General features: G+C 68.5%; 42 protein-coding genes, 3 rRNA genes and 2 pseudogenes (2 of these 47 only partly in view). 37 read left to right on the top strand and 10 right to left on the bottom strand.

What is annotated here, in order from left to right:
• From atpB to VTA80_RS04505, 12 genes are all read left to right on the top strand, one after another.
• On the top strand, positions 1–453 hold the 3' portion of the coding sequence (atpB, locus tag VTA80_RS04560; RefSeq protein WP_407344219.1) for a F0F1 ATP synthase subunit A. The gene continues 357 nt to the left of window position 1, outside the view; the window shows 453 of its 810 coding nt (coding positions 358–810); its start codon lies off the left edge, out of view; it ends in the stop codon at positions 451–453.
• Positions 454–543: 90 nt separating this feature from the next.
• Positions 544–774, top strand: coding sequence for an ATP synthase F0 subunit C (atpE, locus tag VTA80_RS04555; protein WP_407344218.1), 231 nt, complete (start codon positions 544–546; stop codon positions 772–774).
• Positions 771–1352 (top strand): F0F1 ATP synthase subunit B, encoded by a 582-nt coding sequence (locus VTA80_RS04550; protein ID WP_407344217.1) that lies wholly within the window; start codon positions 771–773, stop codon positions 1350–1352. Before atpE ends, VTA80_RS04550 begins: the two co-directional genes overlap by 4 nt.
• Positions 1352–2164, top strand: coding sequence for a F0F1 ATP synthase subunit delta (locus tag VTA80_RS04545; RefSeq protein ID WP_407344216.1), 813 nt, complete (start codon positions 1352–1354; stop codon positions 2162–2164). Before VTA80_RS04550 ends, VTA80_RS04545 begins: the two co-directional genes overlap by 1 nt.
• 75 nt (positions 2165–2239) lie before the next feature.
• A complete protein-coding gene (gene atpA, locus VTA80_RS04540) occupies positions 2240–3865 on the top strand; it encodes a F0F1 ATP synthase subunit alpha (RefSeq protein ID WP_407344215.1) in 1626 nt (541 codons plus the stop codon).
• 2 nt (positions 3866–3867) lie between these two features.
• Positions 3868–4764, top strand: a complete 897-nt coding sequence (locus VTA80_RS04535) for a F0F1 ATP synthase subunit gamma (protein WP_407344214.1) — start codon at positions 3868–3870, stop codon at positions 4762–4764.
• Between the two features lie 99 nt (positions 4765–4863).
• On the top strand, positions 4864–6345 hold the full coding sequence (atpD, locus tag VTA80_RS04530; protein ID WP_407344213.1) for a F0F1 ATP synthase subunit beta: 1482 nt from the start codon (positions 4864–4866) through the stop codon (positions 6343–6345).
• 48 nt (positions 6346–6393) lie between these two features.
• Positions 6394–6672 (top strand): F0F1 ATP synthase subunit epsilon, encoded by a 279-nt coding sequence (locus VTA80_RS04525; RefSeq protein ID WP_407344212.1) that lies wholly within the window; start codon positions 6394–6396, stop codon positions 6670–6672.
• A 10-nt stretch (positions 6673–6682) separates the two neighbouring features.
• A complete protein-coding gene (locus VTA80_RS04520; RefSeq protein WP_407344211.1) occupies positions 6683–7114 on the top strand; it encodes a DUF2550 family protein in 432 nt (143 codons plus the stop codon).
• 83 nt (positions 7115–7197) lie between these two features.
• Positions 7198–7893: an endonuclease NucS gene (gene nucS, locus VTA80_RS04515; RefSeq protein ID WP_407344209.1), complete on the top strand. Its 696-nt coding sequence runs from the start codon at positions 7198–7200 to the stop codon at positions 7891–7893.
• 43 nt (positions 7894–7936) lie between these two features.
• Entirely contained in the window at positions 7937–9178 is a 1242-nt protein-coding gene (locus tag VTA80_RS04510) for an N-acetylglucosamine-6-phosphate deacetylase (protein ID WP_407344208.1), read from the top strand.
• The gene (locus VTA80_RS04505) at positions 9175–10167 is read left to right on the top strand and encodes a glycoside hydrolase family 113 (protein ID WP_407344207.1); all 993 of its coding nucleotides are present in this window, start codon (positions 9175–9177) and stop codon (positions 10165–10167) included. Before VTA80_RS04510 ends, VTA80_RS04505 begins: the two co-directional genes overlap by 4 nt.
• Positions 10168–10176: 9 nt before the next feature.
• On the opposite strand, the gene VTA80_RS04500 is transcribed toward VTA80_RS04505, so the two are convergent.
• From VTA80_RS04500 to VTA80_RS04480, 5 genes are all read right to left on the bottom strand, one after another.
• Positions 10177–11064 carry a LacI family DNA-binding transcriptional regulator gene (locus VTA80_RS04500; protein ID WP_407344206.1) on the bottom strand — a complete coding sequence of 296 codons (888 nt, stop codon included), beginning with the start codon at positions 11062–11064 and terminating at the stop codon, positions 10177–10179.
• Between the two features lie 5 nt (positions 11065–11069).
• Positions 11070–13625, bottom strand: coding sequence for a glycoside hydrolase family 2 protein (locus VTA80_RS04495; RefSeq protein WP_407344205.1), 2556 nt, complete (start codon positions 13623–13625; stop codon positions 11070–11072).
• A gap of 63 nt (positions 13626–13688) precedes the next feature.
• Positions 13689–14510: a carbohydrate ABC transporter permease gene (locus VTA80_RS04490; RefSeq protein ID WP_407344204.1), complete on the bottom strand. Its 822-nt coding sequence runs from the start codon at positions 14508–14510 to the stop codon at positions 13689–13691.
• Entirely contained in the window at positions 14507–15484 is a 978-nt protein-coding gene (locus VTA80_RS04485; protein WP_407344203.1) for a carbohydrate ABC transporter permease, read from the bottom strand. Before VTA80_RS04485 ends, VTA80_RS04490 begins: the two co-directional genes overlap by 4 nt.
• Positions 15485–15583: 99 nt before the next feature.
• Positions 15584–16888, bottom strand: a complete 1305-nt coding sequence (locus VTA80_RS04480) for an ABC transporter substrate-binding protein (RefSeq protein ID WP_407344202.1) — start codon at positions 16886–16888, stop codon at positions 15584–15586.
• A gap of 198 nt (positions 16889–17086) precedes the next feature.
• On the opposite strand from VTA80_RS04480, the gene VTA80_RS04475 reads away from it, so the two are divergent.
• Together VTA80_RS04475 and VTA80_RS04470 are read left to right on the top strand one after the other, a co-directional pair.
• Complete coding sequence (locus tag VTA80_RS04475; RefSeq protein WP_407344201.1) at positions 17087–18328, top strand: ROK family protein; 1242 nt, start codon at positions 17087–17089, stop codon at positions 18326–18328.
• The gene (locus tag VTA80_RS04470) at positions 18325–20292 is read left to right on the top strand and encodes an ABC transporter ATP-binding protein (protein WP_407344200.1); all 1968 of its coding nucleotides are present in this window, start codon (positions 18325–18327) and stop codon (positions 20290–20292) included. The genes VTA80_RS04475 and VTA80_RS04470 overlap by 4 nt, the downstream gene beginning before the upstream one ends.
• On the opposite strand, the pseudogene VTA80_RS04465 reads toward VTA80_RS04470, so the two are convergent.
• Both VTA80_RS04465 and VTA80_RS04460 read right to left on the bottom strand, forming a co-directional pair.
• Positions 20246–21340: pseudogene (locus tag VTA80_RS04465) on the bottom strand (AGE family epimerase/isomerase); the annotation flags it as partial. The gene VTA80_RS04470 and the pseudogene VTA80_RS04465 overlap by 47 nt on opposite strands.
• A complete protein-coding gene (locus VTA80_RS04460; protein ID WP_407345685.1) occupies positions 21337–22383 on the bottom strand; it encodes an acetylxylan esterase in 1047 nt (348 codons plus the stop codon). The gene VTA80_RS04460 and the pseudogene VTA80_RS04465, both read right to left, overlap by 4 nt.
• A gap of 237 nt (positions 22384–22620) precedes the next feature.
• Here VTA80_RS04460 and VTA80_RS04455 point away from each other — a divergent pair, with 237 nt between their 5' ends.
• The 10 genes and pseudogenes from VTA80_RS04455 (at position 22621) to VTA80_RS04410 (ending at position 34419) form a co-directional block, all read left to right on the top strand.
• Entirely contained in the window at positions 22621–23985 is a 1365-nt protein-coding gene (locus VTA80_RS04455) for a glycoside hydrolase family 28 protein (protein WP_407344199.1), read from the top strand.
• 267 nt (positions 23986–24252) lie between these two features.
• Positions 24253–25281, top strand: a complete 1029-nt coding sequence (locus VTA80_RS04450; protein ID WP_407344198.1) for a LacI family DNA-binding transcriptional regulator — start codon at positions 24253–24255, stop codon at positions 25279–25281.
• Between the two features lie 98 nt (positions 25282–25379).
• A complete protein-coding gene (locus tag VTA80_RS04445; RefSeq protein WP_407344197.1) occupies positions 25380–26696 on the top strand; it encodes an extracellular solute-binding protein in 1317 nt (438 codons plus the stop codon).
• Positions 26697–26789: 93 nt separating this feature from the next.
• Positions 26790–27752: a carbohydrate ABC transporter permease gene (locus tag VTA80_RS04440; protein ID WP_407344196.1), complete on the top strand. Its 963-nt coding sequence runs from the start codon at positions 26790–26792 to the stop codon at positions 27750–27752.
• A gap of 1 nt (position 27753) precedes the next feature.
• On the top strand, positions 27754–28674 hold the full coding sequence (locus VTA80_RS04435) for a carbohydrate ABC transporter permease (protein ID WP_407344195.1): 921 nt from the start codon (positions 27754–27756) through the stop codon (positions 28672–28674).
• An 83-nt stretch (positions 28675–28757) separates the two neighbouring features.
• Positions 28758–31036, top strand: a pseudogene (gene yicI / locus VTA80_RS04430) (alpha-xylosidase).
• A 44-nt stretch (positions 31037–31080) separates the two neighbouring features.
• A complete protein-coding gene (locus VTA80_RS04425; protein ID WP_407344194.1) occupies positions 31081–32514 on the top strand; it encodes a GH1 family beta-glucosidase in 1434 nt (477 codons plus the stop codon).
• A gap of 42 nt (positions 32515–32556) precedes the next feature.
• Entirely contained in the window at positions 32557–32856 is a 300-nt protein-coding gene (locus VTA80_RS04420; RefSeq protein ID WP_407344193.1) for a hypothetical protein, read from the top strand.
• A 10-nt stretch (positions 32857–32866) separates the two neighbouring features.
• Positions 32867–33577: an alpha/beta hydrolase gene (locus tag VTA80_RS04415; protein WP_407344192.1), complete on the top strand. Its 711-nt coding sequence runs from the start codon at positions 32867–32869 to the stop codon at positions 33575–33577.
• Entirely contained in the window at positions 33574–34419 is an 846-nt protein-coding gene (locus VTA80_RS04410) for an alpha/beta fold hydrolase (protein ID WP_407344191.1), read from the top strand. The genes VTA80_RS04415 and VTA80_RS04410 overlap by 4 nt, the downstream gene beginning before the upstream one ends.
• Positions 34420–34432: 13 nt before the next feature.
• Here VTA80_RS04410 and VTA80_RS04405 read toward each other — a convergent pair whose 3' ends face one another.
• Together VTA80_RS04405 and VTA80_RS04400 are read right to left on the bottom strand one after the other, a co-directional pair.
• Complete coding sequence (locus VTA80_RS04405; protein WP_407344190.1) at positions 34433–34960, bottom strand: hypothetical protein; 528 nt, start codon at positions 34958–34960, stop codon at positions 34433–34435.
• An 83-nt stretch (positions 34961–35043) separates the two neighbouring features.
• Entirely contained in the window at positions 35044–37341 is a 2298-nt protein-coding gene (locus VTA80_RS04400; RefSeq protein ID WP_407344189.1) for a hypothetical protein, read from the bottom strand.
• Positions 37342–37558: 217 nt separating this feature from the next.
• On the opposite strand from VTA80_RS04400, the gene VTA80_RS04395 reads away from it, so the two are divergent.
• From VTA80_RS04395 to VTA80_RS04335, 13 genes are all read left to right on the top strand, one after another.
• Positions 37559–39178, top strand: a complete 1620-nt coding sequence (locus VTA80_RS04395; protein WP_407344188.1) for a hypothetical protein — start codon at positions 37559–37561, stop codon at positions 39176–39178.
• Entirely contained in the window at positions 39178–40287 is a 1110-nt protein-coding gene (locus VTA80_RS04390; protein WP_407344187.1) for a hypothetical protein, read from the top strand. Before VTA80_RS04395 ends, VTA80_RS04390 begins: the two co-directional genes overlap by 1 nt.
• Positions 40288–40313: 26 nt before the next feature.
• A complete protein-coding gene (locus tag VTA80_RS04385) occupies positions 40314–41261 on the top strand; it encodes a tetratricopeptide repeat protein (protein WP_407344186.1) in 948 nt (315 codons plus the stop codon).
• A 560-nt stretch (positions 41262–41821) separates the two neighbouring features.
• Positions 41822–43349, top strand: a 16S ribosomal RNA gene (locus tag VTA80_RS04380).
• A gap of 432 nt (positions 43350–43781) precedes the next feature.
• A 23S ribosomal RNA gene (locus VTA80_RS04375) occupies positions 43782–46887 on the top strand.
• Positions 46888–46968: 81 nt separating this feature from the next.
• Positions 46969–47085 (top strand): 5S ribosomal RNA (gene rrf, locus VTA80_RS04370).
• The 16S, 23S and 5S rRNA genes sit together here, the layout of an rRNA operon.
• Before the next feature lie 1289 nt (positions 47086–48374).
• Positions 48375–49952 (top strand): acyl CoA:acetate/3-ketoacid CoA transferase, encoded by a 1578-nt coding sequence (locus VTA80_RS04365; RefSeq protein WP_407344185.1) that lies wholly within the window; start codon positions 48375–48377, stop codon positions 49950–49952.
• The gene (locus VTA80_RS04360; RefSeq protein WP_407344184.1) at positions 49952–50698 is read left to right on the top strand and encodes an SDR family NAD(P)-dependent oxidoreductase; all 747 of its coding nucleotides are present in this window, start codon (positions 49952–49954) and stop codon (positions 50696–50698) included. Before VTA80_RS04365 ends, VTA80_RS04360 begins: the two co-directional genes overlap by 1 nt.
• A 260-nt stretch (positions 50699–50958) precedes the next feature.
• Positions 50959–52137, top strand: coding sequence for an acetyl-CoA C-acetyltransferase (locus tag VTA80_RS04355; protein WP_407344183.1), 1179 nt, complete (start codon positions 50959–50961; stop codon positions 52135–52137).
• Between the two features lie 63 nt (positions 52138–52200).
• Positions 52201–53595 (top strand): GntP family permease, encoded by a 1395-nt coding sequence (locus VTA80_RS04350; protein ID WP_407344182.1) that lies wholly within the window; start codon positions 52201–52203, stop codon positions 53593–53595.
• Between the two features lie 247 nt (positions 53596–53842).
• Positions 53843–55471, top strand: coding sequence for an acyl CoA:acetate/3-ketoacid CoA transferase (locus VTA80_RS04345; RefSeq protein WP_407344181.1), 1629 nt, complete (start codon positions 53843–53845; stop codon positions 55469–55471).
• A 168-nt stretch (positions 55472–55639) separates the two neighbouring features.
• Positions 55640–56779 (top strand): acyl-CoA dehydrogenase, encoded by a 1140-nt coding sequence (locus VTA80_RS04340; protein ID WP_407344180.1) that lies wholly within the window; start codon positions 55640–55642, stop codon positions 56777–56779.
• A gap of 118 nt (positions 56780–56897) precedes the next feature.
• Positions 56898–57317 (top strand): MaoC family dehydratase, encoded by a 420-nt coding sequence (locus VTA80_RS04335; protein WP_407344179.1) that lies wholly within the window; start codon positions 56898–56900, stop codon positions 57315–57317.
• 157 nt (positions 57318–57474) lie between these two features.
• Here VTA80_RS04335 and VTA80_RS04330 read toward each other — a convergent pair whose 3' ends face one another.
• Positions 57475–57671, bottom strand: the 3' portion of a protein-coding gene (locus VTA80_RS04330) for a ferredoxin family protein (protein WP_407344178.1). It continues 91 nt past the right edge of the window; the window shows 197 of its 288 coding nt (coding positions 92–288); its start codon lies off the right edge, out of view; its stop codon occupies positions 57475–57477.

Genomic DNA, 57671 nt, shown 5'->3' with positions numbered 1-57671 from the left:
CCGGGGCTGAACATCGCCGGGACCTCGCTCATCGGGCTGCCGCTCGTGCTGGCCGCCTGGGTGTTCGTCATGTACCTCGGCGCCGGTATCCGGGCCCTCGGGCTCGGCGGGTTCCTCAAGAACAGCCTCTTCCCGCCTGGCGTGCCGATCTTCATGTACGTGCTGCTCACGCCGATCGAGTTCCTCCAGGTCTTCATCCTGCGGCCCGCGACGCTGGCCATCCGACTCATGGCCAACATGGTGGCCGGGCACCTCATGCTGGTGCTGTGCGTCTCGGCGACACAGTTCTTCATCTTTGAGGCCGGCCCCGCCATGAAGGCGTTCGGCGTGCTCACCTTCGCGAGCGCCTTTGCCCTGACGCTGTTCGAGATCTTCGTCGCAGCGCTGCAGGCTTACATCTTCGTCGTGCTGACGGCTGTCTACCTGAGCCTGTCGATCGAGGAAGAGCACTAACCCACAACTCATCGGCGGCCTCGACGGTCGTCGACTCACTGCAGACGTCCCACCGACTGGTCGGGCGCCCTACGGAAGGAACGAGAAATCGTGGACACCACCACCATCGCCGCGGTCTCCGGCAACGTCGCGACGATCGGTTACGGCCTTGCCGTGATCGGCCCCGGAATCGGTCTGGGCATCCTCATCGGCAAGACGATCGAGGGCATCGCACGCCAGCCTGAGGTCGCCGGCCAGCTCCGCACCACGATGTTCATCGGCATCGGTTTCGTCGAGGTGCTCGGTCTGCTCGGCCTGATCACGGGCTTCCTCTTCACATGATCGCGGCCGCACTGACGGCTGCAGTCATGCCCGCAGCCGAGGGAGATGCCAAGGGCATCCAGCTGCTGATCCCCGAGGTCTACGACATCTTCTGGTCGTCGATCATCGTGCTGATCATCGCGATCGCCTTCTACAAGTACGTCCTGCCGACGTTCCAGAAGGTGCTCGACGAGCGCACCGCGATGATCGAGGGCGGCATCGCCAAGGCCGAGTCCGTCCAGGCCGAGGCCGACGCCGCGCTCGTGCGGTACACGCAGGAGCTCGCCGACGCCCGGGCCGAGGCCGCGAAGATCCGCGAGGACGCCCGCGGCGAGGGCACGGCCATCGTGGCCGAGCACCGCGTCAAGGCGACCGCCGAGGCCGACCGGATCATCGAGGCGGCCCAGCGCCAGCTCGAGGCCGAGCGCAAGCAGGTCTCGGTCTCGCTGCGCACCGAGGTGGGCGCGCTCGCGACCCAGCTCGCGTCGAAGATCGTCGGCGAGTCCCTCGAGGACACCGCGCGCCAGTCGCGCGTCGTCGACCGGTTCCTCGACGAGCTCGAGGCATCGACCACCGCGGACGCCGGCAAGGGGAAGTGATGCGCGCAACGAGTCGGGTGTCGCTGGAGCGGGCCGCTGCCCGGTTCGAGCCAGTGCTCAGTGCCGCCGGTGCGGGCTCCTCTGCGTTCGCGGGGGACCTGTTCACCCTGGTGGACGCGCTGGACAGCTCCGGTTCGTTGCGTCGCACCCTGACCGATCCGTCCATCGACGGACCTGCGAAGGAGAGCCTGGCGCGGACGATCATGTCCGGTGCCGCGCCTCAGGTCGCGGATGTCGTCGCCGAGCTCGTGCGGTCGAGGTGGTCCGCCGAGGCGGATCTCGCCGAGGCTGTCGAGGAGCTCGGCTTCCAGGCCGCGCTCGCGTCGGCGCAGGCGGCTGGGGAGCTCGTGCGGGTCGAGGACGAGCTGTTCCGGATCACGCGGGCCCTCATCGGCCAGCGCGAGGTGCGGCGGGCACTGTTCGACGTCGCCGCCGGACCCGAGCGTCGGATGACGCTCGTCGACGGGATCCTGGCCGGGCGGACCGCTCCGGTCACGGCACTGATCGCCCGCCGGGCCGCCTCCTCACCGCGGGGGCGCCGGTTCATCGCGACCCTCGTGCACGTCGGTGAGCTCGCCGCAGGACGCCGTCACCGCCTCGTGGCGTCGGTCACCTCGGGTTCCGAGCTGACCGAGGCCCAGCGCGACCGCCTCTCCGCCATCCTCGGCCGTGCCTACGGCGGTGAGGTCCAGCTCAACGTCACGGTGGACCCGACCGTCCTCGGCGGGCTCCGGATCCAGATCGGACCCGACGTCGTGGACTCCACCGTGCTGTCGCGGCTCGACGACGCTCGACGACAACTTGCCAGTTGACGGTCGGCCACTGCCGCACCGCACCAGAACTTTTGACGACCGCGCATCCCGCATGGTCACGACAGGAGAAGAGCAATGGCTGAGCTGACGATCCGGCCCGACGAGATCAGGGCCGCGCTGGACAGCTTCGTGAAGTCCTACGAGCCGAAGGGCACGGTCACCGAAGAGGTCGGCCGGGTCATCCTCGCGGGCGACGGCATCGCCCAGGTCGAGGGACTTCCGGGCGCTATGGCGAACGAGCTGCTGCGCTTCGAGGACGGGACCCTCGGGCTCGCCCTGAACCTGGACGTGCGCGAGATCGGCGTCGTCGTCCTCGGGGAGTTCACGGGGATCGAGGAGGGCCAGGAGGTCCGTCGCACGGGCGAGGTCCTGTCGGTCGCCGTCGGCGACGGCTACCTCGGCCGCGTCGTGGACCCGCTCGGCATGCCGATCGACGGCCTCGGCGAGGTCGCCACGACCGGCCGGCGCGCGCTCGAGCTGCAGGCCCCCGGCGTGATGGCGCGCAAGAGCGTGCACGAGCCGCTGCAGACCGGCCTCAAGGCCATCGACGCGATGATCCCGATCGGCCGCGGCCAGCGTCAGCTGATCATCGGTGACCGCCAGACCGGCAAGACGGCGATCGCGATCGACACGATCATCAACCAGAAGGCCAACTGGGCGACCGGTGACCCGAAGAAGCAGGTCCGCTGCATCTACGTCGCCATCGGCCAGAAGGGCTCGACGATCGCTGCCGTGCGCGGCGCGCTCGAAGAGGCCGGCGCGCTCGAGTACACGACCATCGTCGCCGCGCCCGCGTCGGACCCGGCCGGCTTCAAGTACCTCGCGCCGTACACGGGCTCGGCCATCGGCCAGCACTGGATGTACGAGGGCAAGCACGTCCTGATCGTGTTCGACGACCTGTCCAAGCAGGCCGAGGCCTACCGAGCCGTGTCGCTCCTGCTGCGGCGCCCGCCGGGCCGCGAGGCCTACCCGGGTGACGTCTTCTACCTGCACTCCCGCCTGCTCGAGCGTTGTGCGAAGCTCAACGACGCGCTCGGCGCCGGCTCGATGACGGGGCTGCCGGTCATCGAGACGAAGGCCAACGACGTCTCGGCGTACATCCCGACCAACGTCATCTCGATCACGGACGGGCAGATCTTCCTGCAGTCCGACCTGTTCAACGCCGACCAGCGACCCGCTGTCGACGTCGGCATCTCGGTCTCCCGCGTCGGTGGTTCCGCACAGGTCAAGGCCATGAAGAAGGTCTCGGGCACGCTGAAGCTCGACCTGGCGCAGTTCCGGTCCCTCGAGGCGTTCGCGATGTTCGCCTCCGACCTCGACCCCGCCTCGCGCGCGCAGCTCACCCGTGGCGCCCGCCTGATGGAGCTGCTCAAGCAGCCCCAGTACTCGCCGTACCCGGTCGAGGACCAGGTCGCGTCGATCTGGGCCGGCACCAAGGGCAAGCTCGACGACGTCCCGATCTCCGACGTCAAGCGGTTCGAGACCGAGCTGCTCGACCACCTGCGCCGCAACACCGACGTGCTGACGACCATCTCGTCGTCGGGCAAGCTCGAGGACGACACGGAGGCGGCCCTCGAGGCCGCCGTCGGGAAGTTCCGGGCGGGGTTCCTCAAGGGCGACGGCACGCCGCTCATCGGCGTCGTCGAGGACGAGGTCGTCGAGGTCGAGCAGGAGCAGATCGTCCGGCAGAAGAAGGCCTGAGCGTGGGCGGCCAGCAGCGCGTCTACCGGGAGCGGATCCGGTCGACCCAGTCGCTCAAGAAGATCTTCCGTGCGATGGAGCTCATCGCGGCCTCGCGCATCGGCAAGGCGCGGGCCCGGGTGACGGCGGCCGCGCCGTACGCCCGTGCGCTCACGCGGGCCGTGTCGGCGGTCGCGACGCACTCCAACGTCGCGCACCCGCTGACGACCGAGCGCACCGACACCAACCGGGTCGCGGTGCTCGTCGTCACCTCGGACCGTGGGATGGCGGGCGCCTACTCGGCGAGCGCGATCCGCGAGGCGGACAAGCTCATCGACAAGCTCACCGCCGAGGGCAAGGAGATCGTGCTCTACGCCACCGGCCGGCGCGCGGTGTCCTTCTACGCCTTCCGGGGGCGCGACGTCGTCCAGAGCTGGGTCGGGCAGTCGGACTCGCCGTCCGTCGACGAGGCGCACGAGATCGCGGACGCGCTGCTCACGGCGTTCGGCGCGCCGGTCGAGGAGGGCGGGGTCGGCGAGCTGCACATCGTCTACACGCAGTTCGTCAACATGGTCACCCAGGTACCGCGGGTGATCCGGATGCTCCCGCTCGAGGTGGTCGAGGGCGTCGCGCCCGCCGACGACGCCGAGCCCCTGCCGCTGTACGACTTCGAGCCCTCTGCCGAAGAGGTGCTCAACGCGCTCCTGCCGCGCTACGTGCGCAGCCGGATCTACAGCTGCCTGCTCCAGGCCGGTGCCTCCGAGCTGGCCGCCCGGCAGCGGGCGATGCACACGGCGACCGAGAACGCCGAAGACCTGATCCGCGACTACACGCGGCTGGCCAACCAGGCCCGCCAGTCGGAGATCACCCAGGAGATCAGCGAGATCGTGTCGGGCGCCGACGCCCTCGCTGCCCCCTAGCACCGCGGGCTAACGCCCACCCGCCACCCAGACCTACCTGACCGCAAGCCACGCACAGACCCACCGGGCACTTCCCCGGTCGAGCGGAGCGAGAGACACATGACTGCTACTGACACCACTGCGCAGGACGAGCGCGCGGGCGGGCCCGGCCTGGGCCGCGTCGCCCGGGTGATCGGCCCGGTCGTGGACATCGAGTTCCCGGCCGACGCCATCCCGGAGATCTACAACGCGCTCAAGGTCGACATCGACCTGTCCTCGCAGGGCGAGGGCGAGAAGTCGTTCACCATGACCCTCGAGGTCGCCCAGCACCTCGGGGACTCGATGGTGCGCGCGATCGCGCTCAAGCCGACCGACGGCCTGGTCCGCGGAGCGATCGTCACCGACACCGGCAAGGCCATCAGCGTGCCGGTCGGGGACGTCACCCTCGGTCACGTCTGGGACGTCACCGGCGAGCTGCTCAACGGCAAGGAGGGCGAGCGGCTCGAGATCACCGAGCGCTGGCCGATCCACCGCAAGCCCCCGGCCTTCGACCAGCTCGAGAGCAAGACCCAGATGTTCGAGACCGGCATCAAGGTCATCGACCTGCTCACGCCGTACGTGCTCGGCGGGAAGATCGGCCTGTTCGGTGGGGCCGGCGTCGGCAAGACCGTCTTGATCCAGGAGATGATCTACCGCGTCGCGAACAACCACAACGGCGTGTCGGTCTTCGCCGGCGTCGGTGAGCGCACCCGTGAGGGCAACGACCTCATCGAGGAGATGACCGAGTCGGGCGTCATCAAGCAAACCGCCCTGGTCTTCGGCCAGATGGACGAGCCGCCGGGCACGCGTCTCCGCGTGGCCCTGTCCGCGCTAACGATGGCGGAGTACTTCCGCGACGTGGAGCAGAAGGACGTGCTGCTCTTCATCGACAACATCTTCCGGTTCACGCAGGCCGGCTCCGAGGTGTCCACGCTGCTCGGGCGCATGCCGTCGGCGGTCGGCTACCAGCCGAACCTCGCCGACGAGATGGGTCAGCTCCAGGAGCGGATCACCTCGACGCGCGGCCACTCGATCACCTCGCTGCAGGCGATCTACGTGCCCGCAGACGACTACACCGACCCCGCGCCGGCCACGACGTTCGCCCACCTGGACGCGACGACCGAGCTCTCCCGCGAGATCGCGTCGCGCGGCCTGTACCCGGCCGTTGACCCGCTCGCGTCGAGCTCGCGCGTGCTCGACCCGCGGTACGTCGGCGTCGACCACTACAACACCGCGACGCGCGTCAAGCAGATCCTCCAGCGCAACAAGGAGCTGCAGGACATCATCGCGATCCTCGGCGTCGACGAGCTGAGCGAAGAGGACAAGACGGTCGTCTACCGCGCCCGTCGCATCCAGCAGTTCCTCTCGCAGAACACCTACATGGCGACGCAGTTCACCGGTGTCCCCGGCTCGACCGTCCCGATGGCCGAGACCATCGAGGCGTTCTCCCGGATCGCCGACGGCGAGTTCGACCACATCTCCGAGCAGGCCTTCTTCAACATCGGCGGCCTCGAGGACCTCGAGAAGAACTGGGCCCGGATCCAGAAGGAGTACGGCGTCTGACGTCGTCGCTGCCCATCCTGATCCGAGAACCGAACCGAAGGAGGACCCGTGGCACAGCTTGACGTCGACCTCGTCGCCGCCGACCGCAAGATCTGGTCCGGCGAGGCCACCATGGTCGTCGCTCCCGCGGCGGACGGCGAGATCGGCATCCTGCCCGGCCACTCGCCGGTGCTCGCCGTGCTCCGCGCCGGGGAGGTCCGGATCACGCCGGTCTCCGGGGAACCGTTGCGCGGCACGATCGACAGCGGGTTCCTGTCCGTGGACTCCGACCGGGTGACCATCGTGGCGGCCACCGTCACCTTGCTCTCCGGCACGCCGACGCACTGATCGGTCGCCCGTGACCGAGACTGCGGTGATCGTCGCGGTGGTTCTGGGCGCCGTCCTGGTGGCCCTGATCGTGGTGCTCGTCCTCGGTGCGTCACGCCTGACGACCCTGTCGGGTCGCGTGGGCTCGTTCGTGTGCGGCGCCCGACCGGTCTCCCCGGCGGGCGCCGTCGTCGTGGCGGGGATCGCGCAGTACGGTGCGGGCCGGCTCGACTGGTGGCGGGCCTGGTCGCTCTCGCCCCGACCTGCCCGCTCGTGGCGGCGCACCGAGCTCGAGCTGATCGCGCGCTCGCCGCTCGCCGTGCCGGGGCGGGCGGACCTCTACCTGGTCCACTGCCGCTACCGTGGCGTCGACTTCGCGCTGACCATGTCGCCCGAGGCGTACGCGGGCCTGACGTCCTGGCTCGAGGCGGCGCCGCCGAGCACGATCGAACGGGTGCTCTGAACCGCCCGCACCCACCACTCACCACCCACCACCCACCCCAGCCGCCCCAGCCGCTCCACCCGATCCACAAGGGACACCTCACCGTGCGTCTGGTCATCGCGACGTGCTCGGCCGAGTACTCCGGCCGGCTCAACGCCCATCTTCCGCTCGCCACCCGGCTGCTCCTGGTCAAAGCCGACGGCAGCGTGCTCCTGCACTCCGACGGGGGCTCGTACAAGCCGCTCAACTGGATGAGCCCGCCCTGCAAGCTCGTGGTCACCGTGCCCGACGACGACGGTCTCGCTCGCGGCGTCGTGCAGGTGTGGGCCGTGCAGCACGCCAAGAGCGACGACCGGCTGGTGATCGAGGTGCACGAGGTGCTGCACGACTCGGCGCACGAGCTCGGGATCGACCCTGGGCTGATCAAGGACGGCGTCGAGGCGCACCTGCAGATGATGCTCGCCGCGCAGATCGAGCTGCTCGGCACCGGTCACAGCCTGGTGCGACGGGAGTTCCCGACCGCGATCGGGCCGGTCGACATCCTGGCGAAGGACCCGGCCGGCGGCACCGTCGCGGTCGAGATCAAACGGCGCGGCGACATCGACGGCGTCGAGCAGCTCACGCGCTACCTCGAGCTGCTCAACCGCGACCCGCACCTCGCCCCGGTGCGCGGCGTCTTCGCCGCCCAGGAGATCAAGCCGCAGGCGCGGGTGCTGGCCACGGACCGCGGGATCGGCTGCCTCATCCTCGACTACGACGCGATGCGGGGCGTCGACGACTCGGGCGCACGGCTGTTCTGAGCACCGATTCCGTCCGGTCCGCGAACCGCGGGATGATGACCCTATGAACGCTGCTGAGGTCGAGGCCGTGCCGGTGACCGTCGTGCTCCGCGGGCGGGTGGTGACCCCGGACCGCGTGGTCGAGGACGCCGCCGTCGTGATCGAGGACGGCGTGATCGTGTGGGTCGGTGCCGTCGAGACGGCGACCGCCCCGGCCGCGCTGGCGGAGGCCGTCGCGACGACGCCCGCGCCCGCGCCCGGGACGACCCTGCTGCCGGGCCTGGTCGATGTGCACTGCCACGGGGGCGGGGGAGCGAGCTTCCCCGACGCGAAGGATGTCGCCGACGCCCGCCGCGCCGCGCACGAGCACCTGGTGCACGGCACGACGAGTCTGGTCGCCTCGCTCGTCACCGCGGACGCGGAGACGCTCGTCGCGCAGACCGCGCTCCTCGCCGAGCTCGCGGAGGCGGGCGAGCTCGCGGGGATCCATCTCGAAGGACCGTTCCTGTCGCGTGCGCGGTGCGGCGCGCAGAACCCCGCCGACATGATTCCCGGCAGCGCCGCCCTGGTGCGCCGCATCGCGACGGCGGCCCGCGGCCACCTCGTGACCATGACCCTCGCCCCGGAGATCGCCGGGGTGTGCGGCCCGGGCGGGGTGATCGAGGCCCTCGCCGCGGCCGGCGCGATCCCGTCGGTCGGGCACACCAACGCGAGTGCCGAGCAGGTCGATGTCGCGATCGACCAGGCGCGGACGGCGCTGGCGCTCCCGGGCGCCCGATCGGCGCGTCCGACCGCCACGCACCTGTTCAACGGCATGCGCGCGCTGCACCACCGCGACCCGGGCCCGATCGCGGCCTGCCTGGGCGCGGCCGGTCGCCGCGAGATGGTCGTCGAGCTCATCGCGGACGGCGTCCACCTCTCCGACGGCACGGTCCGGTCGGTCTTCGACCTCCTCGGTGCCGGGTCGATCGTGCTGGTCACCGACGCGATGGCGGCGGCGGGCATGCCCGACGGCACCTACGACCTGGGTCCGATGCGCGTTCGGGTGGCCGGTGGCGTCGCCCGACTGGCCGACGGCGACGCGATCGCGGGCGGCACCGGGCACCTGCTCGACGTCGTGCGCTGCACGGTCGCCGCGGGGATCCCCCTCGCGGTCGCCGTCCGGTCCGCGAGCCACACCCCGGCGATCGTGCTCGGGCGCCGGGACATCGGTGCGCTCGAGGTGGGCCGCCGGGCCGACGTCGTCGTGGTCGACTCCGACCTGCGGCCCGTGCGCGTGATGCGCGCGGGGGAGTGGATCGCATGACCCCCGGTCGCAGCAGCGCGGCGGCAGCGCGGACGGTGGTCGGCTGGGACGCACCGGTCTGCGGCCTGACCTGGGGGTGGACCGGCGTCCGCGGGAGCTGGGCGACCCCGGCGGCGGAGCACTCGATGACCGAGCTCGCCGCGCTGCACACGAACTGGGTGACTCTCGCCTACGCGGCGGTCCAGGAGACCGCGCAGTCGATCGAGATCCCGTACCTCGACGAGCCCACCGTGACCGACGACGAGATCCGCGGCGCCGTCGCACGAGCGCGGTCCCTCGGGCTGAAGGTCTGCCTCAAGCCGGTCGTCAACGTCGCGGACGGCACGTGGCGCGCCTACATCGGCTTCTTCGACTGGGACGTGCCGGGCGAGCCGACGTGGGGCGAGTGGTTCGCGTCGTACGGCCAGTACGTGCTGCACCATGCCCGGCTCGCGGCCGAGCTGGGGGCCGAGATGTTCTGCATCGGGTGCGAGATGGTGCGCGCCGACCCGCAGGAGGCGTACTGGCGCGCGCTGGTGGCCGAGGTCCGCGCGGTCTACCCCGGTCTGGTCACCTACAACTGCGACAAGTACCAGGAGGACCACGTCACCTGGTGGGACGCGGTCGACGTCATCTCCGCGAGCGGCTACTACCCGACGGGTCAGTGGACCGAGCAGCTGGACCGGATCGAGGCCGTCGTGCGCCGCGAGGGCAAGCCGTTCTGCTTCATCGAGGCGGGCTGCCCGAGCCGGGTCGGTTCAGCGGCGCGCCCGAACGACTGGAGCCTGGTCGGGGCCCCGGACGAGCAGGTCCAGGCGGACTACCTCGACGAGATGCTCTCCGCGTGCGCCACGCGCCCGTGGGTCGGCGGCTTCATGCTCTGGGACTGGCCGGCGCGCCTGTACGAGCCGGGCGACGCGGCTGCCGACGGCGACTACTGCATGTACGCCAAGGCCGGAGCGGAGGTCGTCGCGCGGCACTACGCGGCGGCGCTGGACGGTACGCGGTAGCGCTGCTCGTCACCCGAGCGCGTCCGCAGCCAGCCCGGCGGACGCACTGCTCTGGCGGGGCGCGCGCGCGGTCGATCCGCGCGCGCTGAGGCGGGGGAGGGTGGCCATGTGGGCGGTCACCGGCCCGCCCGCGAGGGTGTTCAGCATGCAGTCGGCGACCTGCAGGCCCATGCCGTGCACGTCCAGCGTCATCGACGACAGGGTCGGGTTCGCCAGCCGGCACAGCGCCGAGTCGTCCCAGGCGAGCAGCGAGAGCTGGGCCGGCACCGCGACGCCCATCTCGACGCCCACGCCGAGGCCGGCGGCAGCCATGACGTCGTTGTCGTACACGATGGCCGACGGCGGTCCCTGCCGACCCAGCAGTGCCCGCGTCGCGCGCGTGCCGGACTCCTCGGTGTAGTCGCCCTCGACGATCATCGCCTCGGCGCCCGCTCGCGCGCACTCTTCGAGGAAGGCGTCGCTGCGGGCGCGGGTGTGCAGGAAGAGCCGAGGCCCGCTGACCCGAGCCAGTCGCGTGTGGCCCAGGCCGACCAGGTAGGCGACGGCGTCGCGCATGGCCTGAGCGTCGTCGATCCAGACGTTGGAGAACGCCATCCCGGTCGGGGGGCCGCCGACCACCACGGCCGGCAGGCCGAGCTCGGTCAGGACCGGCAGCCGCGGATCGTCGGACACGACGTTGACGACCGTGACGGCGTCGACCATCGAGCCCGCGGCCCATCGGCGGTACGCCGCGATTTCCGCGTCGAGGTCCGGGACCACGTGCAGGAGCAGGGACCGGCCCTCGCTCGACAGGCCCTCCTCGATCCCGGCGATCAGCTCGCCGAAGAACGGCTCGTGGCCGAGCATTCGGGCGGGCCTGGCCAGGACGAGCCCCACGGCGTCGGATCGGTGCGTCACATCCGTCAGCCTATCGACGCCACCTCGCGGTCCGACGCCGTCTCGCGGGCCGGTGCCGTGGGCGCCGGCCGGGTGGCGGCGAGATCGTTGGCGCTGCGCAGCACGGCCGGTCCGGTCAGGGTGCCTTCGAGGCCCGGTACCGCACTGCGCACGCGGAACGTCACGGCGGCCCCGGCCGGCAGCGTGACCAGGCCGAGGTCGACGTCGGCCGCGGGGTCGAGGCGGTCGACGAGCAGCATGACGTCCAGCGCGAGGGAAGTGGCGGCCACGGTGACCTGGTAGCCGCCGTCGACCACCTCGACCGAGGTGCGCAGCGGGCTCGGCGCGAGGCCGAGATCGACGTCGGGCACCCAGGTGTGCACCGTGCGCACGCCACCGAGCTCGGCGACGAGCACCTCGTTGCTCGGGACGTCGGCGTCGCGCAGGTTGGCGGGGAGGGTCAGCAGCTCGACCGACCTCGCCGCGGCGGTGACGGCCAGGTCGGCCTCGGCCAGCAGGGTGCCGTCGAGGAGCTCGCGCCGCACGTGCACGGTGCCGATCCACGGCTGCGCGCAGTCGTTGACGACGGCGAGCACCTCGTGGCCGTCGCGAACCTGGACGGTGAGGATCCGGTCGGCGAAGGCGTCCCGCAGGGCCCACCACAGGGGCTTGGGGTGCTCGTCGCCGTCGACGGCGGCCCACGACGTCACGGGCCAGCAGTCGTTGAGCTGCCAGACGATGGCGCCCGAGGTCCGCGGCCACCACGACCGGTAGTGGGTGATCGCGTGCGCGACGGCGCGCGCCTGGTTGAGCTGGGCGGCCCAGTGCCAGTCCGCGAAGTCGGACGGGATCCCGAGGTGCGGGGCCATCCCGCGATCGAGCTTGCCGTTCCCGTCCTCGGCCTTCTGGTGGATCAGGAAGACCGGGTCGTGCTTGCTCAGCGGCGAGCCGTCCGGGTTGCGCACGGCTCGTTCCAGCGTGGCCCACGTCGGGGGGGCCTGGAAACCGAACTCCGAGCAGAACCGTGGGATCTCGTCGCGGTAGGTGGTGTAGTCGGTCCGGTTCCAGACCTCCCACTGGTGGTGCGTGCCGTGGTCGGGGTCGTTCGGGTGCACGACGTCGGGTGCGGCGCCCGGGGAGCACGGGGAGCCCACCGAGTACGGCCGCGTGGGGTCGAGCTCGGCGATCACCGACGGGAACAGCTCGGTGTAGTAGCCCCAGCCCCAGCTCTTGCCGGCCAGCTTCTCCTGCCAGCCCCAGTCCATCCAGCCCCAGATGTTCTCGTTGCCCCCGTTCCACACGACGAGCGACGGGTGGGCGGACAGCCGGGTCACGTGCTCGCGGGCCTCGGCCTCGAACTCGCCGCGCAGCGGCTCCTCCTCGGGGTAGGCGGCGCACGCCAGCGGGAAGTCCTGCCAGACCATCACCCCCGCCTCGTCGCACAGGGTGTAGAAGTCCTCGGACTCGTAGATGCCTCCGCCCCACACCCGCAGCAGGTTCAGGTTCGCGCCGACCGCCTGGTCGATCCGGCGGGCCAGGCGGTCACGCGTGATCCGCGTGAGCAGGTGGTCGTCCGGGATCCAGTTCGCGCCCCGGACAAAGACGGGCTGCCCGTTGACCCGCAGCGTGAACGCCGTGCCGACCTCGTCGGGGGAGGTGTCCAGCTCGACCGTGCGCAGCCCGATCCGGCGGTGCCAGGTCCCCAGCTCCGCGACCTCGTCGGTGTCGTGCTCGAGCGTCACGTCCAGGACGTGCAGCGGCTGCTCCCCGTACCCGACGGGCCACCACAGCGCGGCGTGGGGGACGACGACGTCGACGATCGCCGACGTCGCGCCGGCCGCGATCGTCGCCGTGGCGCGCACGTCGCCGAGCCGCACCCGCACGGTCAGCGCCGACTCCCGGGCCTCGAGGCCGGACCGCTCGACGGCGACGTGGACGGCGACCAGTGCGGTCCCAGCGGTGTCGATGCTCACCAGCGGGCGCACGCTGCTCAGCCGGGCGACCGACCAGCGCTCGAGCGAGACGGGCTTCCAGATGCCTGCCGTCTGCAGGTCCGGGCCCCAGTCCCAGCCGAAGCTGCAGGCCATCTTGCGGACCATGTTCAGCGGGTGCTCGTACGCCGCCGGCCGGGCGCCGAGCCGCTCGCGCTCCGACTCGGCGTACTCCAGGGCGGAGCGGAAGTGCACGCCGAGGGTCACCGGCTTCCCGGCGGCCGCGTCAAGCTGCTCGCGCACGTCCAGGCGATAGCTGCGGTGCTGGTTGAACGTCCGCCCCACGGTCGCACCGCCGAGGGTGACCGTGGCCACCGTGTCCAGACCGTCGAACACCAGGTCCAGCCGCTCGCCCGCGGCCGCCGGCGCCGCGAACAGCTCGCGGGTGTACTGCCAGTCCGCGCGGTGCGCCCAGACCAGCTCGGCCTCGCCCTGGTCGACGTACGGGTCGGCGATCAGGCCCGCGGCGAGCAGGTCCGTGTGCGCGGTGCCCGGCACCACGGCCGGGATGTCGCGGCCCGCGACGTCGGCCGGGACGGGACCGCCCGCGCTGCGCAGCGTCCAGGGCCCGCAAAGGTTCGTGACGATCATGGTCTTGGTCTCCAGGGTTGTGCGGTGGTGGATCCGGGGGCGGCGTCGGGCCAGGGGCTGCGACTACTTCGTCGCGCCGGCCGATAGCCCGTTGTAGATGTACCTCTGCAGCAGCAGGAAGAGGATCAGCGTCGGGATGATCACGATGATCGCGCCGGCGGCCAGGACCTCCCACTGGGTTCCGAGCGGCCCCTTGAACCGGAAGAGGGAGGTGGAGATGACCCCGAGGTCACGGCTGGGCATGTACAGGAACGGGATGTAGAACTCGTTGTAGATGGCGATGCCCTTGATGATCACTACGGTGGCGATCGCCGGACGGAGCAGCGGGAAGATGATGCGGCGGAATATCGTGAAGTGGTTCGCGCCGTCGAGCGTGGCTGCCTCGTCCAAGGAGATCGGGATCGAGCGCATGAACTGGACGAAGATGTAGATCGAGATGATGTCGGTGCCCATGAACAGCGCGATCGGGGCGAGCCGGGTGTTATACAGCCCGAGGGTGTTGACGACCTGGAACGTCGCGACCTGGGTGGTCACCGCGGGCACGAGGGCCGCGAGCAGGAAGAGCGCGACGATGACCTTCTTGAATCGGAACTCGAAGCGGTCGATGGCGTAGGCGGCCATCGTGCCGATCGCGATCGTGCCCGTGACGGAGACGATCAGGATCAGCGTGGTGTTGATGAAGGCGGTCGCCATCCCCGCCTCCGTGAATGCCCGTCCGAAGTTGGCGAACGTCACCGAGGTGGGCAGGTCGAGCGGTCCCGACGTCGCGAAGTCCTGGCTGGTCTTCAACGACGTCAGCAGGAGGACTCCGAGCGGGACCAGCGCCGCCAGGCACCCCAGGACCAGGCTCGTGTACTTCCCCGTAGCAGCAACGCGCCGTCTCATGTCAGGTCCACGCTCTCGTCGGGGACCAGGCGCCGCTGGATCCAGGTCACGATCAGGATGATGACGAGCAGGATCACGGCCATCGCCGAGGCGAGCCCCACCTTGTTGTACTTGAACGCCGTGTTGACCGTCTGGATCACGAAGGTCGCCGTCCCGTTCGAGCCGCTCGTCATGATGAACGGGATCTCGAAGACCGCGAGGCTGCCGGAGATCGCGAGGATGAACGACAGGCTGATGATCGGCTTGATGCTCGGCGCGATGATGTACCGGAACTCGTGCCACCGCGTCGCGCCGTCGAGCTCGGCCGCCTCGTAGATCCCGGCGGGGATGGATTGGATCGCCCCGAGGAACAGCACGAAGTTCAGGCCCATGTACCGCCAGACCGACGTCCCGGCGAGCGAGAAGTTCGCGAGGTCCGGGTTGCCGAGCCACTGCGGCATCGTGCCGTCTGCACCGGTCACACCGACCAGCCCCAGCAGCGAGTCCAGCGTCCCGCCCGGCTGGAAGAAGTACAGGAAGATGAACGCGATGGCCACGCCGTTGATCAGGTACGGGAAGAACAGGATCCCCTTGAACAGGTTCTTGAACCGGGTGCTGAAGCTGAGGATGGTCGCGAAGTAGAGCGCCAGCGCCATCTGGATCACCGAGGCGCCGAGGTAGTACAGGCTCACGAAGAAGACGCGGAACAGCTGAGGCCGGGTGAAGAACTCCTGGTAGTTCGCCAGGCCGACGTAGGTCTTGTCCTTGCTCAGGCCGTTCCAGTCCGTGATCGAGTACCAGAACATGTTCACCACCGGGATGTAGGTGAACACGATGAGGAACCCGAGCGGGACGATGAGGAACAGCCACGGCGTGATGGCCCAGCCCTTGGAGCCCGAGCGAGTGCCTGGCGGGGTCGACCGCTCGGTGCGTCGGGTGAACCCGAACTTGGTGCTTCTCGGGCGGGACTCGACCGTGGTGGTGGCTCCGGTCATCGGTGGCTCCTCGGGCGGATCTGGTCGGACGGACGGTTGCGGGTGGTGCACCGGTGGTGCGGGCCGGCGAGAGCGCGGCCCGCACCACCGGTCGTCAGGTCAGCCGACCTGCGCCCGGGCGTCTGCCCACTTGGTGTTGAGGCCCGCGAAGATCTGGTCCTTCGTCTCGCTCGATGCGCCGCGTGCCGAGTCGACCAGCAGGCGGTAGTAGTCGGGCTGCGTGATCCCGATCTCGGCCGCGTTGTCGATCACCGTGGAGATCGGCGCGGGGGTCATCTCGACGTACTTCACGCCCGTCGCCTCGAACTCCTTGAGGCTGGCCGGAGCGGGCTGGCTCGCCACGGTCGGCAGCGCACCGGCGACCTCGTAGTAGCCCGAGTCGGCGATGAACCAGTCGAGCCAGGCGCGCGCCGCCGCCTTGTGCTCCGAGTTGATGTTGATGCCCATCTTGTAGTCGCCGCCGACGGGCGAGTGGAACGCCCCGTCCACCTGGACCGGAACCGGCATGAAGCCGATGTCGGCCGGGTCGTTCCCGGCGGTCGTGGCCGCCTCCTGCATCTGCGGCAGCGCCCAGGACCCGAGCACCATGGTGGCGATCTTGCCCGTCGCGATCAGGTTCTTCGAGTTCTCCCAGTTCGTCGTGGTCGGGTCATCCTCGATGAGCCCGGCGGCCGCGATGTCGTAGAGCAGCGAGTCGGCGGTGTACTTCTCCTCGCCCTTCGTCCAGGGCGCGTCGGACTCGCTCATCTTCACGAGCGCCTCTTTGTCCCCGGTGAAGGCGCCCATGATGTTCTGCGGCCAGCTCAGCGGCCAACCGTCCTTGTAGTTCGTGTAGAGCGGGACGGCGTCGGTTGTGTCCTTGATCGCCTGCAGGTCGGTGATGAACTCTTCGGTCGTCTTGGGCAGCGCAGTGATGCCGGCCGCGGTGAAGACCGCCTTGTTGTAGACGATGCCGTTCGCGTTGCCGAACGTGGCGAGGCCGTAGGTCGTGCCGTCGGTCGCCTGCTCGCCGGTGAACCGGTAGGTCTTGGCGAGCTCGTCGCTCTTGCCGAGTGGCTCGAAGAAGCTGGGGAGGTCGGTCGAGCCGACGCTGTTCGGGATCAGCAGGACGTCGCCGTAGTCCTTGGTGTTCATCCGGGTCTTGACCTCACCCTCATAGTCCGTGACGGCCTCGAAGGTGACCTTGACGTCCGGGTACTTCGCCTCGAACGTCTTGGCGTAGTCCGCGAACGTGGTGTCCACGAGGTCGGTGCGGTTGGTGAGGACCGTGATGGGCCCGGACGGTGCACCGTCGCTCGAGGCGGCGGGGCTATCAGCGCCGGAGCTTGAGCACGCCGCCGTCAAGGCGAGCAGAGCTGCCGTTGCGGTGGCGGCAGCGAACCGCCCGCGTCGTACTGGGGACATCGATGATCCTCTCGACGGGCCGGCACTACTCCGTGCTGGCGGGGGAGGGCTGCGTCGCCGCGGACCGAAGCTCGGTCCTTCTCCTGTTACATTCTTAGATCGACAAACTAAGTAAGTCAAGCGGGCGCGGCGAACCGGCGTCCGCTGTGGCCGAACCGTTACCGTAGGTCCGGGCACGTGGGGCGACCAGGAGGAACAGTGAGCAACCCGACCGGCGTCGGCACGGCACACCGATCGAGCCGCGCCGCCCTGCTCGATTCCATCCGAGCCGCCGGGCAGATCAGCCGGGTCGAGCTGACCCGTGAGACGGGGCTGACCGGTGCGACCGTGTCGACCGTGGTGCGCCGCCTGATCGACGACGGCCTGGTCGTCGAGTCGGGTCGGGCCGAGTCGACGGGCGGCAAGCCTGCCGTGTTCCTCTCGCTGGACCTCGACGCGCGGTTCGCGGTCGGGATCCACCTGGACCACGCCGGCATCACGTACGTCCTGTCGAACCTGGGCGGCGCCGTGGTCGGCCGTTGGCGCCGGCCGGGTGCGGGCGCCGATTCCCCCGAGGTCGTCGTCGCACGCATCGCGGCCGAGCTGACGACCTTCGTCGCCCGGATCGGCGTCGACCCTGATCGGCTGCTCGGGCTCGGCGTCGTCTCGCCCGGGCCGATCACCAGCTCGATCGGGATGGTGCTGACGCCCCCGGTGATGGAGGCCTGGACCGGGTTCCCGCTCGCCGATGCGCTGCAGGAGGCCGCCGGACTGCCCGTACTGCTCGAGAACGACGCCACGGCGGCGGCCATCGGCGAGTACTGGTCCGGACCGATCGAGACCAGCACGTGCTTCGCCGCCCTCTACATGGGCACCGGGATCGGTGCCGGGATCATGGTGAACGGCGACGTCTATCGCGGCGCGACCGGCAACACGGGCGAGGTCGGTCACGTCTGCATCGACATCGACGGCCCGGCCTGCTGGTGCGGCGGGCAGGGGTGCGTCGAGGCGCTCGCGGGCCCTGCGGCCGTCGTCGCCGCGGCCCGTGCTGCCGGCCTCAAGCTGCCGGGCCGCGGCGTGGCCGGGGACTTCGCCATGCTCGCGCGGGACGCCACCCGCGGTGAGGGGGTGCCCCGGACCCTCCTGCTGCGGTCTGCGGCGTACATCGCCGTGGCGGCGCAGGCGCTTGCGAACATCCTCGACCTCGACGAGATCGTCCTCACCGGGCCGTCGTTCGCGTTGGCGGGGTCGCTCTACGTCCCCGCGATCCGCGCACAGCTCACGCGCTCGTTCTTCGCCCGAGCCAGCCACCAGGTCGCCGTCGTCATCTCCCCCCACGCCTCGGAGGCCGCGGCGATCGGGGGAGCCGCGCTCGTGCTGCAGAGCGGGCTCGCGCCGCGGCGTTCGTCCCAGCGGATCCCGGTCGTCGATGGGCGCCCAACGCTGGAACCCTCGCGGTGAGCGGGGTCGTGGCGGGCTTCGACGGCAACCATCCCGCCAGGACCGCCCTACGGCTCTACTCGGGGCAGCGTGGGCGGCTGGTGTGGGCGGGGGTCGCGTTCGCGTGCAAGCACTCGCCGGTCTGGGTGATGCCGCTGCTCACCGCCAACGTGATCGACGCCGTCGTGCAGGCGAAGCCGGTGTCGGTGCTGTGGGTCAACGCCGCGGTTATGGCCGCACTGATCCTGCAGAACATCCCGCTGACGCTGGTCTACGTGGGGCGACTGAGCCTGGCCGTGCGCACGGTCGAGACCCAGCTGAGAGCCGCCCTGTGCGAACGGCTCCAGCAGCTCTCCGTCGGCTACCACCGCAAGATGAGCGCCGGCGTGCTGCAGGCCAAGGTGATCCGCGACGTCGAGAATGTCGTCGAGACCTCGCGGCAGGTGTTCGACTCGGGGATGGCCGCGCTGACCACCCTGGTAGGCGCGGTCGTGCTCACGGCGATCCGGGTGCCCGCGTTCCTCCCCGTCTTCCTCATCGCGGTCCCGGCCTCGGCGGCGCTCATCCATGTGACGCGCCGGAGCATGAGCGTGCGGAACCAGGCCTTCCGGCACGAGGTGGAGCACATGTCCGCTCGCGTGAGCGAGATGACGCACCTCATCCCGATCACGCGCGCCCACGGCGTCGAGACCGATGAGCTCGCCCGGATGGGGCTGACCCTGGACCACGTGCGCCACGAGGGCGTGCGGCTCGACGTGCTCAACGGGCGGTTCGGCGCGGTGGCATGGGTGCTGTTCCAGCTGCTCAGCGCCGCGTGCCTGATCACCGCTGCCTGGGCCGCCCGTACCGGGGTGCTCGACCTCACCGCGGGCGACGTCGTGCTGCTGTCCAGCTACTTCGTCGCGCTCACCGGCTCCGTCACGGTGCTGCTGGGCCTCGCACCCCTGCTGGCGAAGGGTCTGGAGTCGATCAAGTCGATGGGGGAGGTCCTCACGGAGTCGGACCTCGAGGACAACGAGGGAAAGCAGGCGGTCTCGGCGGTGGCCGGGCGGATCACCCTCGAGCACGTCTCGCTCACCTACCCCGGTGCGGTCGAGGCCGCGCTCGTCGACGTCAACCTCGAGGTCCACGAGGGCGAGACGGTCGCCTTCGTCGGGCAGTCGGGCTCGGGGAAGTCGAGCTTGCTCAACCTCGTCATCGGCTTCATGTCACCGACCGTCGGGCGGATCCTGCTGGACGGCGTCGATCTGCGGGACCTGGATCGCCGCACCTACCGGCAGTTCCTCGCCGTCGTTCCGCAGGACTCCCTGCTGTTCGAGGGCACGGTGCGCGACAACGTGACCTACGGTCAGCGCGAGCTGACCGACGGCCACGTTCGCGAGGCGCTCGCGGCCGCGAATGCCGCCGACTTCGTCGCCGAGATGGGCGGGCTGGACGCGGTCATCGGTCAGCGTGGGGCGAGCCTGTCCGGTGGGCAGCGCCAGCGGCTCGCGATCGCCCGGGCCCTGATCCGCGACCCGCGCGTTCTCGTCCTCGACGAGGCGACCTCCGCGCTCGACCCGGCGTCCGAGCACGAGGTGCAGGAGGCGCTCGCCCGGCTGATGCAGGGGCGGACCACCTTCGTCGTCGCCCACCGGCTCTCGACGGTCCGCGGCGCCGACCGCATCGTCGTGATGGGGCACGGTCGGGTCGTCGAGTCGGGCAGCCACGAGGAGCTGCTCCTGGCGGGCGGCGCGTACGCGCGGCTGAACCGTCTCGATCGGCGCCCCGGCGCGGGGTCGGCCCCGCGCCGGAGCCCGCCTCCGCCTAGGCGATCGTCAGGCCGTCGCGCACCGCGACGGCGAGACCCGGCGCGAGGGGGAGCAGCGGCAGCAGGGTGGCCTGGAACGCGTGGTACAGGTCCGGCTTGCCTGGCCACACCTCGGCGCTCGGCGCGTTCGTCGTGTCCAGCTCGTGGTGCCACGACCCGCGGGCGCGGTCGATGACGACGTCGCCGGCGTAGTCCCACCAGCGGGTGTAGTCCTCGGCGTAGCGCGCCTCGCCCGTGGCCTGGTGCAGTGCGGCGGCCGCGCCGATCGCCTCGGCGACGACCCAGTGCATGCGGGTGCGCACGACCGGCGCCCCGGTCCAGTCGGTCGTGTAGACGAACCCGGGGGCACCGTCGACGGCCCAGCCGTCGCGGACGGCGCCGTCGTACAGCGCGCGTGCGGCGGGGATCAGCGTGCCGGGCGACCGCCCCGGCAGGGCGGCGTCGACCTGCAGCAGCAGGCGGGACCACTCCAGGCCGTGACCGATCGTCGCGCCGTACGGCTTGAACGGGTCGCCGGGCTTGTCCGCGTTGAGCTCGAGCTGCGGCACCCAGTCGGCGTCGAAGTGCTCGGGGATGCGCCAGTGGTTGGCGCTCGCCCAGGTCACGACGTGGTCGGCGATGCTGGCGGCCCGCTCGTACCAGCGCACGTCGCCGGTCGCGTCGCCGGCCCCGAGCATGGCCTCGACCGTGTGCATGTTCGCGTTCACGCCGCGATACGGGTCGAGCGTGGTCCAGGTGCGGTCCCACTCGTCGGTGCTCAGCCCGGCCCCGGGCTCCCAGAACCGCTCGTCGAGCACGGCGAGGGCGTCGTCGAGCAGCTCGCGGCCGCCGTCGATCTTCGCCACGACCGCCGTCGACGCGGCGAGCACGACGAACGCGTGCGCGTAGGCGCTCTTGGTCGTGTCGGGCGTGCCGTCGGGGGCGAGCGAGGCGTACCAGCCGCCGAACTCGTCGTCGTGCAGCGAGGTCCGCAGCGCCGCGATGGCGCGCGTCGCGACCGGGCCGGCGCCGGGCACCCCGAGCAGGTGGCCCAGCGCGTAGACGTGCGCGGTGCGACCGGTGATCCAGGTGAAGATGCCGCGGGCCGGGTCGATCACGCCGTCGTCGTCCAGCCAGCCGGCCCCGCGCGTCGTGGGGACGACGCCGCGGCCGAAGTCGAGGAGTCGTAGCGACTCGGTGCGCAGCCAGGCCTGGTGGCTCGGGCGGTCGGTCCAGGCGGTCATCGGTTTCCTTCGTCCGTAGGGCTGGTTGAGCTGGTCGAGCTGGTCTGATCGGCGAGCGCCGCGAGCCACGGGAGCTGGCGGGTGAACTGGTGCCCGCCGCCGCCCTCGTGCTCGTTGAACGGGTAGACCTCGATGTCCTTGTCGACCCCGCCGGCGAGCGACCCGTAGTGGTTGTACGCCGCGTACACCGTAGAGGGTGGGCAGATCGGGTCCATGAGACCGACCGAGAACAGCGCCGGCGCGGTCGCTCGGCGCGCGAAGCTGACGCCGTCGAGGTACGAGAGCGTGCGGAACGCTGCGGCCGCGTGCGCGCGGTGCACCGACAGGTAGTTGGTGATCTCGGTGTACGGCGCGCGGTCCGAGACGTCGACGGCGCGGCGGTAGTGGCAGCCGAACGGCACGTCCGGCATGACCCCGAGCAGGCCGGGGACCAGTCCGGCGGCGGCGAGCGTGATCCCGCCGCCCTGGCTGCCGCCGGTCACCGCGACGCGCGCCGGGTCGACGCCGTCGATCGCCCGGACGGCTTCGACCGCACGGACGGCGTCGGTGTAGACGCGCCGGTAGTAGTGCGCGGCGGGGTCGAGGATGCCGCGGGTCATAAAGCCCGGCGTCGCGGGGCCCGAGCCGACCGGGTCGGGCGTCTCGCCGCCGCTGCCCCAGCCGCTGCCCTGGCCGCGTGTGTCCATGAACAGGCTCACGTACCCGGCGGCGGCCCAGCCCAGGCGCTCGTGCGGCAGGCCGCGCCCACCGCCGTAGCCGTTGTACTCGACGACGGCCGGCAGGTCCGTCCGTGCCGCAGCGGCCGTGCCGCGGGCCGGCCGCGTGAGCCAGGCCTTGATGGGGTGGCCGCCGAAGCCGGCGAACTCGACGTCGAACACGTCGACCAGGGCGAGCCCGGTGTCGACCGGCCGCACCGTGAGGTTCAGGTCGAACGCGGCCGTCTGGTCGAGCGTGTCGGCCCAGAAGGTGTCGAAGTCCGCGGGCTCGTCGAGCTCCGGAAGGTAGGTCGTGAGCGCAGTCGGGTCGAGGTCGAACAGGGGCATCTGGAGCGTCATTTCTCGAGCGGGGAAGGTCGAGCGGGGAAGGTCCCGCGCTCGACTTTGACATCACCGACGCGGACGGTTGATTTGACGACATAGCAACTTAGTTAAGTAACTTAAGTAAACCTACCGCCTCTACGGATCCTCGGGCAACGATGCACCGAGGGCTGAGGTCATCCTCCGCGCCGCAGGCCGCTTCACCAAGTCGGCCCGGCCGCGCCACTCGTCACCAGGAGAATCGTGAGCACTGTCAACATCCTCGACTTCGGCGCCGTCGGCGACGGGGTCACCAACGACGCGCCCGCAGTCCAGGCCGCCATCGACGCGTGCTCCGCGGCCGGAGGGGGGCGGGTCGTGGTGCCGAGCGGCCAGGTGTTCCTGATCGGCTCGATCATGCTCAAGACCAACGTCGACCTGCACCTCGAGCGGGGGGCGGTCCTCGACGGCAGCGGGGTGCGCGCGGACTACACCGAACGGTTCCGGGTGTCGGCGCTGTCCGCCGGGGAGCTCGACGACGAGAACGATGACGCCTTCATCCTGATCGGGGCTCGGGACGCCAAGAACATCGCCCTCACCGGGGCCGGCGAGGTTCGCGGTGGCGGGCGCCACTTCATCGAGTCCGACACCGGACACATCTACCGCTGCCCCAACGCGCGGCCGTTCACGGTGTTCTTCCTCCACTGCCAGGACGTGCTGCTGCGGGACACGACGTTCACGGACGCGGGCCTGTGGTGCATCCGGCTCACCGGGGTCGACCGGGCGGTCATCACCGGCATCCGCGTGGACACCGATCTCAAGTACCCGAACGCGGACGGGATCGATCTCGACCGCTGCCGGCAGGTCCGGATCAGCGACTGCGAGATCTCGGCGGGGGACGACGCGATCTCGCTGAAGACGTGCGAGGAGTTCAGCGGGTACGGGCCCACCGAAGACATCGTCATCACGAACTGCACGCTGCAGTCCACGTCGAGCGCGATCGTCGTCGGGGTCGACGCCGTCGAGGACATCCGCAACGTCGTCGTGTCGAACTGCGTTATCCGGTCCTCCCACCGGGGCCTGTCCGTGAACCTCGGCCAGGAGGGCACCTTCGAGAACATCCTGTTCACCGACTGCATCGTCGAGACCCGCCACTTCGCGAACGACTGGTGGGGGCACGGCGAGCCGATCTACGTCTCCGCGTTCCCGTGGCACGACAAGGTCGGTCGGATCAAGAACGTCCGGTTCCGCAACATCCTCGCCCGGTCCGAGAACGGGGTGTTCATCTCAGCGCTGACGCCCGACCTCATCGAGGGCATCGTGCTGGACGGGGTGCGGGTCGAGCTTGACCGCTGGACGTCCTGGCCGGGCGGCGAGTACGACCGCAGGCCCTACTCCGGGGAGCAGATCTATCCCTGCCCGACCAGCGGCTTCCACATCGACACCGCCACGGACGTCACGCTGCGCAACTGCGAGGTCGTGTGGGCGGCCCGCCCCGAGAGCTTCGCGCACGCCGTCGAGGCGATCGACGTCGACGGCCTCGTCATCGAGGGCCTGCGGGGCGAGTCGGCCCACCCCGACCGCCTGGCCGCCGTCCACGAGCACGTTCGCGCGCGCGCCCTGAGCTGACGGGGGAGGTCCGCAGGCCAGGTCAGTCCACCGGCGCGGCCAGTTCGCCGGTCTGGGGTGACTTCGCTGGTCCCGACCAGCGAAGTCACCCCGCACCGGCGAACTCCGGCGCGCGCCGCGGCCCTCGGCGCAGACCCGACCGCTCCGGGGGGTTGACGAATCCCATTTGTATGGTGGATGATTCAATTCATCGAAGCGCTTCGACGAAGCGCTTCGACACCCGTTCGACCCGCACCTCGCACCCGCGACCGGCCAATGGAGGCTGAGATGGCAACGATGCAGGACGTCGCACGTCTCGCGAACGTCTCCCTCAGCACGGTCTCGTACGCGCTGAGCGATGCGCGGCCCGTGTCCGCCGCCACCAAGTCCCGCATCGAGGCAGCGATGGCCGAGCTCGGGTTCCAGCGCAACGCCGCAGCCCGCAGCCTGGCGAGCCGGCGCACCCACGTGCTCGCGCTGACCTTCCCCGCCATGCAGCAGGGCCTCGGCGGCACCGTCAGCGAGTTCGTCGCGAGCGCGGCCGAGACCGCGAGCAAGCACGGCTACCAGCTCGTCCTGTGGCCGCTCGGTGCGAACCAGCCGCGTGAGATCAGCGATCTCGCAAAGCAGGGCCAGGCCGACGGCGTGCTGCTCATGGAGGTCCTGCTCGAGGACCCGCGCGTCGAGGCGCTGCGCGCGACCGGCGTGCCGTTCACCATGATCGGCCGGACCGAGCAGGTTGCCGACCTGAGCTACGTCGACATCGACTTCACCCAGACGACCGAGGACGCCGTCGCGCACCTTGCCGGGCTCGGCCACGAGAAGATCGCGTTCCTCAACCACTCCGCGGCCAGCCGTGCCGAGGGGTACGGGCCGACCGTCCGGGCCGACGACGGCTACGCGGCCGCGATGCGCCGGCGCGGCCTCGAGCCGCAGGCGGTCCTGTGCGACGAGAACCCGGCCGCGGGTCGCGCGGCGATGTCGGCGCTGCTGGCGCGCGAACTGGGCCTCACGGCCGTCATCACGATGAACGAGATCGCGACCTTCGGTGCCGCGGTCGAGCTGCAGTCGAGGGGCCTGCGGATCCCGCGAGACGTCTCGGTGCTGGCGATCGTGACCTCGCCCGGCGTCGGCGCCATGAGCAACCCGCCCCTGACCACCATGCACGCCCCGGGGGCCGAGCTCGGCCGCCTCGGGGTCGAGTCCCTGCTCGCCCTGCTGCACGTCGACGGCAGCCGTGTCGCCGGCCCCGTCCTGCTGCCCTGCCACCTCGAACCCGGCGCAAGCACCGGCCCGGTTCCTCCCGAGCGGCGCTGACGCGCCGCCCGCAACTTCTCGAGCGGCGCTGACGCGCCGCTCATCTCGCACCAGTCCCGTTCGACCACTGAAGATCGACACTCAATGAGGAGACGTACATGTTGCGCAATCGCAAAGCGGGTCTGATCGCCGCCCTGGCGATCCTGCCCCTCGTCCTGACCGCCTGCGGGGGCACAGGCTCGTCGGACACCGCCGCGGACGGGGCGTCGTCGGGCGCCAAGACGCTCAAGCTGTGGCACTACGAAGGTGCCGACAGCGCGATGGGCAAGGCCTGGGACGAGTCCATCAAGGTCTTCGAGACCGAGCACCCCGGTGTCAAGGTCGAGTTCGAGCAGAAGGCGTTCGAGCAGATCCAGCAGACCGCCGGCATGGTGCTCAGCTCGGACGAGGGCCCGGACCTGCTCGAGTACAACAAGGGCAACGCGACCGCGGGCCTGCTCTCTTCGCAGGGCCTGCTCACCGACCTGACTGCCGAGGCCAAGTCCCGCGGCTGGGACACCAAGCTCGCCGCGAGCCTGCAGACCACCGCGCGCTACGACGACAAGGGCGTCATGGGTTCGGGCAACTGGTATGGCGTCCCGAACTACGGCGAGTTCGTCACCGTCTACTACAACAAGGCGATGTTCGCCGAGAAGAACCTCGCCGTGCCGACGACGTTCGAGGAGTTCACCGCGGACCTCGACGCCTTCAAGGCCGCCGGCGTCACGCCGCTCGCCATGTCCGGCGCGGAGTACCCGGCCGGCCAGCTGTACTACGAGCTCGCGCTGAGCAAGGCGGACCGGAACTTCGTCACGGCCTACCAGACCTACAGCGAGAAGGTCGACTTCACCGCCGACCCGCTCAAGTACGGCGCCGAGACCTTCGACCAGTGGGTCAAGAAGGGCTACATCGCGGCCGACTCGTCGAGCCTGAAGGCCGAGGACGCAGGCCTGAGCTTCATCAACGGCACCTCGCCGATGTTCGTCTCGGGCAGCTGGTGGTACGGCCGCTTCGTCACCGACATGGCCGGGACCGACTGGGGCATCTTCAACTTCCCGGGCAACAAGCTCAACGCGGGCTCGTCGGGCAACCTCTGGGTCGTGCCCCAGAACTCCAAGGCCAAGGACCTCGCCTACGACTTCATCGACATCACGATGCGGCCCGAGATCCAGGCGATCCTCGGCAACAACGGCGGCCTGCCGGTCGCTGCGAACGCTGCGGACATCACGGACCCGAAGAGCCAGGAGCTCATCACGGCGTTCAACGAGGTGCTCGACAACGACGGGCTCGCGTTCTACCCGGACTGGCCGGTCCCCGGCTACTACGACGTCCTGGTCGCCGGCTTCCAGTCGCTGATCAACCAGTCCACGGACCCGGCGGGCGTGCTCAGCCAGATCGGCACCGCCTACGACGACGGCGTCGCCAACATCGGCTGACAAGTCCCTCACCTCCTCGTGGCGCCGGCAGCCCCCTGCGCCGTCCGGCGCCACGAGGTCCCTCCCCGCACGCAGACGAAAGGCACGGCCATCATGGCGACAACTTCGGCCCCGGGCGCGACCACGCGCCGGCGGCTCGCGGCGGGGGACCGCACCAGGCGCGGCTCCGGCCGGGCCGTGTACTGGGCCTATCTCATCCCCGGCGGCCTGCTGTTCCTCGCCGTGATCGTCGTGCCGTTCTGCATGAACCTGTACCTCAGCTTCACGAAGTGGCCCGGTCTGGGCACCCCGCGATGGATCGGGATCGACAACTACACCCGCCTGATGAGCGACGAGACGTTCTGGCTCTCGTTCCGCAACTCGATCGCGATGATCGTGGCGATGGTCGTCGTCCCGACCCTGCTCGGCATGCTGCTCGCGGCGGTCCTGTTCGACTACCTCGGCAAGCGGTTCAACGGCCACGTCGCCAGCGCCCTGCGCGCGACGTACTACCTGCCGCAGATCCTCCCGGTCGCCGTCGCCGGCATCCTGTGGGGCTGGATCCTCAACCCGCAGACCGGCGCGCTCAACGTCTTCCTGCGCCAGATCGGCCTGGACTCGCTCGCACTGAACTGGCTCGGCGACACCACGACCGCCATGCCGACGGTCATGCTCGTGATGATCTGGGTCCAGGTCGGCTACCCGGTCGTCATCTTCATGGCGGCGCTCCAGCGCGTGGACCCCGAGCTGTACGAGGCCGCCGAGCTCGACGGCGCCGGCTGGGTCGCCCGGTTCAAGGCGATCACCCTCCCGCAGATCAAGCCGGAGACGTTCGTCGTCACCCTGACCTGCACGATCGCCGCGCTGAAGGTCTTCGGCCCGATCTACGTGCTGACCAAGGGCGGCCCGGAGAACACGACCAACGTGCCGTCGTACTTCTCCTACCAGAACTTCTTTCCCAAGTCCCAGGTCGGCTACGGCGCCTCGATCGCGACGGTGCTGACGATCATCGTCGTGATCGTCTCGGTCGTGTTCATCCGGGCCCAGGCCGCGAGCGAACGCAAGGAGGGCATCTGACATGGCGACCGACTCTGCGGTGCTGCCCGCCGCCCACGACGCCCGCCCGGCCGACGGCGGATCGTCGTCGGCCACCTCGGCCCGGCGCGGTACCCGCTTCCAGCAGGGAAAGCTCCGCTGGCTGATCCTCGCGCTCGCGCTCCTCGTCGCGCTGGCGATGATGATCCCGTTCGTGATCATGCTGCTGAACGCGTTCAAGTCGCCCGCCGACTACGCGGCCAACGGGCCGGTGAGCCTGCCGTCGCACCTGTACTTCGACGGTCTGGTCAACTTCTGGAACCGGGTCAACTTCCCCGAGAAGCTGGTCAACTCGATCTGGATCAGCGGCGCGGTCGCGATCGGAGCGACGTTCATCTCGTTGCTCAACGCCTACGCGCTGGGGATCGGCCGCATCCGGGGCCGGCTGTGGATCGTCGGGGCGTTCCTGCTCGCGAACATGCTGCCGCAGGAGACGCTGATCTACCCGCTGTACTACCTGGCCAAGCAGGTCGGGCTGTACAACAACCAGTGGTCCGTCATCATCATCTTCACCGTGATCCAGAGCGCGTTCGGCACCTACCTGCTGTCCTCCGTCCTGGCCACGTTCCCGCCGTCGGTGCTCGAGGCCGCGGCGCTCGACGGCGCCAGCAAGTGGCAGGTCCTGTGGAAGGTGGTCTTCCCGATCAGCCGGCCGACGCTGTCGGTGCTGGTGATCTTCTTCTTCATCTGGACCTGGAACGAGTTCTTCATCCCGCTGGTCATGCTGATCGACAACGCGACCCAGACCATCCCGGTGGCGCTGGCCTCATTGCAGGGCGACCGTTTGATGGACGCCCCGACGATCAACGCCGGCTCGCTGATCAGCCTGCTGCCCGCGGTCATCTTCTTCTTCATCTTCCAGCGCACGCTCACGCGCGGCATCACCGCCGGCGCGGTCAAGTAGCTCACCTGCGCAGCACGTAGCACCCAGCACCCAGCACGCAGCACCCAGCACGCAGCACCCAGGACACACGGGATGGCACAGACATGAAGTTCACCGACGGCTACTGGAAAGTCCGTGCCGGGATGCACCCGCTGCACCCGGCCCAGGCCTACGACATCTGGTCGGGCGACGACGCGATGACCGTCTACGCGCCGACCGCCCCGATCACCGGACGCGGGGACACGCTCAACCGTCCCGTGGTGACCCTGACCTACAGCGCGCCGATGGACGACGTGATCCGCGTCCGCATCGAGCACCACGTCGGCGTCTTCGACCCCGGTCCGGCCTTCGTGCTGGGTGGGCAGGAGCGCGTCCCGGTCAAGATCGCGATCGACGACGCCGCCGGGGTGCTCACCTCGGGGGCGCTGTCGGTCCGGGTGCACCGCGGCGCCGGGTGGCGCGTGGACTTCGAGGCCGACGGCGACCTGCTCACCTCGAGCCCGCACAAGGGCACCGGGATCGTGGCGGCCGACGACGGCGCGCGCTACGTCCACGAGCAGCTCACCCTGGGCGTGGGGGAGAACGTGTTCGGCCTCGGCGAGCGGTTCGGGCCGTACGTCAAGAACGGCCAGAGCGTCGACATCTGGAACGCCGACGGCGGTACGTCGAGCGAGCAGGCCTACAAGAACGTGCCGTTCTACCTCACCAACCGCGGGTACGGGGTGTTCGTCAATCACCCCGAGCTCGTCTCGTTCGAGATCGCGTCCGAGCACGTCTCGCGCGCCCAGTTCTCGGTGCGCGGCGAGTCGCTCGAGTACTTCGTGATCTACGGCCCGACGCCGAAGGACGTGCTGCGCAAGTACACGGCCCTGACCGGTCGCCCGGCGCGCGTGCCGGAGTGGTCGTTCGGGCTGTGGCTGTCGACGTCGTTCACCACGAGCTACGACGAGGCGACCGTCTCGGGCTTCATCGACGAGATGGCCGCGCGTGACCTGCCGTTGTCGGTGTTCCACTTCGACTGCTTCTGGATGCGCGAGTTCAACTGGTGCGACTTCGAGTGGGACCCGCGCACGTTCCCGGACCCCGAGGGGATGCTCGCCCGGCTGCGGGCGCGCGGCCTGAAGATCTGCGTCTGGATCAATCCGTACATCGCGCAGCGCTCGCCGCTGTTCGCCGAGGGCGCGGCCGCCGGGTACCTGGTGAAACGGACCGACGGCTCGGTCTGGCAGTGGGACCAGTGGCAGGCGGGCATGGGGCTGGTCGACTTCACCAACCCGGCGGCGGCCGCATGGTTCGCCGGCAAGCTCGATCGGCTGCTCGGGATGGGCGTGGACGCGTTCAAGACCGACTTCGGCGAGCGCATCCCCGTCGACGGCGTCGTCTGGCACGACGGCTCGGATCCGCAGCGCATGCACAACTACTACGCGCAGCTGTACAACAAGTGCGTCTTCGCCCTGCTCGTCGAGCGTCGCGGCCCGGGTGACGCGGTCCTGTTCGCGCGATCCGCCACCGCCGGCGGCCAGCAGCTCCCGGTGCACTGGGGCGGCGACTGCTACTCGACGTTCGAGGCGATGGCCGAGACGCTGCGCGGTGGCCTGTCGCTGGCCCTGTCGGGCTTCGGGTACTGGAGCCACGACATCGGCGGGTTCGAGGGCACCCCGACCCCGCGGTGTTCAAGCGCTGGCTGGCGTTCGGGCTGCTGTCCTCGCACAGCCGGCTGCACGGCTCCGGCTCGGTTCGGGTGCCCTGGGCGTTCGACGACGAGGCGGTCGACCTGACCCGCAGGTTCACGAAGCTCAAGCTCTCGCTCATGCCCTACCTGGCTCGCGTCGCGGGCGAGGCGCACACCGCCGGCACGCCGATGATGCGCCCGATGCTGCTCGAGTTCCCGGCCGACCGCGCGGCGGCCTCGCTCGACACGCAGTACATGCTGGGCGACGCCCTGCTCGTGGCGCCGGTGTTCTCGGCGGCCGGCGACACCGAGTACTACGTCCCGGACGGGACGTGGACCCACCTGCTCACGGGCACCCAGGTCACCGGACCGCGCTGGGTCGCCGAGCGGCACGCGCTCGACTCGCTGCCCCTGCTCGTTCGGCCGGGCACCGTGCTCCCGATCGGGGCGCGCACCGACCGGCCCGACTACGACTACGCCGACGGGGTCCGGCTGGACCTGTACGAGCTCGCCGACGGGTCGCGGGTCGTCGTCGAGGTCCCCGCCCTCGGGGGAGCCGTGGCGGCGACGTTCACCGTCACCCGGACCGGCGCGCGCGTGCTGGTCGAGGCCGCGGGCGCCGTCGGCCCCTGGTCGGCGCGGGTCATGGGGCCCGGCTCGACTACCGTCTGTGCTGATCCGGGTGCCACTCGACTCGAGCTCACGCTCTGACCCCGATCCACGACCTCGCCCTGCAACGAAGGACCGTACTGACGATGAGCACTGCACGCACGTTCCCCGCGACCTTCCTGTGGGGCTCGGCGACCGCCGCGTACCAGATCGAGGGCGGGGTGAGCGAGGGCGGCCGCACGCCGTCCATCTGGGACACGTTCTCGCACACCCCGGGCCGGACGCGTGACGGTGACACGGGAGACGTCGCCGACGACCACTTCCACCTCTGGCGTGAGGACGTCGCGCAGATGGCGACGCTCGGCCTCGGCGCGTACCGGTTCTCGATCTCGTGGTCGCGCGTGCAGCCGGGCGGCTCGGGGGAGTTCAACGCCGAGGGCATCGCCTTCTACTCGGACCTCGTCGACGAGCTGCTCGCCGCCGGGATCGCGCCGGTCGTGACGCTGTACCACTGGGACCTGCCGCAGGAGCTCGAGGACGCGGGCGGCTGGGTCAACCGCGACACCGCCGAGAAGTTTGCCGTGTACGCCGAGCGGATGGCGCGCGAGCTCGGGACGCGGGTCTCGGTGTGGACGACCTTCAACGAGCCGTGGTGCACGGCGTTCCTCGGCTACGCCTCGGGCGTGCACGCCCCCGGGCGGACCGAGCCCGCCGCGGCGCTCGCCGCCGCGCACCACCTCAACCTCGCGCACGGGCTCGCCGCTCGGGCGATCCGTGGGGTCCTGGGCGCCGACACGCAGATCTCGAGCACGCTGAACCTGCACGTGACCCGACCGGCCGACCCGACGTCGGCCGCGGACGTCGACGCGGCCCGCCGGATCGACGCGGTCGGCAACCGGGTGTTCCTCGGTCCGCTGCTCGACGGCGCCTACCCGGCCGACCTGCTCGCCGACACCGCGAAAGTCACGGACTGGTCGTTCGTGCTCGACGGCGACCTCGACGTCATCCGGGTGCGGATCGACGTCCTCGGGGTGAACTACTACTCGACCGGCCTCGTGCGGCACTTCTCCGGCGAGGGCGAGCGCAGCCAGGACGACGGCCACAGCGACTCGGAGGCGACCCCCTGGGTCGGGGTGGAGGATGTCGAGTTCCTCGCGCAGCCCGGTCCGCACACCGAGATGGGCTGGAACATCGACCCGGCGGGCCTCACCGAGCTGCTGGTCGGCCTGCACGCGACGTACCCGGGCCAGCCGCTGATGATCACGGAGAACGGCGCCGCGTTCGACGACGAGGTCGCCGCCGACGGCCGCGTGCACGACCCCCGGCGGGTGACCTACCTGCACGACCACATCGAGGCCGTCGGGGTCGCGATGGACGCCGGGGTCGACATGCGCGGGTACATCGCGTGGTCGCTCCTGGACAATTTCGAGTGGGCCCACGGGTACAGCAAGCGGTTCGGCCTCATCCGCGTCGACTACGACACCCTCGCGCGCACCTGGAAGGACTCGGCGTACTGGTACCGCGAGCTCATCCGCACGCACACCCTCCCGCCCGTCGAGTCGGCCGCCACGCTGGCCTGACCGGTCCGGCCACCTGACGAGGGCAGGGGGGACAATGGGGGCATGCCCAGCGGTCGGAAGTCGAAGCGTCGTCCGTGGGGCGAGGAAGCTCCGCCGCTCGATCTGGAGCGCGCGCTCGGCGGGCGCCGCAGCGAGGACGCGCCCGACGGGTCCTGGACCGTGCAGAACGTGCACGGCTCCGACAAGTCGTTCCGCTGCCCGGGTTGCCAGCAGGTGATCGTGCCGCACCTGGCCCACGTCGTGGCCTGGTCGTCGGACGGCATCCTCGGACCCGAGTCGGCGCTCGCGGACCGACGGCACTGGCACAAGGCGTGCTGGGCTGCGCGCGGTCGGCGCCGATAGGCTCACGTCGATGCCTTCCGCCGCGATCGAGCTCAGCGCCCTGACCGTGCTGCCCGCGCGCCGCGAGAACATCGAGCTGCACACCGCCGACGGGCTCACCCTCGTTGGCGAGCTGGCGCTGCCGGCAGATCGCCCGCCGGTCGCCACGCTCATCACCCTCCACCCGCTGCCCACGCACGGTGGATACATGGACTCGCACATCCTGCGCAAGGCGGCGTGGCGCCTGCCCGCGCTCGCGAACCTGGCGGTGCTGCGGTTCAACACCCGCGGCACCTCCTCGCCGCGCGGCACGAGCGAGGGCGCTTTCGACGACGGTCGCGGGGAGCGGTTCGACGTCGAGGCCGCGCTGGCGTTCGCCGCGGCCCGGGACCTCCCGCGGCGCTGGCTCGTCGGCTGGTCGTTCGGCACGGAGCTCGCGCTGATGCACGGCCGCGACCCGTCGATCGAGGGGGCCATCCTGCTGTCCCCGCCGTTGCGCTGGGCGGCCGAGTCCGACCTTGCGGCCTGGGACGAGTTCGGCAAGCCGCTGGTGGCGCTGGTCCCCGAGCTCGACGACTTCCTGCGACCAGCCGAAGCGCGCGAACGCTTCGCACGCGTGCGTCAGGCGGAGGTGATCGGCGTCGCGGGCGCCGGGCACCTCTGGGTCGGCGAGAGCGCCGTGCGGCGCGTGCTCGACGAGATCGTCCATCATGTGCTGCCGACTGCCAAGGAGACCTCGTGACGATCGACGGCCTGCTCGCCCTGCACACCTACCGCACCGGGCGGACCGGGCGGCTGCCCCTCGTGCTGCTGCACGGCTTCCCGCTGGACCACCACATGTGGGACGACGTGACCGACCTCCTGCCCGGCGACCGGACGGTGCTCGCCCCCGACCTGCCGGGGTTCGGCACGTCGCCGTCGGGGGAGGACGTCGCCGACGCGCTCCATGCGCCGGTCGAGCCTGCGCTCGAGACCATGGCCGACGCCGTCGCCGCGACCCTGCGCGCGGCGGGCGTGGAGCGGGCGATCGTCGCCGGGCTGTCGATGGGCGGCTACGTCGCCATGGCGCTGGTCGAGCGTCACCCGGACCTCGTCGCCGGGCTCGGCCTCCTCGACACGAAGTCCACGGCCGACGACGACGCCGCGCGTGCGAACCGGTTGCGCGTCGCCGAGGCCGTCACCGCCGACGGCGAGGTGGATGCGGTGCTCGGGATGCGGCGCGCGCTGCTCGGGGAGACGAGCCTGGTCCTGCGGCCGGAGCTGATCGACCGGCTCGAGGGGTGGATCCGCAGCCAGGGTGCGGCCGGCGTGGCGTGGGCCCAGCGGGCGATGGCCACGCGCCCGGACCGGACCGACGTGCTCCGAGGCTTCGGCGCGCCGGCGCTCGTGCTGGTCGGCGAGGAGGACCAGATCACGCCCCTGCCCGCCGCCCATCACCTCGAGGTCGCCCTCGCGAGCGTCGTCCTCGTCGTGGTGCCCCGGGCCGGTCACATGAGCAGCATCGAGAACCCGGAACCCGTCGCGGCGGCGCTCGACGCGCTGGCGCTGCGCGCCGACCAGGCCCACCGCGCCGCCCGGGACTGACGTTCTTGCTGGGCTACGCCTGCTCGGTGAGCGCGCGGTCGAGCGCATCCGCGAGGTCGATCGACTCCCCGTCGCGGCCGCCCTTGCCCAGGATCAGCGGCGGATCGCTCGGCAGGGGGCTCGCCCCGCGTAGCCGTGCCCGCAGGCTCGGCGGCACGGTCAGGACGTAGAACTCGCCGTCGGTGCCGACCGCGACCGACTGGTTGCGCCGCAGGTACCACCCGCGCAGCGGCGTCCGGTACCGCGCGCGGCCGTCGTAGCTGCGCGCCATCAGGGGCCCGCTCGGCACGCCCACCGCGGTCGCCGCCCGGACGAACTCCTGGATCAGGGCACGGGCACGGAGCGACTCACCCGCCTGCCGACGCTCGAGCGCCTCGGCGTGCTCGACCGCAGCGTCCCGGCGACGCTCGCGCCAGGCCGCTCCAGCGTCCTGCGCGGAGGTGCCGCGCAGGACGTCGTCGGGCACTGGCCCGGTGGGCACTGGCCCGGTGGGCACTGGTCCGGCGGGCGCGGCTCCAGCGGGCACTGCTCCGTCGGGCACTGGCCCGGCGGGTCCTCGTTCGGCGGGCAATCCTCCCGCGGGTGTCGCGCCGTCGTCGGGCGCGGAACCCGCGGGGAGATCGCTCATCGGGCCGAGTTCGCGCTCCCCGAGGTCTTCGCGTTCGGCGCGTCGTTCTTGGCCTTGTCCACGGCGCCGTCCGTCGCGTCGTCCGTGGCCGGGTGCGTCGACTCGGCGACCGCGACCTGACCGGGCTTGACCTGGTTCGGCGCGGCCTGGTCGGACTTCGGCTGGTCAGCCTTCGCCGCCTCAGGTGCGGTCTCGGCGGCCTTCGCAGCGTCGGCCTTGCCGGCGTCGGTCTTCGTGACCTCGGCCTTCGTGACGTCAGTCTTCGTGACGTCGGTCTTCGGGACCTCGGCCTTCGCCGGGACCTGCGGGGTCTGGGCCGAGATCGGGGCCGGGCGCCCCTTCGGGATGCGCACGGGGCCGTCGGGCTGCGCCGGCGACTTCGCCGCCGCGGGTGCGGAGGCCGCGCCGCGCTTGGCGACCGACGCGTCGAAGCTGGCTTCCTTCTGGGTCGCCCGCTCGAGCGTGGAGCGGCTCGGGCTCGGGTCGTTCCCGAGCAGGTTGCGCAGCTCGTCGAGGTAGGAGGTGGTCGCCTCGCGCTGCCGGTTCAGGTCCTCGACCTGGCGCTGCGCCGTGGTGCGCTCGCGCTCGGCCTCGATCATGGCGTCGGACAAGCTCTTCTCGGCGTGCTCGCGGGCCTCCGAGACCACGCGATCGGCGTTGTGCCGCGCGTTGGACAGGAGCTCCTTGGCGTAGGCGTCGGCGTCGCGACGGACCTGCTCGGCCTTCTCGAGCGCATTGACGACGCGCTGCTCGGCCTCGGCGGCGTGAGCCTCCGAGTCCTTGACGAGGCGCTCGGTCTCGGCGCGAGCGGTCTCGTGCCGCTCGGCGTCCGCGCGTTCGGCCGCCTCGTGGCTGGTCGCCGTCTCGAGCTCGGCGTCGGCGAGGGCGCGACGCGCCTGCTGCAGACCCGCATCGGCCTCGGCCTTGGCCGACGACGTCAGCTCCGCGGCGGCCCGCTGCGACTCGGTGAGCAGGCGTTCGACCGCGAGCCGGGTGGTCTCGCGCAGCTCGGCGCTCTCACGCTCGGCCGCGGACCGCAGTTCGGTGCTCTCGCGCGCCACCAGCTCACGCAGCTCGGTCGTCTCCCGCTCCGTGGTGCGGCTCAGGTGCGCCGTCGCCAGCTCGGTGGTCTCGCGCAGCTCGTTCGTCTCGCGCTCGGCGGTCGACCGGAGCTCGGCGGCGAACTGCTGCGCGTCGGCCTGGTGGGCCTCGAGCTCCTGCTCGGCCTCGGCGCGGGTGGCGGCCAGCTCATCGCCGATCGCGGACCGCAGCTCGCCGACCTCACGGTCGGCCGTGGCGCGAACGAAGCCGGCGTACTGGTCGGCCTCGGCGCGCAGCGCGGCGGCCTCGGTCCGGGCCCGCTGCTGCAGCGCGGCCACGTCCCGGTCGGTCGCCGCCCGCACGCTGTCGGCGTACTGCTGGGCCTCGGACCGCAGCGCGGCGACCTCCCCTTCGACCTTCAGGTGGAGGTCCGCAACCTCGGACTGGGCGGACGAGCGGTGCACCGCGGCGAACTCTTCGACCTCGGCCCGCTGGGCGGCGAGCTCGTGCCCGACCCGCTGGCGGAGCGCTGTCGTGTCGGCGTCCGCGCTCTGGCGCAGGTCCTGCGCGTATCGCTCGGCGAGCTCGCGCTGTGCCGACGTCTCCGCCTCGCTCGTGGTGCGCAGCTCGGTCGCGGTGCGCTCGGTGGTCACACGCAGCTCGGTCGTCTCGCGCTCGACCGTGGCGCGCAGGGTGCCGAGCTCGCGCTCGAGCCCGGTGCGGCGCTCGCTCTCCTCGGTCGTCACGGCGCTCTGGATGCGGGCTGCCTCGCGCTCGGCGGATCCGACGAGCTCCTCGGCCCGGCGCTGGGCGGCGGTGAGGCTGCTCTCAGCCTCGGTGGCCGCGGAGGTGCGGACCTCGTCGGCCTCGCGGCGCGTCGTGGCGAGCAGCTCGGCGACCTCGTTCTCAGCGCGCGCGCGGAGCTGGCCCGACGCGAGCTTGGCGCGTGCCAGCGCATCGGCGGCCTGGGCGTTCGCCTGCGCGACGACGTCGGACGACTGCTCCTCGGCGGACCGCAGCAGGCCTTCGATGCGCGAGCCCAGACCGGAGTAGGTCGGCCGTTCGGCCTCACGCAGCTGGCGGTGCGCCTCGGACAGCTCGCCGGCGACCTGCATCGTGCGGCTGTCGAGCGACTCGACCTGGGCGCGGGCCTCGGCGAGCGCCTGCTCGAGCTCGTGGAGGCGGGTGTCGACCGGAGCCCGGTCGTAGCCGCGGAAGTTGACCACGGGGAAAGGCGAACGATCGTCGGGCACAACATCCTCCTGGACGCACGGTGTCGCTGTCTGGACGCGGTCGAAAGCATCCCCCTGGGGCGGCAGACCGACCGGCCCTCTTCACCCAGGGTATCTGCCGACAGAGGGGGGCTGAGTACCACGGTCGCGCTCCGCGGAGGCCCGGGATCGAGGGTTCGGTCCGTACCCGAGCGCGGCTCGCCTATTCTGGAACGACATCTGTCGGAAGGGTTCGTGCGTGCTGCAACGTCTTGTCGCCATCGTCCTGGGTGTGTTCGGCCTCGCCTCCATCAGTCTCGGGGTGGCCTCTGCGACCGCGTGGCGAGCCGATGACACGCTCGTCGCGACCGCCTCGACGACGCCCACGAGTGCGGGCACGCTGATCGTCACGGCCCCCGGAGTGCTCGAGCTGGGTGGCGCTCCCGTCACGGCTACCGCGCGCGCGAACGGTGGCACGAAGGTCGTGCTGGCGATCGGCAAGGAGGCCGATGTCGCCGGCTGGGTCGGGACCGACCCCCACGCGGTCATCTCCGGGCTGAGCGACCTCACCACCCTGCGGATCGGCGCCGCCGAACCGACGCCCACCAGCAGCCCGACCCCGGCCGACGCCGCCGCTCCGGTGGACCCGGCCGCAGAGCCCGCCGTTGCGGACCCGGCTGCGATTGTCGCTCCCGACCCCGACGGGTCGGACCTGTGGGTGGCCGAGGCTGCCGGTGCGCGGACGGCCGAGCTCACCTGGACCCCGCAGACGGGGCGCTGGACCCTGCTTGCTTCGGGCGTGGGTGAGGGCGCGAAGGCGCCCGTCGTGGTGCTGTCGTGGCCCCAGACCGTGACGACCCCCTGGCTCGTGCCGGGGGTCGTGGTCGGTGCCGTCCTGCTGGCGCTGGGAATCGCGCTCGGCATTCGACTGTGGCTTCGCGCACGGCGCGGCGAGCAGGCGGAGTGGCACGCCGTCGAGACCGGGGCGATCCCGATCGTCGTCCGCTCGGGCCTGTCCGCTGCATCCGGCGGGGGCGCTGCGCGCACGGTGTCCGGTCTCGGGGGAGCTGCGCCCGCCGGGGCGGTCGACCTCGCGATCGAGGACGACACCCCGACGGTCATCCTGACCCGTCGCCAGATGCGTGAGGCAGCGGCGACCGCCCCGACGCCGCGCGTGTCACTGCGTCGACGCTCCAAGGGCTCGGGCGGGGACGAGGCCCGTCCTACGACGGGCAGCCTGCCCGCCGTGGATCCCGCTGCTGCGCCCGCCGCGGCGTCGCGCTTCAGGCTCTCGCGTGTCGCTGCTCCTACTGTCGCTGCTACTCCTGCCACTGCTACTCCTTCTGCGAGTTCTGCGAGCGCCGCGATCACGCCTGTGCCTGGTCGGCCGACGACGCCGGCGGGGTCGCAATCTGCGGTGAACCTCGGCAGCCCCGAGGTGACGGTCTCGACCCCTCCGCGCGGACCCTCCACCGAGTCGGACCCGCCGGCCGGCCCGGATGGGGCACCTGACTCGAGGCGGACCCGCCGGTCCGAGCGGGGCCGACGGTTCGGCTCGCGCGACGCCGCGCCCGCAGCGGAGCAGACTCCGCGTGCGGCCACCCCGGGCTCCTCGGCTGCGGCCACCGACGCCGCGGCGCGTGCTGCGGAGGGATGGACCCCGGATCGCCCGACCGATCACTCGCCTGCGGCCTCGCCGGCGACGCCAGCCAATGGTTCGCGCGCCGACGCCTGGCGCCGGTCGTGGGGCATCCCCGACGCGGACGCGACCCCTTCGGGTGCGTCCGCCGGGTCCGACTCGGCATCGCCCGTGCCCCCCGCCCCGGGCCGCCACGGCTCGGCGGATCCGGCCGCCCCTCGCTCCGGGAAGGACGCCTGATGCCCGCACGTTGGTACGACCTCAACCCACGAACCACCCGCGCCGCGCGGAGCGCCGATAACCCCCACGCCGACAACCCCCGTGCCCAGAACCCCCGCGCCCAGCACCCCCGCGCCCGGGTCGCCACCGTGCTGCTGGCCGCCGCGCTGGTACTGACGTCCTGCGCCCCCGCGCTTCCTGCGCCCGCCCCGGGCACCGTTCCCGCTGTGCCGCCGCCGGTCCTGACCCAGAAGCAGGCTGATCGGGTGCTCGGCGAGATCGGCACGAGCCTGGCGACGGCCGACGCGGCCCTGTCCGTGCCGGACCTGGCTGCCCGCCTGTCCGGGCCCGCCCTCGCAAGTCGAGCCGCGGAGTACGCGGTGAGCACCACCACCGCGGGCGCGAAAGGTCTGACCGCGCTCGAGATGAACGCCCAGACCATCGTGCTGCCCAGCACCGAGGGCTGGCCGCGGACCGAGTTCGTCGTCACCGAGCAGCCGGACGACCTGTCGAGCCCCCGGCTCCTCGTGCTCCAGCAAGCCACCCCGCGCAGCCAGTACACGCTGTGGGGCTGGGTCCGGCTCCTGCCCGGGGTGAAGATGCCAGCTACGGCGACCCCCGCGATCGGCAGCTCGCCGTTGGCCGCGGACGTGACCGGGCTGGTGGCGACGCCGACCGACGTCGTCGCGCACTATGCAGACGTCCTGCTCAACGGTGACGCGTCCGCGTTCATCGGTGAGTTCGCGGAGCCCGACACCTATCGCCAGGGCATCGCGAGCGGGCGGGAGCCCTATGCGGCGATCGCGAGCCAGACCAAGGGCACGTTCGCCGAGACCTACACGCCCGTGCCGGAGCAGACGTTCGCGCTCGCCACGGCCGACGGCGGCGCGCTCGCGGTCTCGGCGATGACGACGTCGTCGACCCTGAACTTCTCGGGTGCCTCGCTGCCCCTCCCGCCCGAGCTGGCAGCCGTCTCCGGGGGAGCGCTCGCACCGGGCGCTGAGCTCCGAGCCAACCTGTCGGTCACCTACTCCGACGTCATCGCGTTCTACATCCCGCCGACCGGAGCGAAGACTCCCGTCCAGGTGCTGGGCGCCGAGCACATCCGCACATCCGTCACCGGTTCTTGACCGGTCCAGCCAGGGAGAAGCGCCCCATGAGCCAACCCAGCAGCCCCACACCTCGGTTCGACGTGCGCGGGGCGGTCGATCTCGCCGCGCTGAGCCGGCCCGCCACGCCGCCTCCGGGTGCGCCGGGGGGTCTACCGGCGGCCGGTGGCTTCGTGGTCGACACCGTCGAGGCCACGTTCCCGGATCTCGTGCAGAGCTCGACGCAGTACCCGGTCGTCGTGCTGCTGTGGTCGTCCCGGAGCCCGGAGAGCGTCGAGCTCGCCCTGGCGCTCGGGGCGCTCGCCGCGAAGTACGCGGGCCGCTTCCAGCTCGCCCGGGTCGACATCGACGTCTCACCGCAGATCGCGACGGCGTTCCAGGTGCAGCAGGTCCCGACGGTCGTGGCGATCCTCGCCGGCCAGCCGGTGCCGCTCTTCCAGGGCGCCTATCCGGCTGAACAGGTGGCGCCGGTGATCGACCAGCTGCTCGCGGCCGCCGCGACCAACAACATCACGGGGACCGCGCCGGGTGCAGGGGCCGACGTCGTGGCTGCCGAGCCCGTCGAGGAGGTTGAGCCACCGTTGCCGCCGCTGCACCAGGCGGCCTACGACGCCATCGAGAACGACGACCTCCAGGGCGCGGCAGACGCCTACGCCCAGGCGTTGCGGGAGAACCCGCGTGATGACATGGCGCGAGCGGGTCTCGCCCAGGTGGGGCTCCTGCAGCGGACGAACGACGTGGACCTGCAAGCTGCCCGCACCGCGGCGGCTGATCGTCCGGCCGACGTGGGGGCTCAGCTCCTCGTGGCAGACCTCGACGTGCTCGGCGGGAACGTGGACGACGCGTTCGGCCGGCTCCTGGATCTCGTCCGTGCGACCACGGGGGAGGACCGCGAGCTCGTGCGGGTCCGAATGGTCGACCTGTTCGAGGTCGTGGGAGCCGACGACCCGCGGGTCCCGCCCGCGCGCCGAGCGCTCGCGAACGCGCTCTACTGACGCGGTGACCGGGGTCACGTCGCCGAGATTTGACGGTCCCCGGAACCGTTGCGTAGTGTTCACGTTGTTGCCCAGCAGGGAGGAACGGACACCGCAGCGCTTCAGATGCGCAAGACGGTGGCTGGTCCCGGAAGGCAACCACCCCGAGTATCATTGCTCAGGCACTTACGTGTCTGAGTGAAGTCATGCTCGGATCTTGACCGAAGCAGCAACGGTCGATCAGACACCGCCGAAAAGCGGATTTGACCGGCCGCGGTCGCTCGGGTAAGTTAGAACAGTTGCCTCGCAGCCGGTTGAAAGGCCGAAAGCGATGCGCGGTCGTTCCTTGAGAACTCAACAGCGTGCCAAATATAGTAGTCGATGCCATTTGGTTCATCGGTTGCTTCGTCCGGGTCTTTGATCTGGTCGGGGTGGTTCGGTGGATTTATATTGGCTAAATTGCGAGCGTTCACCGCTTCGGTGGTGGGTGTCTTTATTTTGGTCAGTTCAACTGGTCCCTTCGGGGGTCATTTCGTGTTGTCGGTTTCCTTGCTGCTTCGGTGGTGAGGGGCTAATAGACATTTACGGAGAGTTTGATTCTGGCTCAGGACGAACGCTGGCGGCGTGCTTAACACATGCAAGTCGAACGGTGACGCTGGAGCTTGCTTCAGTTGATCAGTGGCGAACGGGTGAGTAACACGTGAGTAACCTGCCCCAGACTCTGGGATAACTTCGGGAAATCGGAGCTAATACCGGATATGAGACGTCCTCGCATGGGGAGCGTCTGGAAAGATTTATCGGTCTGGGATGGACTCGCGGCCTATCAGCTAGTTGGTGAGGTAATGGCTCACCAAGGCGACGACGGGTAGCCGGCCTGAGAGGGCGACCGGCCACACTGGGACTGAGATACGGCCCAGACTCCTACGGGAGGCAGCAGTGGGGAATATTGCACAATGGGCGAAAGCCTGATGCAGCGACGCCGCGTGAGGGATGAAGGCCTTCGGGTTGTAAACCTCTTTCAGCAGGGAAGAAGCGAAAGTGACGGTACCTGCAGAAGAAGCGCCGGCTAACTACGTGCCAGCAGCCGCGGTAATACGTAGGGCGCAAGCGTTGTCCGGAATTATTGGGCGTAAAGAGCTCGTAGGCGGTCTGTCGCGTCTGTTGTGAAAACTCGAGGCTCAACCTCGGGCTTGCAGTGGATACGGGCAGACTAGAGTGCGGTAGGGGAGACTGGAATTCCTGGTGTAGCGGTGGAATGCGCAGATATCAGGAGGAACACCGATGGCGAAGGCAGGTCTCTGGGCCGCAACTGACGCTGAGGAGCGAAAGCATGGGGAGCGAACAGGATTAGATACCCTGGTAGTCCATGCCGTAAACGTTGGGCACTAGGTGTGGGGCTCATTCCACGAGTTCCGTGCCGCAGCTAACGCATTAAGTGCCCCGCCTGGGGAGTACGGCCGCAAGGCTAAAACTCAAAGAAATTGACGGGGGCCCGCACAAGCGGCGGAGCATGCGGATTAATTCGATGCAACGCGAAGAACCTTACCAAGGCTTGACATATACCGGAAAAGTGCAGAGATGTGCTCCCCGCAAGGTCGGTATACAGGTGGTGCATGGTTGTCGTCAGCTCGTGTCGTGAGATGTTGGGTTAAGTCCCGCAACGAGCGCAACCCTCGTCCTATGTTGCCAGCGGGTCATGCCGGGGACTCATAGGAGACTGCCGGGGTCAACTCGGAGGAAGGTGGGGATGACGTCAAATCATCATGCCCCTTATGTCTTGGGCTTCACGCATGCTACAATGGCCGGTACAAAGGGCTGCGATACCGCAAGGTGGAGCGAATCCCAAAAAGCCGGTCTCAGTTCGGATTGGGGTCTGCAACTCGACCCCATGAAGTCGGAGTCGCTAGTAATCGCAGATCAGCAACGCTGCGGTGAATACGTTCCCGGGCCTTGTACACACCGCCCGTCAAGTCACGAAAGTCGGTAACACCCGAAGCCGGTGGCCCAACCTCACTTGTGGGGAGGGAGCTGTCGAAGGTGGGACTGGCGATTGGGACTAAGTCGTAACAAGGTAGCCGTACCGGAAGGTGCGGCTGGATCACCTCCTTTCTAAGGAGCTCTGGCAGCGTTGCTCGCCTGTAGTGGGTGGGTGGGGTTGTCCAGGCCTGTGCCTCGGCCGAACGCGTCGGGGGCAGTGCTCACGGGTGGAACATCGACTATGGCTGATCGCTTCGGTGATCGGTGGCGAGTACTCCTGCCGGCGTGCCGGGGGGAAGGAAAGTTGCTGGTCGTCAGTGGGGTGAGAGGTCTTGGCACGCTGCTGGGTCCTGAGGGAACGAGCGAAAGCTTGTTTCGTCAGGTCACTTGCTCCTCGAGTTCTGGGGAGGGTGACTGCTAGCGGATCACACGGAACCCGGTCAAGGCCGGCTCGCCTCTTCTACTTCGGTGGGAGCGCAATGAGTCGGTTCGGGGATATGTGTGGGACCGCCCGTAGCTTGAGAACTGCACAGTGGACGCGAGCATCTTTGTAAGAATTATTGTGGTCAAGTTTTTAAGGGCACATGGTGAATGCCTTGGCACTAGGAGCCGAAGAAGGACGTTGTAGCCTGCGATAAGCCTCGGGGAGTTGGCAAACGAACCGTGATCCGAGGATCTCCGAATGGGGAAACCCCGCTGGAGTCATGTCCAGTGACCCGCACCTGAATATATAGGGTGTGTGGAGGGAACGTCGGGAAGTGAAACATCTCAGTACCGACAGGAAGAGATATTCCGTGAGTAGTGGCGAGCGAAAGCGGAACAGGCCAAACCGATTGCGTGTTAAAGCTGGCAGGCGTTGCGTAGTCGGGGTTGTGGGACCTTTCAGTTCATTCTGCCCAATGAGCAGGGAGTCAGAAAGTCGCGTCATAGTCGAAGGGCATTGAAAGGCCCGGCACAGAGGGTGTGACCCCCGTAGACGAAATGGCGTGGCCTCCCGAAGGGGATCCCAAGTAGCACGGGGCCCGAGAAATCCCGTGTGAATCTGGACAGACCACTGTCTAAGCCTAAATACTACCTAGTGACCGATAGCGGACAAGTACCGTGAGGGAAAGGTGAAAAGTACCCCGGGAGGGGAGTGAAATAGTACCTGAAACCGTGTGCCTACAATCCGTTGGAGCCTCCCTAGCAGGGGTGACAGCGTGCCTTTTGAAGAATGAGCCTGCGAGTTAGTGGTATGTGGCGAGGTTAACCCGTGTGGGGAAGCCGTAGCGAAAGCGAGTCCGAACAGGGCGATTCAGTCGCATGCTCTAGACCCGAAGCGGAGTGATCTAGCCATGGGCAGGTTGAAGCGCGGGTAAGACCGCGTGGAGGACCGAACCCACTTGGGTTGAAAACCGAGGGGATGACCTGTGGTTAGGGGTGAAAGGCCAATCAAACTCCGTGATAGCTGGTTCTCCCCGAAATGCATTTAGGTGCAGCGTCACGTGTTTCTTGCCGGAGGTAGAGCTACTGGATAGCGGATGGGCCCTACAAGGTTACTGATGTTAGCCAAACTCCGAATGCCGGTAAGTGAGAGCGTGGCAGTGAGACTGCGGGGGATAAGCTCCGTTGTCGAGAGGGAAACAGCCCAGACCACCAGCTAAGGCCCCCAAGCGTATGCTAAGTGGGAAAGGATGTGGAGTTGCACAGACAACCAGGAGGTTGGCTTAGAAGCAGCCACCCTTGAAAGAGTGCGTAATAGCTCACTGGTCAAGTGATTCCGCGCCGACAATGTAGCGGGGCTCAAGCATACCGCCGAAGCTGTGGCATTCAGATAATAACCAGGCCTTCGTGGTCCAGGTGTCTGGATGGGTAGGGGAGCGTCGTGTGGGCAGTGAAGCTGCGGGGTAACCCAGTGGTGGAGCCCACACGAGTGAGAATGCAGGCATGAGTAGCGAAAGACGGGTGAGAAACCCGTCCGCCGAATGATCAAGGGTTCCAGGGCCAGGCTAATCCGCCCTGGGTAAGTCGGGACCTAAGGCGAGGCCGACAGGCGTAGTCGATGGACAACGGGTTGATATTCCCGTACCGGCGAAGAATCGCCCATACCGAGCCCGGTGATGCTAAGCACCTGAAGCCGTCTAGATCCCTTCGGGGACGTGACGGGGGAGCGTGCGAACCGAACCGGCATTAGGTAAGCGTATTAACAGGGGTGACGCAGGAAGGTAGCTCAGCGTGGCGATGGTAGTCCACGTCCAAGGTCGTAGGGTGAGAGGTAGGCAAATCCGCCTCTTATTAAGCCTGAGAACTGATGGTGACCGCTTATGCGGGATGATTGAGTGATCCTATGCTGCCAAGAAAAGCCTCGACGCGAGATTCTAGCCGCCCGTACCCTAAACCGACTCAGGTGATCAGGTAGAGAATACTAAGGCGATCGAGAGAATCATGGTTAAGGAACTCGGCAAAATGCCCCCGTAACTTCGGGAGAAGGGGGGCCTGAGGCGTGAACCCACTAGCTGGGGAAGCGTTCGAAGGCCGCAGAGACCAGGGAGAAGCGACTGTTTACTAAAAACACAGGTCCGTGCGAAGTCGCAAGACGATGTATACGGACTGACGCCTGCCCGGTGCTGGAAGGTTAAGAGGACGGGTCAGCCGCAAGGCGAAGCTCAGAATTTAAGCCCCAGTAAACGGCGGTGGTAACTATAACCATCCTAAGGTAGCGAAATTCCTTGTCGGGTAAGTTCCGACCTGCACGAATGGCGTAACGACTTCTCCGCTGTCTCAACCGTGAACTCGGCGAAATTGCACTACGAGTAAAGATGCTCGTTACGCGCAGCAGGACGGAAAGACCCCGGGACCTTTACTATAGTTTGGTATTGGTGTTCGGTGCGGCTTGTGTAGGATAGGTGGGAGACTGTGAAGCCGGCACGCCAGTGTCGGTGGAGTCAACGTTGAAATACCACTCTGGTCGCTCTGGATATCTAACCTCGGTCCGTAATCCGGATCAGGGACAGTGCCTGATGGGTAGTTTAACTGGGGCGGTTGCCTCCTAAAATGTAACGGAGGCGCTCAAAGGTTCCCTCAGCCTGGTTGGCAATCAGGTGTCGAGTGCAAGTGCACAAGGGAGCTTGACTGTGAGACTGACAGGTCGAGCAGGGACGAAAGTCGGAACTAGTGATCCGGCGGTGGCTTGTGGAAGCGCCGTCGCTCAACGGATAAAAGGTACCCCGGGGATAACAGGCTGATCTTGCCCAAGAGTCCATATCGACGGCATGGTTTGGCACCTCGATGTCGGCTCGTCGCATCCTGGGGCTGGAGTAGGTCCCAAGGGTTGGGCTGTTCGCCCATTAAAGCGGTACGCGAGCTGGGTTTAGAACGTCGTGAGACAGTTCGGTCCCTATCCGCTGCGCGCGCAGGAAACTTGAGAAGGGCTGTCCCTAGTACGAGAGGACCGGGACGGACGAACCTCTGGTGTGCCAGTTGTTCCGCCAGGAGCACGGCTGGTTAGCTACGTTCGGAAGGGATAACCGCTGAAAGCATCTAAGCGGGAAGCCTGCTTCAAGATGAGGTTTCCACGGGATTCATCCCGAGAGGCTCCCAGCTAGACCACTGGGTAGATAGGCCGGATGTGGAAGCGGGGACTAAAGACCCGTGAAGCTGACCGGTACTAATAAGCCGATAACTTGACACACTTACAAAATGCTGTCGCGTCCACTGTGCGGTTCCCGAGATACGGTCGGGAAAACACCGCAACCTGATATCTCCATAGAGTTACGGCGGTCATAGCGAGGGGGAAACGCCCGGTCCCATTCCGAACCCGGAAGCTAAGCCCCTCTGCGCCGATGGTACTGCACGGGAGACTGTGTGGGAGAGTAGGTCGCCGCCGGACAACCATTGAAAAGAAAGAGCCACCCCTCGGGGTGGCTCTTTCTTTTTGCCCAAAACCAACACACCACACCACCCCGCGCGCCGAACAGGAACCCGCCGACACCGCCGAGTTCGCTGAATCGGCTCGAGTTCGCCGGTCCAGACCAGCGAACTCGCACAGAACCAGCGAACTGACCTCGTCACTGCGGTTGCAACAGGTGGCGCCGGCCCGCTCGGATAGTCGCGTCAGCTTGCTCGGACGCGTCAGCTTGCTCGGACGCGTCAGCTCGCGGAACAGGGGAGTGGTACAGACCGGAGATCGACGCCGCGTGGCGGAATGGTCCTGGACGGGCTTGACGTCCGCACAGCGGGCTTGCAAGAGCGGTCCCGGGTCGGCACCGAATGGGCCTGGCGGAGCGTGTGGAGGCTCGAGCTGCAGGTCCGGGACCTGTGACCCAGACGGATCGGTGGCGCAGCGCAGCGTCCTGGGGGCCTGGGTGAGCCAGGTTCCGGCCGTGGCGCGGGTGTGGCGACGGTGTGACTTGGGCGATACCGGGCAGTGGTAGTCTCTTTAACGGAATAGTTCGCCGGAGTTGTCTGCAACGCCCGGGTTCTCATGGTGAGGCCGGGTGTGGTCTGGTTCGCGTTGATTACGGATGACTCCTGTCGACGAGGTCGGGTGCAGCATTCGATTCGGCGACTGTTCTGGTCCTATTTCCAGGGCGTATTTTTGAGCAAGAAGTGCATTTGGGAAGGCTTCACCCGGGACGAACGTCCCAAAATTGGTGTGCCGAGCCGGATGACAATTGGTGGGCGGACGGACAACGATGTTCGATCGTGCAACGGTGCTGGACGCGCCTGCGGGTACATGTCGTCCTGACTCCGAGAAAGTGGTCGTGTCGGGCATCACGAATGCTCAAGAAGTGCGGGGTGCGAGGCGGTCGATCATCGGCCGCACCGGGACTCCTGGATGACGTGGTGTGCGAGATCTTCTGAATGAACAGAAGGGCGAGGACAATTCGTCCTTAGATTGCCGGAGTGTTGTTCCCGCGATAGGGAGCAGGACGCGAAGGTCGCCCAGGCGGCGATCGCACTCAGGAGTGGTAGCGGGATATTGGCCCCGAAGCAATACCGGCCAAGCAAATGTTCGGCACGAGCGACGAGCTATGACAACGACCCGCGCTGTACGCGCGGGCACGGCGACGTCGCCCCACAAGAACCTGACCTTTTGCCGAACAGAACTGGCTGCCCAGTTCTGAGAGATCGACGGGCGCGTTTGCCGGCATCTCGAAACACACCAGAGGAAATTCGATGAAGAAGGCAGTCCTGACGGCCAGCGAGGCGGTCGCACTCATCAGGGACGGCGACATGGTCGCGATCGACGGTTTTGTCGGCATCGGGCATCCCGAAGAGCTGACGGCGGCGCTCGAGGCTCGTTTCCTGGAGACGGGCACTCCCGCGAACCTGTCGCTCGTCTACGCGGCGGGTCAGGGCGACTCGAACGATCGCGGCTTGAACCACCTCGCACACGAGGGGCTCCTCAAGCGCGTCGTCGGCGGGCACTGGAACCTGGCGCCGAAGCTCGGGGCCATGGCGGTCGGCAACAAGATCGAGGCGTACAACCTCCCGCAGGGCGTCATCAGCCACCTCTTCCGCGACATCGCCGCAGGTCGTCCTGGCTCGCTCACGCACATCGGTCTCGAGACGTTCGTCGACCCGCGCAACGGGGGCGGCAAGCTGAATGAGGTCACCACCGAGGACCTCGTCGAGGTGATGAACGTCCGCGGGAAGGACTACCTGCTGTATCACGCGTTCCCGATCGATGTTGCCTTCATTCGCGGGACCTCCGCGGACGAGGCGGGGAACATCTCGTTCGAACGCGAGGCGAGCACGCTGGAGGGGTTGTCGGTCGCCCAGGCCACCCGGAACAGCGGCGGCATCGTGATCGTGCAGGTCGAGCGGATCGTCCAGGTGGGGAACATCAACGCCCGCGACGTGACGATTCCGGGGATCCTCGTCGACGCGATCGTCGTGGCGACCCGGGCCGAGTACCACATGCAGAGCTTCGGGGAGCAGTACAACGCCTCCTACAGCGGCGAGATCCGGTACCCGCTCGACGACGTGGCGCGCATCCCGCTCGACGAGCGCAAGATCATCGCCCGTCGGGCGTTCATGGAGGTGGCGAAGGACGCGGTCGTCAACCTCGGCATCGGGGTGCCCGAGGGGGTCGCCGCGGTGGCGGCAGAGGAAGGCGTTCTTGATCAGTTCGTCCTGACGGTGGAGTCCGGTCCGATCGGCGGGGTTCCCGCCGGCGGACTCAGCTTCGGCGCGGCCTTCAACCCTGACTGCATTCTCGATGCGCCCTACCAGTTCGACTTCTACGATGGCGGCGGTCTTGACATCGCCATTCTTGGGATGGCGCAGCTCGACCGGAACGGGAATGTGAACGTCAGCAAGTTCGGCACGAGAATTGCTGGCGCCGGTGGATTTATCAATATTTCGCAGACGGCAAAGACCCTGGTCTTCTCGGGTACCTTTACCGCCGGTGGGCTCAAGGTATCTGTCGAGGACGAGGCTCTGGTGATCTTGCGCGAGGGCAAGATTTCCAAGTTCATCCAAGATGTCGAACATGTGACCTTCAGCGGGCGCTACGCACGCGGGAAGGGCCAGCGCGTGCTGTATGTTACAGAGCGGGCCGTTTTCTCCCTCGGAGAGGATGGGCTCGTACTTGAGGAGATTGCCCCCGGCATCGACCTGGAAAAAGACATCCTCAGCCTGATGGATTTCCGGCCGACCATCTCGAGCAACCTCAAGCAGATGGATTCCTCGTTGTTCCGGCAAGGAACAATGAGCAGTGGTGCGAGCTTCAATGAAGGAAGTGCAGCATAATGAAGATCGAGAACAGGGTCGCCCTCATCACCGGAAGTGGCCAGGGAATTGGCAAGGCCATGGCCCTCACGTTTGCGGGTGAAGGCGCGAAGATCGCGATCAACGATGTGCCTTTCAACGAGACCAAGGCGAAGGAGACCCTTGCGGAGCTTCGCGCGCTTGGCGTCGACGCCGAGCTCTTCCTCGCGGATGTGACCAAGGAAGACGAAGTCAACAAGATGGTCGCGGACATCCTGGCGCGGTTCGGCCGCCTCGACATCCTCGTCAACAACGCGGGCATCAACCGCGACGGTCTGGTGCACAAGGGAAATCTCACCAACTGGGACGCCGTGATCGCGGTCAACCTGACGGGCCCGTTCAACTGCACGAAGGCTGTTCTCCCCGGCATGCGAGCACAGGGTTACGGGCGAATCATCAACATGTCCTCGCTCACCGCTCGTATCGGCATCTTCGGTACCGGCTACTACGCGACCACCAAGGCCGGGCTGATCGGCCTGACCAAGGTCACCGCGGTCGAGAACGTCAGCAAGGGGATCACCTGCAACGCGCTGGCCCCCGGCTACGTCAACACCGACATGATGAACAAGTACCCGGCCGAGCAGACCGCGGCACTGATCGCCACGATCCCGATGAAGCGCTTCGCGGAGCCCAAGGAGCTGGCCGACGCGGCCCTGTTCCTCGCCTCTGACTCCTCGGCGTACATCACGGGTGCTGTGCTCGACATCAACGGTGGCAGCTTCATCTAAGGCACGGATGATCCGGCTGGGGTCGCCTCGCACGACACGACCCCAGCCGGGACATCGACTTTCCTCGGGCTACGGGCTCGGGGTGTAGTTCCAGATCTGGTCGCACGCAGACCATCTCGCATCGACAGTGGCAGCCGGGCCGGCACTGACGCCGCACCAACATAGGCAGTCCTCGATTCCTCCCTGCAGTTCGAGCGGCCATCTCGTCGCGCATGAAACGCAGGTATCACCATCCCGATGTCGATCCAGGAGAGACGCTCATGCAGGAAGTTGTGATCATCAGCGCCGTGCGCACGGCGATCGGTGCTTTCGGCGGGGCGCTGTCGACGATTCCGGCCGTGGATCTCGGCGCGCTGGTCATCCAGGCCGCGCTCGAGCGGGCCGACATCACGGCCGATCAGGTCGACGAGGTGATCATGGGGAACGTCCTGCAGGCGGGGCTCGGTCAGAACCCCGCTCGGCAGGCTGCGATCAAGGCGGGGATCCCGGCGGAGGTTCCCGCGTGGACCTTGAACATGGTGTGCGGGTCCGGGCTCAAGTCAGTGCAGAGCGCGGCCCAGGCGATCCTTGCCGGAAACGCCGAGATCGTCGTCGCGGGTGGCATGGAGACGATGTCGCTCGCCCCGTACGTGCTGGACCAGGCGCGCACCGGCTATCGCATGGGCAACGGCGTCGTCGTCGACACCCTGATTCAGGACGGCCTGTGGGATGCGTTCTACGACGTGCACATGGGAGTCACGGCGGAGAACATCGCCGAGCAGTTCGGCATCTCGCGCGCCGACCAGGACGAGTACTCCGTCCTGAGCCAGCAGCGCGCGCAGGCAGCGATCGCCGCCGGCGTGTTCGACGACGAGATCGTTCCCGTGCTCGTTCCCCAGCGCAGAGGGGCGCCGATCGAGTTCGCGACCGACGAGTTCCCCCGGAGCGGGACGACGCTCGCCTCGCTCGCCCGGCTGCGTCCGGCTTTCGCGCCGGACGGCACCGTGACCGCGGGGAACTCGTCCGGGATCAACGACGGGGCGGCGGCCTTCGTGGTGATGTCCAGGGAGAAGGCCCTCGAGCTGGGCCTCGTCCCGCTTGCGGGGATCGTGTCCTGGGCCTCGGCCGGCGTCGATCCCCGGATCATGGGGACCGGCCCGATCCCGGCGAGCCGGCGGGCGCTGTCCGACGGCGGCCTGACGATCGAGGACATCGACCTCGTGGAGGCCAACGAGGCCTTCGCATCCCAGACCATCGCGGTCGCCCGCGAGCTCCACCTCGACCTGGCCAAGACGAACGTCAACGGCGGCGCGATCGCGCTCGGTCATCCGGTGGGCGCCAGCGGCGCGCGAATTCTTGTCACTTTGCTGCACGAAATGGAGCGAAGAGACGTCCGACGGGGGCTCGCCACGTTGTGCATCGGTGGCGGACAAGGAACGGCTTTGGTGGTCGAACGATAGAAAACTCCGAGCGTGACACAGGGCAGCATTAGCAATTACGTATAATTCGGAGGCGTTCCCGCTATGGGAGTATTAGGTATTCTCTTGAGCCTTGGGCTCTTGATGTTCATGGCTTACCGTGGTTTCTCGGTCATCTTCTTCGCGCCGGTCCTGGCGCTGCTGGCCGCTGCGTTCTCCGGGATGATGATCCTGCCGACGTACACAGAGGTCTTCCTGCCGAACATGGCGAACTACGTGAAGGTCTACTTCCCCTTCTTCCTGCTCGGTGCCGTGTTCGGCAAGGTCATGGAGGAGTCCGGCGCAGCCAAGGCGATCGCTCGGGCCATCGTCTCGAAGCTCGGCGCCAAGAACGCCATGCTCTCCGTGGTGCTCTCGGCCGCGATCCTCACCTACGGCGGCGTGAGCCTGTTCGTGGTGGCCTTCGCCGTGTACCCGTTCGCTGCCTCGATCTTCAAGGAAGCGGACATCCCGAAGCGCCTCGTGCCGGCCACGATCGCGCTCGGTGCCTTCACCTTCACGATGGACGCCCTGCCGGGCACGCCCCAGATCCAGAACTCCATCCCGATGAAGTTCTTCAACACGGACCTCTACGCGGCACCCGTGTTCGGTACCCTCGGCGCGATCATCATCATGATCGGTGGGATGTCCTACCTCGAGTGGCGCAAGCGGCGCGCGCAGGCCGCCGGCGAGGGCTACGGCGTCGGGCACAAGAACGAGCCGGAGATGGTCGAGGACCGCAACCTGCCGAACGTCGCCCTTGCCGTGATCCCGTTGGTCTCGGTCCTGGTCGTCACCCTGGTGCTGCAGAAGTTCGTGTTCCCGAAGTGGGACATCACCGCTGCCGTCACCGCGGCGCCGTACAACATGCTCGAGGCTGGCGTCGTCGGCACGATGAACAACTGGGCGCTCATGATCGCGCTCGTCGTCGGGATCATCCTGGCGTTCGTCATCAACCCGGGCCGCATCAAGGGGAACGTCGCCAAGGCGATCAACATGGGCGCCATCGGCTCCCTCCTCGCCGTGCTGAACACCGCCTCTGAGGTCGGTTTCGGTAACGTCATCAAGTCGCTCCCCGGCTTCCAGTCGATCGCGCAGGCGCTGACCGGCATCAACTCCGGTGGTAGCCCGCTGTACTCCGAAGCGATCACGGTCAACGTCCTGTCGGGCGTCACGGGTTCCGCCTCGGGTGGTATGAGCATCGCGCTCGACACCTTCGGCAAGGAGTACCTGTCCTGGGCCGACCGGGCCAACATCTCGCCCGAGCTGCTCCACCGCGTGGCCTCGATGGCCTCCGGCGGTATGGACACGCTGCCCCACAACGGTGCGGTGATCACCCTCCTGGGTATCGCCGGCCTGACGCACAAGCAGTCCTACAAGGACATCTTCGCCATCACGCTCCTCAAGGCAGGGACGGTTCTCCTCCTCATCCCGCTGCAGGCCCTGATCGGCTTCGTCTGAGTCGGCGAACGACCCGCATCACCAGCTCGGACTGAGGGTGCGGGACCCCGACCAGCGGGGTCTCGTCTCCCTCGGCAGCAGTTCGTCGAAGCCGTACTCGGGATACCCCTGTATCCCGAGTACGGCGTCGGCGCGGGCAGTGCCTCTGGCGGTCCCGCGGGGCTGTCGATCGCAAGGACGCGGTCGACGAACCCCGGTCCGACGAGAAGGTCCCCATCGCGCATCGCGGCAACTGAACGAAGGAATCATGAAAAAGGTCAGAGTCATTTCCGCCCTCGAGGCCGTCGAGATGATCCCGGACGGCGCCTGCGTCGGCGTCACCGGATTCGCCGGGGCTGCCCATGCCGAGGTGATCACCGAGGCGGTCGAAGCGAACTTCCTGGCTCAGGGCCACCCCCGCAACCTCTCCCTGTTCTTCTGCGCCGGCATCGGCGACGGCAAGACGAAGGGCACGAACCACTTCGGCCACGAGGGCCTCGTGCGCCGGGTCGTCGGCGGACACTGGAACCTCGCCCCCAAGCTCGGCCAGCTGGCGGTCGACAACAAGATCGAGGCGTACAACCTCCCGCAGGGCACGTTGGCCCAGCTCGTCCGCGACATCGCCGCCGGCAAGCCCGGCACCGTGTCGAAGGTCGGGCTCAAGACGTTCGTCGACCCGCGGGTCGAGGGCGGCAAGCTCAACGCCAAGACCACGGAAGACCTCGTCGAGGTGGTCGAGCTCGGTGGCCAGGAGTGCCTGTTCTACAAGGGCTTCCCGATCGACGTCGCCATCATCCGGGCCACCACGGCCGACGAGAAGGGCAACCTCAGCATGGAGAAGGAGGCGGTCTCGGTCGAGAGCCTCTCGATGGCGCAGGCCGCGAGCAACTCCGGCGGCATCGTCATCGCCCAGGTCGAGCGCATCGTCTCCGCGGGCTCGCTCGACCCCAAGCTCGTCAAGGTCCCCGGGATCCTCGTCGACGCCATCGTGCTGGTGAAGCCCGAGCAGCAGTGGCAGACCTTCGTCGACTTCTACGACCCGGCCTACTCCGGTGAGGTCCGCGTGCCCCTGGCCGGTCTCGAGCCCATGCCGATGGACGCCCGCAAGATCATTGCCCGACGGGCGTCGTTCGAGCTCGCCGAGGGCGACGTCGTCAACCTCGGCATCGGCATGCCCGAAGGTGTCGCGCTGGTGGCCAACGAAGAGGGCACCGCCGACCAGATCACGCTGACCGTCGAGGCCGGCGGCGTCGGCGGGATCCCCGCCGGTGGCATGAGTTTCGGCGCATCGACCAACGTCGAGGCCCTGCTGGACCAGCCGTACCAGTTCGACTTCTACGACGGCGGCGGGGTCGACGCCGCGTTCCTCGGGCTGGCCCAGATGGACGGTGCCGGCAACATCAACGTGAGCAAGTTCGGGCCGCGCATCGCGGGCTGCGGCGGGTTCATCAACATCACCCAGAACTCCAAGAAGGTGATCTTCTGCGGCACGATGACCGCCGCCGGGCTCGCGATCGGGGTCGCCGACGGGCGGGTCACGATCGCCAAGGAGGGCAAGGTCAAGAAGTTCGTGGAGCAGGTCGAGCAGATCACCTTCTCGGGCGAGTATGCCCAGAGCGTGAGCCAGCCCGTGCTGTACATCACGGAGCGCGCCGTCTTCGAGCTCTCCGCGGCCGGCGTGGTGCTCATCGAGATCGCCCCGGGAATCGACCTCCAGCGCGACGTCCTTGACCAGATGGATTTCGCGCCGATTATCTCGCCGGAATTGACGACGATGGATTCCCGGATCTTCGCGGACGGCCCCATGTACCTGTCGGAACTGACCCGGGTCAGTGCATTGACCAGGGACAATGATGACCACGACGACGATCCGCTCGAGCTCGTCGCTGCCCGGTGATCGGGTCCCAGGTTCACCCGATGAGCGAGGGGTAACCTGGAACTAGCGCCATCTCACGGACAGCCGATCGGTCCGGGCCGCTGCGCCCGGATCGGCTGCCCTGCTGCAGTTGAACCCATGGAGTACGTCCCAATATCGGGACATACGACGCTTTCGGAGGATTGAAGAATGAATTTTGAACTCAGTGAAGAGCAGCTCCTCATCCAGGGAATGGTCAAGGAGTTCGTCGCGGCCGAGGTCGCCCCGATCGCGGCGGAGATCGACCGCAATCACCGCTTCCCCGCTGAGCTGATCCCGAAGCTGGCCGAGCTCAACCTTCTGGGCGTTCCGTACCCGGAGGAGCTGGGCGGCGCCGGCGCCGACAACGTCAGCTACATCATCGTGCTCGAGGAGCTTGCCCGCGCCTGTGCGAGCACCTCGGTGATCGTCTCCGCCCACAGCTCGCTGTGCACGTGGCCGATCTTCCAGTTCGGCACCGACCTGCAGAAGAAGAAGTACGTCACCGACCTCGCAGCCGGCGTGACCCTGGGTGCGTTCGCCCTGACCGAGCCTGGTGCGGGCACCGACGCCGCCGCAGGCACGACCACGGCCGTGCTCGACGGAGACTCCTACGTCCTCAACGGGACGAAGACCTTCATCACCAACGGTGGCTTCGCCGACGTCTACATCGTCACGGCGATGACGGACCCGTCCGCCGGCACCAAGGGCATCAGCGCGTTCATCGTCGACAAGGACCTCCCGGGCTTCACGGTCGGCGAGCGCGAGCACAAGATGGGGATCCGGGCGTCCAGCACGACGCCGCTGTACTTCTCCAACTGCCGCATCCCGAAGGACGCCCTGCTCGGCGACGAGGGCAAGGGCTTCAAGATCGCGATGATGACGCTCGACGGTGGCCGCATCGGCATCGCCGCCCAGGCGCTCGGTATCGCGCAGGGTGCCATCGACGCGTCGATCGCGTACGCCAAGGAGCGCGTGCAGTTCGGCAAGCCGATCGCCCGTCTCCAGGCCATCCAGTGGATGATCGCCGACATGGTGACCGAGGTCGAAGCTGCTCGCCTGCTCGTCTACCAGGCGGCCTGGCGCAAGGATGCCGGCCTGTCCTACTCGCGTGAGGCTGCGATCTGCAAGCTCTTCGCCTCTGAGGTCGCCACGCGCGTTGCCGGCAAGGCCATCCAGATCCACGGTGGCGTGGGCTACACGGAGAGCTACCCGGTCGAGCGCGCCTACCGCGACGCGAAGATCTGCGAGATCTACGAGGGCACGTCCGAGGTCCAGCGCATGGTCATCGCCGGTGGCGCCCTGCGTTGAGCTGTTTCTGGCTGGAGCCGCTCATCGCTGAGCGGCTCCGGCCAGGCCGTCCGCCCGCGCTCGTGGGCGGACAACGTTTCACAAGCACGTCGAGACCGATGAGGGAGTGCACGTTCCAATGGAAGAACTGGCTTTTGCCGACATCAAGGTAGGCGACACGGCGTCGTTCGCGAAGACGATCACCGAAGGCGACATCGTGACGTACGCCGGCCTGACCGGCGACTTCAACCCGGTGCACATCAACGCGGAGTACGCCCGCGAGTCCATGTTCAAGGAGCGCATCGCTCACGGCATGCTCGTGTCGGGACTCATCTCTGCGGTGCTCGGCACGCAGCTGCCTGGGCCGAACGCCATCTACCTCGGCCAGGAGCTGTCGTTCAAGGCTCCGGTCAAGATCGGTGACACGGCGACGGCGACCGTGACCGTCACGGAGAAGCGCGACGACAAGCGCATCCTCAAGCTGAAGACGACGGTGACGAACCAGCACGGCGACGTCGTCATCGACGGGTCGGCCGTCATCAAGAAGGTTGGCCTGTAGGTCTGACAGCACTACGGGGCGGCGGTAGAACCACTGACGGTTCTGCCGCCGCTTCTTTGTGCCCGTCGTCCTTGTACCAGCTGCAGCTACGCACGAAGGCCCGGCCCCCCGCAGGGGACCGGGCCTTCGTGGTGGTACGTGCGCTCGAGCTCGGTGCTCAGCCCTCGCGGAACTGGATGCCGAACCCGCCGCGCGGGTAGTGCCACTTCAGGGCGCCGGGAGCGGCTACCGCCAGGCACGTGCCGCACTCGAGGCAGGCGGCGTACTCGACGGAGAGAGATCCGTCGGCCTCCTCGGTGTAGACGTGGGCCGAGCAGCAGTCCACGATCGCGCGGCCACAACCGGTGGCCTTGA

The organism is Pengzhenrongella phosphoraccumulans, assembly GCF_045689905.1.
In the GTDB taxonomy this organism is placed as follows: Bacteria; Actinomycetota; Actinomycetes; order Actinomycetales; family Cellulomonadaceae; genus Pengzhenrongella; species Pengzhenrongella phosphoraccumulans.
Note: the sequence above shows the minus strand (reverse complement) of the source record. Positions and strands in the feature narration are given on the sequence as shown.

Excerpts from the sequence above, each read along its gene's own strand:
- VTA80_RS04550 (WP_407344217.1), top strand. The coding sequence starts at position 771 with ATGATCGCGGCCGCACTGACGGCTGCAGTCATGCCCGCAGCCGAGGGA.
- VTA80_RS04545 (WP_407344216.1), top strand. The coding sequence starts at position 1,352 with ATGCGCGCAACGAGTCGGGTGTCGCTGGAGCGGGCCGCTGCCCGGTTC.
- atpA (WP_407344215.1), top strand. The coding sequence starts at position 2,240 with ATGGCTGAGCTGACGATCCGGCCCGACGAGATCAGGGCCGCGCTGGAC.
- atpD (WP_407344213.1), top strand. The coding sequence starts at position 4,864 with ATGACTGCTACTGACACCACTGCGCAGGACGAGCGCGCGGGCGGGCCC.
- VTA80_RS04510 (WP_407344208.1), top strand. The coding sequence starts at position 7,937 with ATGAACGCTGCTGAGGTCGAGGCCGTGCCGGTGACCGTCGTGCTCCGC.
- VTA80_RS04505 (WP_407344207.1), top strand. The coding sequence starts at position 9,175 with ATGACCCCCGGTCGCAGCAGCGCGGCGGCAGCGCGGACGGTGGTCGGC.
- VTA80_RS04495 (WP_407344205.1), bottom strand. The coding sequence starts at position 13,625 with ATGATCGTCACGAACCTTTGCGGGCCCTGGACGCTGCGCAGCGCGGGC.
- VTA80_RS04490 (WP_407344204.1), bottom strand. The coding sequence starts at position 14,510 with ATGAGACGGCGCGTTGCTGCTACGGGGAAGTACACGAGCCTGGTCCTG.
- VTA80_RS04485 (WP_407344203.1), bottom strand. The coding sequence starts at position 15,484 with ATGACCGGAGCCACCACCACGGTCGAGTCCCGCCCGAGAAGCACCAAG.
- VTA80_RS04480 (WP_407344202.1), bottom strand. The coding sequence starts at position 16,888 with ATGTCCCCAGTACGACGCGGGCGGTTCGCTGCCGCCACCGCAACGGCA.
- VTA80_RS04460 (WP_407345685.1), bottom strand. The coding sequence starts at position 22,383 with ATGCCCCTGTTCGACCTCGACCCGACTGCGCTCACGACCTACCTTCCG.
- VTA80_RS04450 (WP_407344198.1), top strand. The coding sequence starts at position 24,253 with ATGGCAACGATGCAGGACGTCGCACGTCTCGCGAACGTCTCCCTCAGC.
- VTA80_RS04445 (WP_407344197.1), top strand. The coding sequence starts at position 25,380 with ATGTTGCGCAATCGCAAAGCGGGTCTGATCGCCGCCCTGGCGATCCTG.
- VTA80_RS04440 (WP_407344196.1), top strand. The coding sequence starts at position 26,790 with ATGGCGACAACTTCGGCCCCGGGCGCGACCACGCGCCGGCGGCTCGCG.
- VTA80_RS04435 (WP_407344195.1), top strand. The coding sequence starts at position 27,754 with ATGGCGACCGACTCTGCGGTGCTGCCCGCCGCCCACGACGCCCGCCCG.
- VTA80_RS04425 (WP_407344194.1), top strand. The coding sequence starts at position 31,081 with ATGAGCACTGCACGCACGTTCCCCGCGACCTTCCTGTGGGGCTCGGCG.
- VTA80_RS04420 (WP_407344193.1), top strand. The coding sequence starts at position 32,557 with ATGCCCAGCGGTCGGAAGTCGAAGCGTCGTCCGTGGGGCGAGGAAGCT.
- VTA80_RS04415 (WP_407344192.1), top strand. The coding sequence starts at position 32,867 with ATGCCTTCCGCCGCGATCGAGCTCAGCGCCCTGACCGTGCTGCCCGCG.
- VTA80_RS04390 (WP_407344187.1), top strand. The coding sequence starts at position 39,178 with ATGCCCGCACGTTGGTACGACCTCAACCCACGAACCACCCGCGCCGCG.
- VTA80_RS04385 (WP_407344186.1), top strand. The coding sequence starts at position 40,314 with ATGAGCCAACCCAGCAGCCCCACACCTCGGTTCGACGTGCGCGGGGCG.
- VTA80_RS04365 (WP_407344185.1), top strand. The coding sequence starts at position 48,375 with ATGAAGAAGGCAGTCCTGACGGCCAGCGAGGCGGTCGCACTCATCAGG.
- VTA80_RS04360 (WP_407344184.1), top strand. The coding sequence starts at position 49,952 with ATGAAGATCGAGAACAGGGTCGCCCTCATCACCGGAAGTGGCCAGGGA.
- VTA80_RS04355 (WP_407344183.1), top strand. The coding sequence starts at position 50,959 with ATGCAGGAAGTTGTGATCATCAGCGCCGTGCGCACGGCGATCGGTGCT.
- VTA80_RS04350 (WP_407344182.1), top strand. The coding sequence starts at position 52,201 with ATGGGAGTATTAGGTATTCTCTTGAGCCTTGGGCTCTTGATGTTCATG.
- VTA80_RS04345 (WP_407344181.1), top strand. The coding sequence starts at position 53,843 with ATGAAAAAGGTCAGAGTCATTTCCGCCCTCGAGGCCGTCGAGATGATC.
- VTA80_RS04340 (WP_407344180.1), top strand. The coding sequence starts at position 55,640 with ATGAATTTTGAACTCAGTGAAGAGCAGCTCCTCATCCAGGGAATGGTC.
- VTA80_RS04335 (WP_407344179.1), top strand. The coding sequence starts at position 56,898 with ATGGAAGAACTGGCTTTTGCCGACATCAAGGTAGGCGACACGGCGTCG.